The sequence below is a fragment of the Streptomyces sp. NPDC036815 genome, assembly GCF_055609205.1.
This window is the reverse complement of record NZ_JBVJPW010000035.1, coordinates 1-45573: the sequence shown is the minus strand read 5'-3', so window position 1 is coordinate 45573 and position 45573 is coordinate 1. Positions and strand designations below refer to the sequence as shown.

General features: G+C 68.3%; 39 protein-coding genes and 10 pseudogenes. 33 read left to right on the top strand and 16 right to left on the bottom strand.

Translation table 11 applies throughout. The features are described 5' to 3' along the window. Positions 1-255 precede the first annotated feature (255 nt). Together ACZ69I_RS37910 and ACZ69I_RS37905 are read left to right on the top strand one after the other, a co-directional pair. Entirely contained in the window at positions 256-2103 is a 1848-nt protein-coding gene (locus ACZ69I_RS37910) for an APC family permease (protein WP_470837064.1), read from the top strand. A gap of 134 nt (positions 2104-2237) precedes the next feature. Continuing rightward, positions 2238-3512, top strand: a complete 1275-nt coding sequence (locus ACZ69I_RS37905) for an APC family permease (protein WP_467682973.1) — start codon at positions 2238-2240, stop codon at positions 3510-3512. Positions 3513-3606: 94 nt separating this feature from the next. Here ACZ69I_RS37905 and ACZ69I_RS37900 read toward each other — a convergent pair whose 3' ends face one another. Beyond that, positions 3607-4545 (bottom strand): GlxA family transcriptional regulator, encoded by a 939-nt coding sequence (locus tag ACZ69I_RS37900; RefSeq protein WP_470837063.1) that lies wholly within the window; start codon positions 4543-4545, stop codon positions 3607-3609. Between the two features lie 196 nt (positions 4546-4741). Here ACZ69I_RS37900 and ACZ69I_RS37895 point away from each other — a divergent pair, with 196 nt between their 5' ends. The 5 genes from ACZ69I_RS37895 to ACZ69I_RS37875 all read left to right on the top strand — a co-directional run bounded on the left by ACZ69I_RS37895 (position 4742) and on the right by ACZ69I_RS37875 (position 7075). After that, entirely contained in the window at positions 4742-5431 is a 690-nt protein-coding gene (locus ACZ69I_RS37895) for a DJ-1/PfpI family protein (protein ID WP_470837062.1), read from the top strand. A gap of 96 nt (positions 5432-5527) precedes the next feature. Further along, positions 5528-5863 (top strand): hypothetical protein, encoded by a 336-nt coding sequence (locus ACZ69I_RS37890; RefSeq protein WP_470837061.1) that lies wholly within the window; start codon positions 5528-5530, stop codon positions 5861-5863. Then, on the top strand, positions 5860-6366 hold the full coding sequence (locus ACZ69I_RS37885; protein WP_470837060.1) for a hypothetical protein: 507 nt from the start codon (positions 5860-5862) through the stop codon (positions 6364-6366). The genes ACZ69I_RS37890 and ACZ69I_RS37885 overlap by 4 nt, the downstream gene beginning before the upstream one ends. A 2-nt stretch (positions 6367-6368) precedes the next feature. Continuing rightward, entirely contained in the window at positions 6369-6665 is a 297-nt protein-coding gene (locus ACZ69I_RS37880) for a DUF3817 domain-containing protein (protein ID WP_470837058.1), read from the top strand. Continuing rightward, complete coding sequence (locus ACZ69I_RS37875; RefSeq protein ID WP_470837057.1) at positions 6662-7075, top strand: DUF6010 family protein; 414 nt, start codon at positions 6662-6664, stop codon at positions 7073-7075. The genes ACZ69I_RS37880 and ACZ69I_RS37875 overlap by 4 nt, the downstream gene beginning before the upstream one ends. Positions 7076-7106: 31 nt before the next feature. On the opposite strand, the gene ACZ69I_RS37870 is transcribed toward ACZ69I_RS37875, so the two are convergent. Continuing rightward, positions 7107-8066 (bottom strand): alpha/beta hydrolase family protein, encoded by a 960-nt coding sequence (locus tag ACZ69I_RS37870; protein WP_470837055.1) that lies wholly within the window; start codon positions 8064-8066, stop codon positions 7107-7109. Between the two features lie 226 nt (positions 8067-8292). Here ACZ69I_RS37870 and ACZ69I_RS37865 point away from each other — a divergent pair. Both ACZ69I_RS37865 and ACZ69I_RS37860 read left to right on the top strand, forming a co-directional pair. Beyond that, positions 8293-8673: pseudogene (locus tag ACZ69I_RS37865) on the top strand (MerR family transcriptional regulator). A 117-nt stretch (positions 8674-8790) separates the two neighbouring features. Further along, entirely contained in the window at positions 8791-9201 is a 411-nt protein-coding gene (locus tag ACZ69I_RS37860; RefSeq protein ID WP_470837054.1) for an NUDIX hydrolase, read from the top strand. On the opposite strand, the pseudogene ACZ69I_RS37855 reads toward ACZ69I_RS37860, so the two are convergent. Beyond that, a pseudogene (locus ACZ69I_RS37855) lies at positions 9185-9868 on the bottom strand (IS5 family transposase). The gene ACZ69I_RS37860 and the pseudogene ACZ69I_RS37855 overlap by 17 nt on opposite strands. Before the next feature lie 109 nt (positions 9869-9977). After that, entirely contained in the window at positions 9978-10925 is a 948-nt protein-coding gene (locus ACZ69I_RS37850; RefSeq protein WP_467682713.1) for an alpha/beta fold hydrolase, read from the bottom strand. Between the two features lie 235 nt (positions 10926-11160). Here ACZ69I_RS37850 and ACZ69I_RS37845 point away from each other — a divergent pair, with 235 nt between their 5' ends. Continuing rightward, positions 11161-11745 (top strand): TetR/AcrR family transcriptional regulator, encoded by a 585-nt coding sequence (locus ACZ69I_RS37845; RefSeq protein WP_467682714.1) that lies wholly within the window; start codon positions 11161-11163, stop codon positions 11743-11745. Between the two features lie 10 nt (positions 11746-11755). Here the strand turns inward: ACZ69I_RS37845 and ACZ69I_RS37840 are convergent, their stop codons facing one another. After that, on the bottom strand, positions 11756-12241 hold the full coding sequence (locus ACZ69I_RS37840; protein ID WP_470837053.1) for an ankyrin repeat domain-containing protein: 486 nt from the start codon (positions 12239-12241) through the stop codon (positions 11756-11758). A 104-nt stretch (positions 12242-12345) separates the two neighbouring features. After that, complete coding sequence (locus ACZ69I_RS37835) at positions 12346-13242, bottom strand: sigma-70 family RNA polymerase sigma factor (RefSeq protein WP_470837051.1); 897 nt, start codon at positions 13240-13242, stop codon at positions 12346-12348. Positions 13243-13324: 82 nt separating this feature from the next. On the opposite strand from ACZ69I_RS37835, the gene ACZ69I_RS37830 reads away from it, so the two are divergent. Further along, on the top strand, positions 13325-13774 hold the full coding sequence (locus ACZ69I_RS37830; protein ID WP_467682717.1) for a carboxymuconolactone decarboxylase family protein: 450 nt from the start codon (positions 13325-13327) through the stop codon (positions 13772-13774). Between the two features lie 422 nt (positions 13775-14196). Here ACZ69I_RS37830 and ACZ69I_RS37825 read toward each other — a convergent pair whose 3' ends face one another. After that, positions 14197-14445, bottom strand: coding sequence for a hypothetical protein (locus tag ACZ69I_RS37825; protein WP_470837050.1), 249 nt, complete (start codon positions 14443-14445; stop codon positions 14197-14199). 227 nt (positions 14446-14672) lie between these two features. After that, positions 14673-15146 carry an ATP-binding protein gene (locus ACZ69I_RS37820; protein ID WP_470837049.1) on the bottom strand — a complete coding sequence of 158 codons (474 nt, stop codon included), beginning with the start codon at positions 15144-15146 and terminating at the stop codon, positions 14673-14675. Positions 15147-15397: 251 nt separating this feature from the next. Between ACZ69I_RS37820 and ACZ69I_RS37815 the strand changes: the two genes are divergently transcribed. Beyond that, positions 15398-16573 carry a PP2C family protein-serine/threonine phosphatase gene (locus ACZ69I_RS37815; RefSeq protein ID WP_467682720.1) on the top strand — a complete coding sequence of 392 codons (1176 nt, stop codon included), beginning with the start codon at positions 15398-15400 and terminating at the stop codon, positions 16571-16573. Positions 16574-16757: 184 nt separating this feature from the next. Continuing rightward, positions 16758-16920 (top strand): annotated as a pseudogene (locus ACZ69I_RS37810) (L-threonylcarbamoyladenylate synthase); the annotation flags it as partial. Between the two features lie 38 nt (positions 16921-16958). Here ACZ69I_RS37810 and ACZ69I_RS37805 read toward each other — a convergent pair. Next, positions 16959-19718, bottom strand: a complete 2760-nt coding sequence (locus tag ACZ69I_RS37805; RefSeq protein ID WP_470837048.1) for a fibronectin type III domain-containing protein — start codon at positions 19716-19718, stop codon at positions 16959-16961. Between the two features lie 401 nt (positions 19719-20119). Between ACZ69I_RS37805 and ACZ69I_RS37800 the strand changes: the two are divergent. From ACZ69I_RS37800 to ACZ69I_RS37780, 5 genes and pseudogenes are all read left to right on the top strand, one after another. After that, positions 20120-20236: pseudogene (locus ACZ69I_RS37800) on the top strand (VOC family protein); the annotation flags it as partial. Positions 20237-20375: 139 nt separating this feature from the next. Further along, positions 20376-20801, top strand: coding sequence for a hypothetical protein (locus ACZ69I_RS37795; protein ID WP_470837047.1), 426 nt, complete (start codon positions 20376-20378; stop codon positions 20799-20801). A gap of 114 nt (positions 20802-20915) precedes the next feature. After that, positions 20916-21470, top strand: a complete 555-nt coding sequence (locus tag ACZ69I_RS37790) for a DoxX family protein (protein ID WP_470837045.1) — start codon at positions 20916-20918, stop codon at positions 21468-21470. A 120-nt stretch (positions 21471-21590) separates the two neighbouring features. Beyond that, positions 21591-21779, top strand: a complete 189-nt coding sequence (locus tag ACZ69I_RS37785) for a hypothetical protein (RefSeq protein WP_470837044.1) — start codon at positions 21591-21593, stop codon at positions 21777-21779. A gap of 96 nt (positions 21780-21875) precedes the next feature. Next, the gene (locus ACZ69I_RS37780) at positions 21876-22334 is read left to right on the top strand and encodes a hypothetical protein (RefSeq protein ID WP_470837043.1); all 459 of its coding nucleotides are present in this window, start codon (positions 21876-21878) and stop codon (positions 22332-22334) included. Here the strand turns inward: ACZ69I_RS37780 and ACZ69I_RS37775 are convergent, their stop codons facing one another. Continuing rightward, entirely contained in the window at positions 22335-23102 is a 768-nt protein-coding gene (locus ACZ69I_RS37775; protein ID WP_470837042.1) for an NAD(P)-binding domain-containing protein, read from the bottom strand. Positions 23103-23362: 260 nt separating this feature from the next. Here ACZ69I_RS37775 and ACZ69I_RS37770 point away from each other — a divergent pair. Together ACZ69I_RS37770 and ACZ69I_RS37765 are read left to right on the top strand one after the other, a co-directional pair. Further along, positions 23363-23518 (top strand): annotated as a pseudogene (locus ACZ69I_RS37770) (helix-turn-helix domain-containing protein); the annotation flags it as partial. Next, positions 23491-24276 carry a helix-turn-helix domain-containing protein gene (locus ACZ69I_RS37765; protein ID WP_470837041.1) on the top strand — a complete coding sequence of 262 codons (786 nt, stop codon included), beginning with the start codon at positions 23491-23493 and terminating at the stop codon, positions 24274-24276. The pseudogene ACZ69I_RS37770 and the gene ACZ69I_RS37765, both read left to right, overlap by 28 nt. A 180-nt stretch (positions 24277-24456) precedes the next feature. Here the strand turns inward: ACZ69I_RS37765 and ACZ69I_RS37760 are convergent, their stop codons facing one another. From ACZ69I_RS37760 to ACZ69I_RS37740, 5 genes are all read right to left on the bottom strand, one after another. Then, positions 24457-25521 carry a serine hydrolase domain-containing protein gene (locus ACZ69I_RS37760; RefSeq protein WP_470837039.1) on the bottom strand — a complete coding sequence of 355 codons (1065 nt, stop codon included), beginning with the start codon at positions 25519-25521 and terminating at the stop codon, positions 24457-24459. A gap of 1215 nt (positions 25522-26736) precedes the next feature. Continuing rightward, positions 26737-27096, bottom strand: a complete 360-nt coding sequence (locus ACZ69I_RS37755) for an ANTAR domain-containing protein (RefSeq protein ID WP_470837038.1) — start codon at positions 27094-27096, stop codon at positions 26737-26739. 25 nt (positions 27097-27121) lie between these two features. Further along, complete coding sequence (locus ACZ69I_RS37750; RefSeq protein ID WP_470837036.1) at positions 27122-27334, bottom strand: hypothetical protein; 213 nt, start codon at positions 27332-27334, stop codon at positions 27122-27124. Between the two features lie 805 nt (positions 27335-28139). Continuing rightward, positions 28140-29216 carry a fatty acid desaturase family protein gene (locus ACZ69I_RS37745; protein WP_470837035.1) on the bottom strand — a complete coding sequence of 359 codons (1077 nt, stop codon included), beginning with the start codon at positions 29214-29216 and terminating at the stop codon, positions 28140-28142. 17 nt (positions 29217-29233) lie between these two features. After that, positions 29234-30340 carry a ferredoxin reductase gene (locus tag ACZ69I_RS37740; RefSeq protein WP_470837034.1) on the bottom strand — a complete coding sequence of 369 codons (1107 nt, stop codon included), beginning with the start codon at positions 30338-30340 and terminating at the stop codon, positions 29234-29236. A gap of 462 nt (positions 30341-30802) precedes the next feature. On the opposite strand from ACZ69I_RS37740, the gene ACZ69I_RS37735 reads away from it, so the two are divergent. From ACZ69I_RS37735 to ACZ69I_RS37715, 5 genes and pseudogenes are all read left to right on the top strand, one after another. Further along, complete coding sequence (locus ACZ69I_RS37735; protein ID WP_470837033.1) at positions 30803-31342, top strand: DUF5994 family protein; 540 nt, start codon at positions 30803-30805, stop codon at positions 31340-31342. Positions 31343-31880: 538 nt separating this feature from the next. Beyond that, positions 31881-32624: an ANTAR domain-containing protein gene (locus tag ACZ69I_RS37730; RefSeq protein WP_467682732.1), complete on the top strand. Its 744-nt coding sequence runs from the start codon at positions 31881-31883 to the stop codon at positions 32622-32624. 91 nt (positions 32625-32715) lie between these two features. Beyond that, positions 32716-33429, top strand: a complete 714-nt coding sequence (locus ACZ69I_RS37725) for an ANTAR domain-containing protein (protein WP_470837032.1) — start codon at positions 32716-32718, stop codon at positions 33427-33429. A 230-nt stretch (positions 33430-33659) separates the two neighbouring features. Beyond that, positions 33660-34041: pseudogene (locus ACZ69I_RS37720) on the top strand (IS5 family transposase); the annotation flags it as partial. A 28-nt stretch (positions 34042-34069) separates the two neighbouring features. Beyond that, a complete protein-coding gene (locus ACZ69I_RS37715) occupies positions 34070-34612 on the top strand; it encodes a GNAT family N-acetyltransferase (protein WP_470837030.1) in 543 nt (180 codons plus the stop codon). A gap of 470 nt (positions 34613-35082) precedes the next feature. On the opposite strand, the pseudogene ACZ69I_RS37710 reads toward ACZ69I_RS37715, so the two are convergent. Beyond that, positions 35083-35540 (bottom strand): annotated as a pseudogene (locus ACZ69I_RS37710) (IS701 family transposase); the annotation flags it as partial. A 159-nt stretch (positions 35541-35699) separates the two neighbouring features. Here ACZ69I_RS37710 and ACZ69I_RS37705 point away from each other — a divergent pair. From ACZ69I_RS37705 to ACZ69I_RS37670, 8 genes and pseudogenes are all read left to right on the top strand, one after another. After that, positions 35700-36854, top strand: a complete 1155-nt coding sequence (locus ACZ69I_RS37705) for a N(5)-(carboxyethyl)ornithine synthase (RefSeq protein WP_470837029.1) — start codon at positions 35700-35702, stop codon at positions 36852-36854. A gap of 1083 nt (positions 36855-37937) precedes the next feature. Beyond that, complete coding sequence (locus ACZ69I_RS37700) at positions 37938-39062, top strand: PLL family lectin (protein WP_470837027.1); 1125 nt, start codon at positions 37938-37940, stop codon at positions 39060-39062. Positions 39063-39243: 181 nt separating this feature from the next. Continuing rightward, positions 39244-39786, top strand: coding sequence for a hypothetical protein (locus tag ACZ69I_RS37695; RefSeq protein ID WP_470837026.1), 543 nt, complete (start codon positions 39244-39246; stop codon positions 39784-39786). Between the two features lie 290 nt (positions 39787-40076). Continuing rightward, positions 40077-40604: a hypothetical protein gene (locus ACZ69I_RS37690; RefSeq protein WP_470837024.1), complete on the top strand. Its 528-nt coding sequence runs from the start codon at positions 40077-40079 to the stop codon at positions 40602-40604. Between the two features lie 205 nt (positions 40605-40809). Continuing rightward, positions 40810-41591 (top strand): annotated as a pseudogene (locus ACZ69I_RS37685) (transposase family protein). Positions 41592-42168: 577 nt separating this feature from the next. Then, entirely contained in the window at positions 42169-42729 is a 561-nt protein-coding gene (locus ACZ69I_RS37680; RefSeq protein ID WP_470837022.1) for a cysteine hydrolase family protein, read from the top strand. Positions 42730-43574: 845 nt separating this feature from the next. Then, a pseudogene (locus ACZ69I_RS37675) lies at positions 43575-43814 on the top strand (AfsR/SARP family transcriptional regulator); the annotation flags it as partial. A gap of 501 nt (positions 43815-44315) precedes the next feature. Continuing rightward, positions 44316-44888, top strand: a pseudogene (locus tag ACZ69I_RS37670) (AfsR/SARP family transcriptional regulator); the annotation flags it as partial. Positions 44889-45573: the final 685 nt, after the last annotated feature.

The window sequence follows — 45573 nt, the reverse complement described above, 5'->3', positions numbered from 1 at the left end:
AACTCGCCACCCGCTACAAGGCCGGAGTCCACCTCGCCGCACTCATCCTCTGGCTCCGCGAACCCACCCAAGATCCTTTGTCAGACAGGACCTAGCCGAGAGATACCTCAAGGAGTGGCGGGACGCCGATCCCAACCGCACGTCAGAACGCGTGAAGAGACGCCGCTCGGGCGCAAAGAACCCGACAGGAGCGGCGGAAACGGCCCCGATTTGGACGCACGCTGAGCGGACACGAGCCTGAAGGAGTTCGCCCGCATGACCGCTCCGACCATCGAGAACGACGCCGTATCCGGAGCCGAGGAGCCTCCCGATACCGGCGCACGGCACAAGCTGACGGCCGTCTCCGGACTCGCCGCGCTCTCGCTCGACGCGATGGCCTCGGTCGCGTACGGCCCGGAGGCGATCGTCCTGGTCCTGGCCGCCGCCGGTGGCCACGGGCTCGGCTTCACGCTGCCGGTCACGCTCGCCATCGCCGGTCTGCTCGCGGTACTCGTCGCCTCGTACCGGCAGGTCATCGCCGCGTTCCCGGACGGTGGCGGCTCCTACGCCGTCGCCAGGGCGCACCTGGGCCGCCGCACCAGCCTCGTCGCGGCGGGATCGCTCGTCCTCGACTACGTGCTCAACGTGGCTGTCGCCCTCACGGCCGGCGTCGCCGCTCTCACCTCCGCCTTCCCGGGCCTCCACAGCGACCGGCTGTGGATCTGTCTCGGCGTCCTCGCTCTGATCACGGCCGTGAACCTGCGCGGCATCGTCGACTCGGCCCGCGCCTTCATCGCCCCCACCGCCGTGTTCGTCGGCGCGATCCTCGTCGTGATCGTCGTCGGGCTCTTCCGTGACGCGCCGGTCTCCAGCGAGGCTTCCGCCGGGCACGCCCCCGTGCTCGCCGACCAGGCCACCACCGTCGGCGCGCTCCTGCTCCTGAAGGCGTTCGCGTCCGGCTGCTCGGCGCTCACCGGCGTCGAGGCCATCGCCAACGCGGTGCCGTCCTTCCGTGCCCCCGCTGCCCGGCGGGCGATGCGTGCGGAGGTCACGCTCGGCGCCCTGCTCGGCGTGATGCTGATCGGTCTGTCGGCGCTGATCTCCCGCTTCGGTATCCAGCCGGTGCAGGACGTGACCGTTCTCGCGCAGCTCGCCGACGCCTCACTGGGGAGCAACTGGGCTTTCTACGTCGTGCAGTTCGCGACGATGGTGCTGCTGGCGCTCTCCGCGAACACCTCCTTCGGCGGCCTGCCCGTCCTGCTGAGGCTGCTGGCCCGGGACAACTACGTCCCGCACGTCTTCGGCCTCAAGGCCGACCGCCAGGTCCACCGGCACGGCGTCATCTGGCTCGCGCTGGTCTCCGCCGCCCTGCTGGTGTTCTCCGGTGGGGACACGAACACGCTCGTCCCGCTCTTCGCGATCGGCGTCTTCGTCGGTTTCACGATCGCCCAGATCGGGATGGTCCTGCTCTGGCGTCGGGAGCGCGGCAGCCAGTGGGTCGCGAAAGCCCTGCTCAATGGTTTCGGCGCCGTACTGACGGGTGCCTCCGCGGTTGTCGTCACCGCCACCAAGTTCCATGACGGGGCCTGGCTGATCGTCATCGCCCTGCCCGTCCTCGTCCTCGCCTTCGAGACCGTGCACCGCGCGTACGGACGGATCGGGGAACGCCTCGGCATCGGCCGGATCCCCGCCCCTCCACACCGCGAGCGCTCGCTCGTTCTGGTCCCGGTCTCCTCGCTCACCCGGCTCACCAGCGAGGCACTCACCGCTGCCGTATCCCTCGGCGACGACGTTCGCGCCCTCACCGTCTGCCACCTGGACGCCGAGGACCTGGCGGCCACCGAGGCCCTCGAACGCGACTGGGCACTGTGGAATCCGGGTGTGCCCCTGGTCAGGCTCCCCTCCGAGAGGCGCTCGCTCGGCAAGCCCCTCACCGCGTACATAGGTGGGCTGCGCGCGGCCGAGCCGGACACCCGGATCACGGTCCTCATCCCGGAAGCGGAGCCGGAGCGACTGTGGCAGCGGTTGTTGCAGAATCAGCGGGGCGCGGTCGTCGCCCACGCCGTACGACGGGACACGGACGCCGTGGTCTGCAGGCTGAGGTTCCGGCTCGGCTCCCGCTAGGCGGGGCCTTTCGCGCGGCGGCACGCCCGATGCGTGCAAGCGGCTGAGACCCGGAGGCCGGCCCACCCCTGCCGGACGTCTTCGTCGGCTACCGTGCGCCGGGATCAACGGCTGTCGCACTGAAGGGGCAAGCGATGCATGAGGTGAGGACCTCGACGGGCACGGATGCGCTGAAGCGTCGCTTGGGTGTGTCCGACGCGGTGGTGATCGGCCTGGGGTCGATGATCGGGGCCGGTATCTTCGCCGCGTTCGCCCCGGCGGCGGCCGCCGCCGGTTCCGGGCTCATGTTCGCTCTGGCGCTGGCCGCGATCGTGGCGTACTGCAACGCCACGTCATCGGCCCGGCTGGCTGCCCGCCATCCCGAGTCAGGGGGGACCTACGTCTACGGCCGCGAGCGGCTGGGAGGCTTCTGGGGCTATCTGGCCGGGTGGGCGTTCGTGGTCGGCAAGACCGCCTCCTGCGCCGCGATGGCCCTGACCGTCGGCTTCTACGCCTGGCCGGGTCAGGCCCACGGCGTTGCGGTCGCCGCCGTGGTGACCCTGACCGCCCTCAACTACAGCGGTGTGCGGAAGTCCGCATGGCTGACCCGCGTCATCGTCACTGTCGTTCTCGCGGTCCTTGCCGCCGTGGTGGCCGCCTGCCTGACCAGTGACACGGCCGACGTCGTGCGCCTGCGCGTCGACGGGGACGTGACGGTCGGCGGGATGCTCCAGGCAGCGGGCTTGCTGTTCTTCGCCTTCGCCGGTTACGCGAGGATCGCCACGCTCGGCGAAGAGGTTCGGGACCCCGCACGCACCATTCGCCTCGCTATCCCGCTGGCGCTGGGCATCACCCTCGTCGTCTATACGGCAGTTGCCGTGGGCGCGCTCGTGGTGCTGGGGCCCGAGCGCCTGGGCCGGAGTGCCGCGCCGCTCGCCGAGGCCGTGCGGGCCGCCGGCGTCCCGGGGCTGGCCCCGGCGGTGCGTGTCGGGGCGGCCGTCGCGGCGCTCGGGTCACTTCTCGCGCTCATCCTGGGCGTCTCGCGCACCACCTTGGCCATGGCCCGCGATCGTCACCTGCCGCACGCGCTGGCGAGGGTCCACCCTCGCTTCCAGGTTCCCCACCGTGCCGAACTGGCAGTCGGTGCCGTGGTCGCCGTCCTGGCCGCGACGGTTGATGTACGGGACGCGATCGGCTTCTCGGCCTTCGGCGTCCTGGCCTACTACGCCGTGGCCAACGCGGCCGCGTGGACCCTGACTCCGGGAGAGGGCCGACCGCCACGCCTCGTTCCGGTCCTCGGCCTTGCCGGGTGCGGAACTCTCGCCTTCGCCCTGCCCGTGGCCTCTGTGATCTCCGGCGCCGCCGTCCTCGTACTCGGCGCTGCCGTGTACGGCGTGCGGAGGGTCAGGGCGAGCAACTCCCCAGACTGAGCAGCCTGTTGCGCGAGACGAATCACTGGTCCAACGGGCCACTGGTGCAACGGGCCACTGGTGCAACGGGTCGCCGATTCAACGCGTCATCGGTTCAGCTGAACGTGCGTCGGTAGGTCTGCGGACTGACGCCGGTGGTGCGTTTGAAGCGGTCGCGGAAGGTGGTGGGTGAACCGAAGCCGACCTGACCGCCGATGCGTTCGACGGAGTGCTCCGTGGTTTCGAGGAGGTGCTGTGCCTGGCGGATGCGGGCCCGGTGGAGCCATTGGAGCGGGGTGACGCCGGTCTGGTCGCTGAAGCGCCGGATCAGGGTTCGGGTGCTGGTCCCGGCCTGCTCGGCGATGTCGGCGAGGGTGAGGTCGCGGGCCAGGTTCTCCCGTAGCCAGGCGAGCAGCGCCTCCAGCTCGGAGCCGTGCGGCGTGGGAGTGTGGTCGTGGACGATGAACTGCGCCTGCCCGCCCTCCCGTTCGAGGGGCATCACCGACAGGCGGGCGGCGTCGGCGGCGACGGCGGAGCCGTAGTCGCGGCGGACCATGTGCAGGCACAGGTCCAGCCCGGCGGCCGCGCCGGCCGAGGTGAGGAACTGGCCGTTGTCGACGTAGAGGACGTCCGGATCGACGTCGATGTCCGGGTGGGTGACGGCCAGGAGCCCGGCCGCACGCCAGTGGGTCGTGACGCGCAGCCCGTCGAGGAGCCCGGTGGCAGCCAGGGGGAAGGTGCCAACGCAAAGGGAGGCGATGCGCGTGCCGTCGGCAGCGGCGGACCGCAGCGCGTCACGCACGGCGGCAGGGAGTGGGGCAGCGACATCGGCGACGCCCGGGACGATGATCGTGTCCGCGCCCTGGAGGCCCTCCAGACCCCACGGGGCGCGCAGCGCGAAGGCTCCGGCATCGATCTCGTCACGCTCGGCGCACACGCGGACCTGATAGCCGGCCCGCCCGTCGGGCAGGCGGGTCCGGGAGAAGACCTCGATCGGCGTGGACAGGTCGAACGGGATCACCTGGTCCAGCGCGAGTACGGCGACGGTGTGCATGGCGAAAACCTACCTCCCCGCCGACATGACGTCTCCAGCCCGGGACATGGGCGGCTCCGTCCCACTGCAGTTCCACGCCCTCCGGAAGGTGGTGGCGATTTCCCGTTGAAACCTGTCACTAGTGCCACTGGGCGATCACGGTGACAGCCGGTTGACTTCGGAGCGTCCGCTGGAGATCGACCCCGAAGGAATATCCATGCACATCCAGGTTGTCCTGTTCGACGGCTTCGATCCCCTCGATGTCATCGCCCCCTACGAGGTGCTGTACGCCGGCGGCTCGGCGTCGGACGGCGCGGTGACCGTCGAGCTGGTTTCCGCGGAGGGCCCTCGCGAGGTGATCAGCGGCACCGGCGGACTGACCCTGCGCGCCACCGGCGCACTGGACCTGGAGCGCGCGGACATGCTTCTGCTGCCCGGCGCCTCCGGCCGCATCGGCGAACCCGGCGAGGTCCCGGAAGACGAGGCAGTCCCCGGAGAGTGGAAGCAGGACGAGTTCATCCCGGTGTTGCTGCGCCGCACGCTGAACACCGATCTCCCCGCACTCCTCAAGCAGGCAATGGACGCCCCGGACATCACCGTCGCCACCGTCTGCGGCGGCTCGCTCGTACTCGCCCTGGCGGGCCTGCTTGAGGGGCGGCACGCCACCACCCACCACCTGGGCCTCGACATGCTGGACGCCGCCGGCGCCCACGCGGTCCGCGCCCGCATCGTGGACGACGGGGACCTGATCACCGGCGCCGCCGTCACTTCCGGGCTCGATCTGGCCCTGTACCTGCTGGAACGCGAGGTGGGCCCCCGCGTCGCGCACGCCGTCGAGGACCTCTTCGCCCACGAGCGGCGCGGCACCGTCTGGCGTCCCCAGGGCCCGACGCCCGTCGCCCTCTGAACACCCGGCGCTAACAAGCCAGCCGCTCACCACATCCCACGCACAGTGCCCAGTCAGGTGCAATGTGCGCAGTGCACAGTCAGGAAGAACATCAGCATGTCGGTCGAAGGCACCTGGAACGTGTCCATCTCCACCCCCATCGGCAAGATCAAGGCCGTGGTCGAACTCCGTGAGCAGGGCGGCACCCTGACCGGCACCGCACACGGAGCCGGCGAGGAAGTACCACTCAGTGACATCACCCTCGACGGCGCCCGGCTCACCTGGAAGCAGACCATCACCAAGCCCGTGCGGCTGAACCTGGCATTCGACGTGACCGTCGACGGCGACACCCTCCAGGGCACCTCCAAGGCCGGCCGCCTTCCGTCCTCGAAGGTCACCGGCGAGCGCGCGCCCGCCCCGGAGCGTGGGTCCGCCCTGGAGAGCCAGGCGTGACCAAGCTTCTTCTGTCGCTGCACGTCCTGGCCGCCATAGTCGCCGTCGGCCCGGTCACCGTCGCCGCGAGCATGTTCCCCGCGACGCTCCGGCGTGCCCTCGGCGATGGCGGCGAAGGCGACTATGGCGGTGGCGGTGGCGGCGATGGCCTGACGATCCTGCGGACACTGCACCGCATCTGTCGGGTCTACGCGGGCATCGGCATCGCCGTCCCCCTCTTCGGCTTCGCCACAGCCAGCAGTCTCGGCGTCCTCGGCGACGCCTGGCTCATCACCTCGATCCTGTTGACCGCGGCGGCCGCCGGTGTCCTGGTCCTGCTGATCCTGCCCGCTCAGGACCGCGCCCTGGCCGAGAGATCGGGGTGCGTCGGGCCGCCGCTGCCGCCGTCGCCAACTCCCTTGACACCGGCGCGTCTCGCCATGCTCACCGGCATCTTCAACCTGCTGTGGGCGGCGGTCACCGTACTGATGATCATCCGTCCCGGCTCCACCACGGGGGTGTGACCATGAACCTGCGATCCCCGCGCCACCTGCGCGTCGCCGCCCACGCCGAGCTGCTCTCGCTGATCGTCATGCTGGCCAACCTGTTCACCGTCCACCTCAGGCCCATCTCGTCCTTGATGGGCCCCACTCACGGCTGCGCCTACCTGTTCGTCGTGATCGCGACCTGGCGGCTGGACGAGGCGACGCCCGCCGCCAGGGCGCTCGCCGCCGTCCCCGGAGTGGGCGGGCTGCTCGCACTGCGGCGGCTCAGCCCTGCCGGTCCGGGCCCGACCCAACGCAAGGAGGCCATCCAGTCATGATCTACGTGTCGCCGATCATCGTCGGCATCGTCTACTGCCTGGCGATGTGCCTGATCAAAGAGCAGCCACACCGGCGCCGCTTCAACGCGATCATGGTGGCGGGGGCAGGTGCCGCCTACTTGAGCGGGGGCGGATTCGGCCCGTGGGAGCTGCCGTTCGTCGCACTCACGGCGTACGTCGCCTACCGGGGACTCGATTCCTGGACCTTCATCGGCATCGGCTGGCTGCTGCACACCGTGTGGGACGTGGCCCACTGGCTCAAGGGCAATCCGATCCTGCCGTTCGGGCACAACACGTCCATGGCTTGCGCCATTTGTGACCCCGTCATCGCCATGTGGTGCTTCCGCGGAGGACCATCGCCGGTCGCGCTCGTCGGCCGCTGGTTCGGGCCCGGCCGCGCCCACTCCTGATGCGGGCTTCGCACGGGTCACGGGGGACGGGCTACTTCGATTCCAGTCGTCCCAGCCGGTGGGAGTCACCGGCGAGGGCGGTCTGCGCCGTTTCCCAATCGGTGTGGCCGGTGTGGCCGGAGCGATCGGTGCTGGTGATGTGGCGCAGGTAGGCGAGAGTGACTTGTTGGACGAGAGCGACGCGGCCAGTATCTTCGTCGGTGGTTTCCGCCGCCTCGTAGCCGGAGATGCCGCCGAGGGAGTGCTGGCCGCCGTAGACCGTGAGCAGGCTTTTGTTGCTCGGGCTGAGGGTGTACGGGTCGGCCGTCCAGGACGGGCCCCGCGTGGAGAGCGGGAGATCGTCCTGGTCGCCGGCGACGACGAGTCCGGGTGCGGTGACGTGGGAGAAGTCCTGGCCCCGCAGCCAGGGAGCGTTCTCGATGGCGAAAGGGGTCAGTTCGTCGCCGCCCCGGCCCGCTGTGGCCAGTTGGATGCTGGCCATGACCCGGGAGTCGGACATGTCCTGCGCGATGCCGGTCGTCGGATCCGTGACGCGCAGCCCCACGAGGATGCCCGCGGTCTGGCCGCCGAAGGAGTGTCCGGCGGCGACGACGCGACTGTGGTCCGTCCGCCCGGCCAGGCCCGGCACGGACGCCTCCAGGCGGTCGAGTTGGTCGAGGATCTGCTTCATGTCCTGCACGCGGTAGCGCCACATGTGAGGTTTGCGGGGGTCATCCGCGCTCACGTTGAAGCGCCTGGAGTCGAGGTGTGTCGCCTGGATCACCACGAAGCCATGGGAGGCCCAGTGGTCGACGAGCGGTGCGTAGCCGTCCAGGCTCGAGCCGAATCCGTGCGCGAACAGCACGATCGGCAAGTTGGTGCCGATGACTGGTGCGGAGACACGCACGTGCAGGTCTTCACCGCGCTGCGGTGCGGACAGTACGACGGGTTTGACGGACACGGTCGGGGTGGAGGGGGGATCGATGAGGCCGGTCGCCTTGTACGGGGTCATGCGGTGCTTCTTCCAGACGTGGTGCGTGTGATGGGATCAGGTCGCCCGTCCGGAGACGGCGACTGCGCTGCGCACGCTCCTCTCGTTCAGGCCCTTGTGCGCGAGGAAAGGCACCGGCGGAGCCCCCCGGCGAGGCGCACGTCGCTTACGCTAAAACCTGACGTCGACGTCAGAGGCAAGCGACGTCGGAGGCAAGCTTTGTGGTGGGTGCCACACAGGAGACGAGATGCGCATCGGAGAACTCGCCGCCCGGACCGGTGTCAGTGTCCGGGCCCTGCGCTACTACGAGGAGCAGGATCTGCTCGCCGCCGAGCGCAGCCCCAGAGGCCAGCGCCACTACTCCGAGAGTGCGGTCGGCCAGGTCCAGATGATCCAGTAGCTCTACGCCGCCGGGCTGTCCAGCAAGACGATCGTCGAGCTCATGCCGAGTGTCACCGCCGGCCGCGCCACGCCCGCCCTGCTCAAGGGGTTGGCAGCGGAGCGCGAACATGTCGAGCAGCGCATCATCGACCTCACGCACGCGAGGGACCGGCTCGACGCGGTGATCGCCGCCGCGACGAGCAACATGCTCACCGGCACTTCCTGCCGACAGGCAACCACCGCCTAGGGCCTGTTGCGGAAGTCGATCTTGATGGCGTTAGGGTTCCGCCTGACATCGGTGCAGGGAGGGGTGGAGCCTGTGAACGCTCAGGTAAGGACTCGCATTTCGGCGTATGCAATCGCCATGGAAGATGATCGGCTGCTGTTGGCCCGGTTGTCGGATGCTTCGCCCGTTTTCATGCCGGGCCTATGGCATTTGCCTGGCGGGGGGATCGATCCGGGCGAGCAGCCCGTTGACGCACTGGCTCGCGAACTCTTGGAAGAAACGGGCCTTGAGCTGGTAGAGGCCCGGCTGCTCGACGCGAGGACATACTCGGCTCATAGGAATGGCATTAGCTGGAGCCTGACAGCACTTTTCTACGCTGCGTCTCTCAGGGGAGGGGCGCCGGTGGTGACCGAGATCGACGGCTCTACCGAGGCGGCGGTGTGGGTTCCGCTGGCCGACGTACAGGACGCCGCGGTGTTGTCACCGGCAGCTGCCGACGCCATGCGCATGCTCAAGCATGCCAAGGCGACGTTCACAGCCACTCATTGAGGACTGCGATCAGCACGGTCGCTTCGAAGTGGACGGCCGATTTGTCCTACCTCGTGGCCACGGCGCGGTGGCGCTTGAGACGATTGATCCCGCACTCGGCGGCGTGCCGTTCGCGGTAATCGATCTTGTCGAACTCTGGTGGCCTCCCGCCTCGGGGGCCAAGTTTGTGGCGGTTGCGGACTCGGTCGGCGGGGACTGGCTCGACCTGCGGGGAGTCACCTCGTTGACCGGCCGTGATCAGCGCTTCCAGAGGCTTCTGCCGCTTCTCGACGGCCAGGTGAATCTTGCTGGTCAAGCCGCCGCGGGAGCGTCCGATCCCGTGGTCCTCTGGCTCGACACCGACACCACCGGGCGGTTCCTTTTGGATCCCCTTTTTCACCGCCCCTGCGGCGTGTTGATGGGCCCGACAGATCGTGGAGTCGACGTTCACTTCCCGGGTGATCAGACCTTTTACGTCGGCCTGGGCTTGGAGGCGGGTGACGATCTGGCTCCAGGTGTCATCGCGCTGCCAGCGACGGAACAGGTCGTAGACCCGATCCCGTGGCCCGTAGCGTTCTGGGACGTCGCGCCACGGGGCGCCAGTCCGCGTCCGTCACCGTATGCCGTTTAGCAACTGTCTCCGCGTCCACACCGGTGGGCGGCCCGTCTTGACACCTCGCGGCAGCAGCGGCGTAAGCCGGGCCCACTGGTCGGCACACGGCTGGTCCGAGTGGTGCGAGTTTCGCGCGACCTCGGGCGGCGCGGTCGGGTCGGCTGGGTCGGTTCGACGACGGGTGTCAGTCGTCGTCACTGACGAAGTCTGCTATCGCGGCAGCGATGGCTTCGGGCTGCTCGTCGGGGATGAAGTGTCCAGCGTCGGGCACGACGATTCGAGTGGTGTTGTCGGCCCATGGGCCGATCGCGGCGGCCATGTCCGGAACGGATCCGTGGCTGCTGGAGATTCCGAGGACGGGCAGGGTCAGGTGCCGCCGCTTGAGCGCCTCGCGGTTCTTGCGCGCCGACTCCGCGGCGTCCCGGTAGTACGCGAGGGAAGCGCGCAGGCCGCCGTCTGCGGCAATGGCCGCCGCGTAGTGGTCGATCTCGGCGTCGTCGAACGTGTCGGGAGACAGGGCCTTCATCCTCAGGAACCAGTCGACGTACTCGCGTTCGCGCCCGGCAAGCAGCGTCTCGGGCAGGTCGGGCACGATGTGGAACGCGAAGTGCCAGGTTTTCCACGCGAGTTCGGGATCGGTGGGAATGGCCTCCGGGAGAGTGATGCCGGGAATCCCGGCGTCGAGCAGAGCGACCCCGCGCAGGTGGCTCTCGTAAGTGAGAGCGAGGGAGAAGGCCACCCAGGCGCCGATGTCGTGGGCGACCAAGGAGTAAGTCGAGACGCCGAGGGCCTGCACGGCGCTGTGGACGCACGCGGCCACCGTATGCGTGTCGTAGCTGTGCTCCGGACGCTCCGGACGCTCGGAGTGGCCCTGACCCGGCAGGTCGATCGCGATGACGTGGAACCGAGCGGCGAGGACGGGCATCACCTTTCGCCAGGCCCACCAGGTTTGCGGGAATCCGGCGAGCAGGACGACGGTCGGGCCGCCCGGCCGCCCGCCTTCGACGGCATGAAGGCGGACGCCGTCCGCGTCGACCCAGCGGTGAGTGAATCCGGTCAGATGCTGCAGGGGCAGGTCGCGGACGGGGTTGCTTTCGAAGACGTGCGGAGTGCTGGTTGCCGGGCCGGTCATCACGGGGGTCCTCCGTCGGTGTCAGGTGGGTGGTTGGGGCGGTGCGGCCGACGGCGGTGACCGGGACCACGAGGCGGGACCACGAGGTCTGTGTCTCGCGTGGTCACGAAGTGCGCGGTATGCCTGGCGGCCATGACCACGCTTGCAAGCTAGCACATCTTGAACTGACCAGTTCAAGATAAGATGGTGCGCAACACGGTCCGAACCATCGACACATCGGCAAGGAAGTGCCCGCGTGGCAGGCAAGAAGCAGTTCGACATGGACAAGGCGCTCGACGCCGCGATGATCCAGTTCTGGCGCGACGGCTACGCCGACACCTCGCTGGACGACTTGTCCCGCGCAACCGGCCTGAACCGCAGTTCCATCTACTCTTCCCTCGGCGACAAGGACAAGCTCTTCCTGCGGTGCCTGGATCTCTACGCCGCGCGCTACGGCGAGCAGTACGACGCCGCCTTGTCGTGCGCAGCCTCGGAGCCCGTTGCCGCTGTTCGTGCGTTCTTCGACGTCACCCTCGAACGCATCGCCGATCCCGAATTGCCTGACGGATGCCTGATCGCCCAGTCGGCCATGGCAATCCCGGTGCTGAGTCCGAGCGCCGCAGCGCATGCCAGGCAGTCCCTCGGCCTCCAGCGCCAGCGCCTGCGCACCGCATTGAAGGCTGCCCGACTGACCGACCAGAACGCCGAGGCCTTCGCCCTGCACGTGGCGGCGGTGAACCAGTCGCTCGCGGTCATGAGCAGGGCCGGGGCGAGCCCGGCGCAGCTCCTGGCGATCGTGGGTGTGACCGTTGACGCGCTGTCGCACGTGTTGCGCGCGTAACCCGAGACCCTCACCGGCCCGGAACACCCCTACGCTCTGCCTCGCGCGGCGACGAAGTGGCGCCGCGGCCGAGCAGATGCCGCACCATGTTCGCCTGTCCGAATCCGGCCGCCCAGTCGAGGGCGGTGCGGTTTCTCATCTCCGCGTCGACGTCGGCGCCACGGTCCAGCAACAGGTCCACGGTCGACATGTGTCCCTCCTGGCCGGCTGTGGCCGCGAGGACCAAGGGCAGGTGGCCCATTGCGTTCCTGGCATCGGGGTGCACGCCTGCATCGAGGAGACACTTCACCACTGAGGTGTGCCCGTGGACCGCCCCCAGGCACAGCGGTGTGGTCTCGCGGTACGTTCCCACCTTCTGCTCCGGATCCGCACCGGCCTCGACGAGAGCGCTCACGACACCGGCGTGCCCTCGACGTACCGCCTGATCCAACCCTGTGCACTGATCGCTGCTCCGCGCGTCGGCAGCGAAATCGCCTGTCTCGAGCAGCCGCTTCACCAGTCCGACATCACCGTCACCTGCGGCCCTCACCAGGCGGTCCGCCAAGTTCACCGGCTCAGCCGTGAACCCAACACCCTGGCAGCCACCAGAAGTACCGTCTCTCACGCCGCAGCCGGAAGGTCCATGAGCGCGAGTTTGGCCGGGTCGACCACGGCTGTGACGGCGGCGATGTGGCCGTCGACGACGTTGAACGCGAGGACCGACAGCGGGGCGCCGTTGGCGTGCCAGGAGACGACCCCCGGCAGCCCGTTGACGATGGCCGCCCGCCCCAGCGCGGCTGCCCCGGCCGCGAGTTGTGCGCCGGCGGCGACTTCGGTGGCTCCGAGGACGACGACTTCACCGGCAGGGGTGTCGACGGTCAGTTTCACCGCGGGGTCGAGAACCCGTAGCAATCCCTCGAAGTCGCCGCAGCGTGCCGCCTCCAGGAAGGCTTGGACCACCTGGCGTCGCTCCTGCTCGACGCCTGCGGGCCGTTCGCTCGCCTGGACCTTCCTGCGGGCACGGCTCGCGAGCATCTTCGCGGCAGCGGTGGATTTGCCGAGGATCTTGCCGATCTCGTCGAACGGCACCGCGAACAGGTCGTGCAGCACGAACGCCAGCCGTTCGCTCGGCCCGAGAGAGTCGAGGACGATCAGGAGCGCGAGCCCCACGGAGTCCGCGAGGACCGCGTCGTCCTCGGGAGCCGGACCGTCGTCGAGGGTGACGACGAGCACGGGCAACTGGTCGTCGTAGGACGCCTCGGGGCGGGCCCGACGCGATCGCAGGACGTCGAGGCTGATCCGGCCGACCACCGTGGTCAGCCATCCGGCGAGGTTGTCGATGGCCGCCGCGTCCTGGCGGGAGAGGCGTAGCCATGCCTCCTGAACCACGTCCTCGGCATCGGCGTGTGACCCGAGCACGCGATAGGCGACCGCGAGCAGCCGCCCACGCTGGGATTCGAACGCCTCGGTCACCGGGCTTGCACTCGTACTCGTACTCGTGGGGCTGGTGTGGGACATGTTGTTACCTTCCTCGGATCCGCTCCGTCATGGGTGATGACGAGCCCGGAAGGGCGCAGGTAACCGATGAAGGAGCGGACTGATGGAAGCACGTATGAAGAGCGCGATGAACCCCGATCTTGCCACTGCGATACAGCACCTTTACAAGGCGATTCACGCCGGTGGCGTGGACCAGCGCCTGCTGTCGCTGATCCACCTGCGGGCCAGTCAGATCAACGGTTGCAGCCCGTGTGTCTTCGCCTCGATCGACGCGGCGAAGAAGGTCGGGGAGACCGATGAGCGGCTGCACAACGTGGTTGCGTGGCGCGAGACACCCTTCTTCACGGAGGAGGAGAGGGCGGCACTGGAGCTGACGGAGGCCGCCACCCGGATCCAGGACGGTGCGCCGGGGGTGACCGACGAAGTCTGGGACTCGGCCGCCGATCACTTCTCCGAGGAGCAACTGGGCGCGATCATCCTGGAGATCGCGATGACCAACTTCTTCAACCGGATCAACCGTACGATCCGGGAGCAGGCCGGTAAGACCTGGTGAGCCCACGCCCACGGCTGACGGACGCCGGTTCTCGCCGCACCCACGACGAACGCCCGGGGACGTACGTCCGAGGAGATGCCCGTACCCATCACCGCACAGATCATCGCCCACGCCAATGGGGCGAGCGGGTTCCTGACGCCCGAGCCATCAGATGGTGTGGGCGAGCTGCGGCCGTAGACGCGCCCGTTGACGAGGTACGCCGGCGCTACGAGGAAAGAGCTCGGCGCATGAGGGTCGCATGACCCCCAGGGCCTCCACACGCCTCAGTGCGATACCGGGGCCTTTGAGTAGCTCCATCGCACTGGAGTGCGTGTAGGGCCTGGGGGGCCATTCCCCTGTGGGCTATGTGGCGGCCGGGGGATGCCCACCTCGATCGCCGCTGCCGGGTCTGGTGTTGGTCTGTCCGGGTGAGTAGGAACTGCTCATGCCCACCTGGTCAGGTCATAGACCGCGTCACACAGCGGATCCGCAGCCTCGTCGACGCGGTGTGCGGGAAGGGTCTCGCGGTCATCGGGGTTGAGGATGGCCATGAGCTTGGCTGAGACCCACCACCCCACGTTGCGGAGCTGGCGGGTGTCATCGTCATACAACGCAACGTCCACGCCAAGGGTGCCGTAGTCCCAGCTCAGGTAGAGACGCAGGACGGCGGGGGTGCGCAGGTCGAAGCCCACGAGGTGGTACAGGCCCGGGGCGGCGGATGCTGCGCGTCATGCCGAAGGGGGCCACCCACCAAATCGGCGATTACGTAGTCGAACGCGTCCTGAGCTGTGACTTCGCTGTTTCTGGTCCTGAGACCAGCGGATTCCAGCCTTGCGGCGTCGACTACCCGCAGACCCTCGCAGCGGACTGCACAAAATCCTGACGATCACGCCACGGTGCCTCGCGTCGCCAGCCCCTTTCAAGGCAGGCGCCGCGCGGTGCTTCCCCCGGGATCGTCGGTAAGCATCACCGCGGCGGTGGTGCGCTTGCCGACCACCTCGCGGTGCACCGAGAAGCTCTGACACACCGCCATCACGATTTCCAGGCCGTGCTGGCCGATCCGGCCCGGATCGGTGGCCCTGGCCACCGGCAGGACCGGCGCACTGTCCCAGACCGACACCTCGACCCGGCCCTCCACCAGTTCAAGATCGAGCAAGCACGGGCCGGGGGCGTACTTGCAGGCGTTCGTCAGCAGCTCACTGACTACCAGTTGGACCATGCCCAGCGCCCGCTCGGACACCGGGAGCCCACGATCCGACTGCAAACGTGCCAGGAAGACGCGGGCCAGCTCTCGCCCCAGAGCGGTGTCACCAGTGCTGCCCTCGTACGCCTGCGACACCTTGACCACCTCGTCGTCCGGCAGCCGAACCCCATCCCGGGCAGCCCCGTCCATACCGATCCGCCCGCTTCCTGAGCACTGAGTGTCAGGACAGCCCCTACCCCCAAACCCGAAATACACCAGAACGATCACGCTCATGTTCAAAGACAGCTATTCAGTAGAACCTGCACAGAGGGCCCGCGCCGAACGCAGCCGTCACGGGTCCGCCGAGCAGAACTACGCAGATCCCTGGATATGGGACAGGTGCTGACGCCTGTGAATATCGCTGTGGTGGCGGGAAGGAGTACCTCGATCAGGAGGTTGTAATGCTCAGTGACCGGATAGGTTTGGCCGAGGTGCTGGCGGCGGCGGAAGCGGCCGCGCCAGTGGACTCGCTCGATGTCGTGGCGCGCAACCTTCGCGACCGTTTCGGGGCCAAGTCGGTATCGCTCCTGTTCGTCGACGTCGTCGGACGGCGTCTGCTGCGCGTCCATGACACGGCGGGCACCCTGCGTGAGGACCGCGCCGAGCAGGTCCCTCTGGTCGGCAGCAGCGTGTACGACGAGGTTCTGCGCACCCAGAAGCTGGTTCAGGCTCCGGCCGGTGAGGAAGGGCGGCGGGTGCTGGCACCCGTCACCAACCGCGGTGACACCATCGGGGTGCTGGAGCTGTTCCTCACCCGGATCACGCCGGAGATGCTGGAGCAGGTCGAGGAGACCGCGCACGCACTCGCGTACATCATCGTCACCGACCGCCGCTTCACCGACCTGTACCACTGGGGCAACCGCACCACCACGGTCAGCCTCGCGGCGGAGATCCAGCGCCAGCTCCTGCCGTCGGCCTCCTGCTGTGAGGCGCCCCAGTTCACGCTCGCGGGCGCTCTGGTCCCGGCCTCCACCATTGCCGGGGACACCTATGACTACAGCCTCGACAACGACACCCTGCACCTGTCCATCACCGACGCCATGGGCCACGACGTCAGCGCTTCCCTCATGGCTACCCTCCTCGTCAACGCTTCGCGGGGTGCCCGCCGTGCGGGGGAGGACCTTGTCGAGCAGGCCCGCCAGACCCACCAAGCCGTCTTCGACCACGGCAACCGCACCTTCGCCACGGGCCAGCTGCTGCGCATCGCCCTGGACGGAGGCGGTGCCCAGCTCATCAACGCCGGCCACCCCTGGCCGCTTCGGCTGCGCGACGGCAAGGTCGAGGAGCTGCGCCTGCGGGTGAACCTGCCTTTCGGCTGGCCCGAGCAGGGGCCCTACCACGTACAGGACCTCGACCTGCTCCCCGGCGACCGCCTGCTGCTGCACACCGACGGCATGCAGGAACGCGACGCCCAGGCAGTCGATCTGGCGGAAATCCTGCGGGACACCGCCGACGATCACCCGCGCGAGGTCGTGCGTTCCTTGGTCGGCGCGGTCGGCGATGCCTACGGTGGGCAGGCGCCGAAGGACGACGCGACAGTCCTGTGCGTGGACTGGCACGGCGCACTCGCTAACTGAGCTCGTGGTGTTGCGTGAAGCTGAGCAGTCGGTGCTGCTGTCATGCCGGTACTCAAACTCCTCATCAGCGGTCCGTCGATGCCCCCGGGCCCGAAGGCCGGAGGCCCAGTTGCGGAGCCGCGAAAACGGTAACGGGGGACTCTACGAGCATCGGCTGACGGCAGCTGTCACACGGCCGTAGGGGCCGCTCACCCAGGGCTGGGGCACCAGGGAACGCCTCGACCACGTCGTGGACGCGGTGATGACTCCGGGGACTGCGGTACGGAGCCGACCACCGCCATCGACTTCTCCGAGGGTGAGGCGGAGATCGTCCGGCGGGAGCGGGTGGCACCGCGCGCTTCGAGTAGCGCGCGGTGCCGTGTGCTTTCCGTTCGGTTCCGGTGGCTCAGCCCGTCGGCAGGGCCGCCGTGGCGTTCGGGTCCGACTGGGCACGCAGGCGCATGAGCTTCTCGAGGCCCGGGTTCAGCCCCACGGCTTCCTTCGGCTTGCCGGTCGACGGGGGCTCGATCGGGTCCGTCGGCGGCGGCTTCTGGAGGGCCACGCAGTTCGACCTGCCCGATTCCAGTGAGCCGTTGACGGCGGTGACACAGAAGTCGAAGTTCCAGTTGCCGGGGAACAAGAAGGTGATGCCCCGGTCGGTGGTCTCCGAGATGTACTCGTCGGCCGAGAAGCCGCCGCCCGTGTAGTTGTTGCGCACCCACACGCGGTAGCCGGCCGCCTCCTTCGACCCCCTCCAGTTCAGATGCACGGATACGGGGTCGACGGATTTGATCGTCAGGTCGGTGGGGGCCGGAGGCATACCGGCACCGATGTTGACCGGCCTGGCGCCGCCGGGCAAACCACCGCCCACGTCGTTCCAGGTGACCACGGCGACGAGATAGCGGTGGCCGGGTTTGAGGCCGCCGACGTGCAGGGAGGTGCCTCTGACCGCCTTGCTCTCGAGGAAGGCGCCGGGGCTGTCCCTGTCCCAGGTGATGACCTCGTACCGGTCGACGTGCTCCGAGTAGGGGCCCTTGGCGGGTTGCCAGGACACGTCGACGCCCGTGGCAGTGGCGCGGGTGACGATCTTCTCGGGCGGGGCCGCGGTCTTGGGGTGCGCGACCGCACTGACGGTCGCCGACCACTCCGAGCGGCCGTCGTCGGCGTTGTCGGTGCGGACCTGGTACTCCCAGTTCAGGCCGTCTGCGGTCCAGGTCGTGTCGAAACGGTTCGTCGACACGGGGATCTCCTGCCAGGTGCCCGAGCCGACGAGACGACTGCGGACGGTGTAGCCGCGAGCACCGAAGACCGGGCGCCAGGTCACCTTGATTCCGGTGGGCACGGACTCGGCGACAGGTCCGGGCACCGCGGGCGCCGGTCGTGCGGGGACCGAGGCCGGAAGGTCAGGCACGTGCGTACCGATGCCGAACCGCTGGTGGAGGGTGAGGGCGAAGGCCCGCGCGATCTGGAACTCCCCGCGGGCGTTGGGGTGCAGGCCGTCATAGCCAGCCGGGCACCTGGCGGCGCCGCAGTCGTACGCGCCGGCCCAGTCCACCAGCTCAACCCGGGATGCGCGGGTGCTCCAGGACGAGACCGCCTTGCCGAGCTTGTCGTTGTAGTCGGCGGTCGTGACCGGCAGGTCTTCGCGCCCGCCGATGAAGGAGCGCTGGGGGACGTTGGCCACGGCGAACCGGACGCCGGGTTTGGCGTCACGCGCGTTCTCGATCAGGTCCTTCATGCTGTTGAGCGTGCCGTCCGCACCGCTGACGAACCAGCCCATGTCGTTGAACCCGAGCCCGACGAGCACCAGATCGGGTTGGTACTGAGCGACCATCCTGCCGATCAGCTTCTTGTCCTGGGCCACCTGGCGCCCCCAGACCGCGAAGTGGTCGCGGTCGAAGTCGGGGGAGACTCCGGCGGCGTACGCGCCCGAGACGGGCGGGTCGTCGAGGGACGATTCCTGGTCCTCTCCCTGGAGCGGCGGTCTGGCCGGGGCCGCCGGTGCGACGGGGTTCTTGGTCCCCTTGTACGGGCCGACGAAGTCGACGTCGATGTGCTGGCTCCTGAACCACTGCCACAGCCGGTAGCGCCAGGTCCAGTCGCCTTCGGCGCCCTGGGTCATCGAGTCGCCGACGACCATCACCTTCTTGGGCGTGTCCCGTATGCCCTCCTGGAGCCGGGCCAGTGCTTCGGAGAGCCGGGGGCCCCAGCCCTCGAGCCGTCCGGCCATGAACGTCAGGACGTTGCCCCAGTTCGTGAGCCTGGTCGCCAGGTTGCGCAGACTGGTCTGGACCTCCGTGACCAGGGAGCCGGCGCCCTCCGCGGCCCACTTCACCACCGCTCCGCCGAGGCCGCCTGAGACCGCGCCCAGGATTCCCATGGCCACGGCCTCCGCCCAGACATCACCGTCCTGGAGCGATCTGCCGTCGAAGTAGGCGTTCATCAGCTCGCTCACCAAGCCGCTGAGGGCACCGCCGACGGCGCCGCACACCGGAGCGGCCGCGGGCGCCCCCACGTTGAAGGCGGCCAGGCATGCCGCCGTCGACACGATGAGGACGGCCAGGGACACGATCCCGGCGGCGAGCTTCTGCCACACGTTCGCCTCGGTACTGACGCCGCCCGCCGGGGACACCAGCACGAGCGTGTTGTCGACGACGAACAGCTCCCCGTCGAAATCGGCTCCGCCCTCGGTGGGCGGGTAGATGCCGACGCTGTTGTCCCGGGCCCTCTTGGTGAACGACTCGCCCAGCGTCATGCCGGCGCTGCGGTCGGCACGCGTCTCGTCGACCACGACCTCGATGTGGTCGTGGACGCGTTTGTCGCCCTTGAAGTCGAGCACGACCATCAGGTCGTCGCCGCTCTTCGCCAGCCCGCGGAGTTCACCGCGCGCCTCGTTCGCACAGCCGATGCTCAGGGCCACGGCTCCCTCTTGGTCCCCGCCCCCGCCGGACGCGTGCAGGGCGCACGGACGGGCCGGTGCGGCGGCGGGGCCCCGGGCGGCGGCGGACTCGGTGGCCGCGACGCACAGGAGCGCGAGGGCGACGACGAAGGTGAGGAGGTGGCGGTGCGCGGAGTGACGCGCCCCGGGTCTCTTGCGGGTCTTTCCCGGTCTCTTGCCTGGTGTGCGCACTGTGGGCATGCCGGTCAGCACGTCCTTCCCACTCATGACGTCATACGGGACGTCGGACAACAGGAGGCGCGGGACGTGCTTCACGGGCCTGCGCCGCCCCCCCGGGTGGGTGGGCGCGCCGAGCGCCCGAACGACCCCGCCGGGGGAGCCTGCGTCAGGACCTGCCCCGACCGCCAGAAGAACCCGGAGATGCGGGACGCCGGAACGTGAAAGTCGCGCTTGAGCTGGAGAAACGTGTGGTGCCTGGAACGCCTCCCTGGAACGCCTCCCTGGAACGCACGGGGTGCCTGCGGCGGTCTTCTCGGGCGATGGGCGTGCAGCAGCCGTCCCTGTGCATGAGGCGGCCCACCGCCAGCCACTCCTCACCGTCGGCGTGCTCCGACTCCCGTGTGGTGTGCTTCCGCTCGAAGGTCGAGGTCAGGTCCTTCGTGCTGTACAGACTGCTCGGCCTCGGTGCCGCCACAGTGGACGGGGGCCAGGGCCCCGCCCACAGATGGACGGTCATGGCCGACCCCGAGGGCAACGAATTCGACGTCGTGCGCACCCACCACCCACCTCCCACGACAGGCCCCCTGCATAGCCAGGTCTCAGCGAGAGGGCGGACCGCTCACGTCGCCCGGCACTTCCACGTCGGCCGCCGGGACAGCAGTGGGGAGATTTACTTGAAAGTTCAAGACGGGTAGGGTGCCCGGCATGAGCCAGAGAGGCCCGCGCCGTCATCGCAACGGCCGGAGCGCGACGACGCGGCTGATGCGGCCCCAGGGCGGCACGGCCCGTACGACGCTGCTCACTCTCGTCTTCCTCTTTCTCGTGCCCCTCTTCGGCATCCAGGGGTCGACGGCTTCGGCATCCCCTGGAGAGTCGACCGCCCGCACCGCGACCGTCTCCTACGTCGCGCCCTCGGCGGACTCCCCCGATGACGACCGGGGCTGCCACGACGGTCAGCCGACGGATCCGCACGGCGCGATGGTGCCGCGCCCCGAACAGCCGGGGTCGCCCGTCCCCAAACCGACGGCCACACCGCCGGTTCCCCCGTGTACCCTCCTGGCCCTTTCCGGTACGCCGTACTCGGACACGACGTCGGTCGACCTGTACGGAATCCAGATCATCAGAACGTAGACGGGTCTCTCCACCCGCAAACAAGCCGACAGGGCCGGACAAGGCCGGTCGGCGCGACTTCGCCATGCCTTCGGCTGCAGCCGAACGTACGGCCTTCACTCACAGGAGAGACGCATGTCCATTTCCACCAGCACGCGCACCACATCCCGGAACGAAGCCACCTCCCTCCCCGCGCCCTCCCGGTCAGGCAGTGACGCCGGGCTCCTGCTGCTGCGCTGGGCGGTCGGCCTGACCATGGCCGCCCATGGAACCCAGAAGCTCTTCGGCTGGTTCGGCGGGGGCGGCCTCGACGGCACCGCGGACTTCTTCGCGAGCAGCGGCTACTCGGCCGCTCGGACGATGGCGGTGGTCGCCGGGCTCACCGAGACCCTGTGCGGCCTGGGCCTCGTGGCCGGTCTGCTCACGCCGCTCGCAGGGGCGGGCATCGTGGGCATCATGCTCAACGTGGTTGTCGTGAAGTGGGACGGCGGATTCTTCAACCCCACCGGCATCGAGTTCGACCTGCTGCTCCTCGTCGCCGCCGCGAGCCTGGCACTGACAGGACCCGGCAGGCTCGCGGCCGATCGGCTCCTTCCCGTACTGCGCGCACACCGGCTCGTGCACGGCCTCGCCGCCGTGGCGCTCGGCGCCGTAGCGGCCGGCATCACCCTGGTGACCCTTCGGAGCTGACGCGCCCGGTGACTTCTCCACCCTGGGAGCGGGGTCCTACTGGTGGGAGGCCGGTAGGACCCCGAGGGACCGTCAGGCGGTGAGGCTCCAGCGATCGATGTCGGCGCCGAGCTACGTCACTTGACGGAATCGGCCGCGCTCGCCCCCGCCTGGCTTTCCTCGCGTGGCCGCACGCGGGACGGGTACAAGGTCGGCATCGTGCAGAATCCGGCGCTGTCCCTGTCCGGGGACGTCACCGCGTTGCGGCAGGCAATCGACGCGCTGGACGGTCGGCCGTCCAGGTGGGGCATTCCTACGGCGGAGTCGTGATCTCCGAGGCAGGCACGCACCCCAAGGTGGCGGCCGGGTTCGCCGGTCCCACCGATCCTGCCACCCAGGGATGGCTTCCTGTTCCTGGACCGTGCGATGTCCGGGAGGACAGGCTCGCAGGCCGTCGAGGTCGCCGCCAACCGCCTGGGTGCCGTACTGGCGACCGCGCTCATGCTGAGCACCTTCCTGGTGACGGGTGGCGGCACGGCGCCCGCGGCGAACCCGGATACGCACCGGGTCGCCACATGGAACATGCAGGTCGGCGCCGACCGGGGGACCGGCGTGCGCGTCCTGGCACGGGACAACAGCGTGGTCGCGATCCAGGGGGCGCTCAACACTCAGCCCGTGGGCTCCCTTCACATGGGGACGCTCAACGGCATCGACGAGTACTGGTCGAACATCGGCCGGGGCAACTGGCGTTACCTATACGCCTTGACGGCCGGATCGCACGACGTCGGGATCGTCACCAGTTTCCTACCGGAGTGGGTCATCCAGGGAAGCCGCGTGTGGCGGTCGCTACGCATCGCCAATTGCCCCCCTTGTCCGCTCACTTGACTACTTGAGGTCGGAGAGGAGTGCGTCGAGTGTCTTCTGCAGGGCGTCGGAGTTGGTGGTGTCGAACCACGTGGTGCGGATGCGTTCGTTGGCTCCTTTCGGTGTCTCGTGGTCGGCTGCGAGCTGGTGCAGGGAGCGGGTCTTGTCGCTCAGGGCGCGTCCGGCGCCCTGGAAGAGGCCGCGGATGTAGCGGTCCGCGTCCTCGGTGGGAATGCCGTGGCGGGCGGCCCAGGCGGTGAGTGTGGCCAGGTACCAGTAGTGGGTGGTCAGCGTGGCCGTCAGGGTTTGGTAGGCGTTGAGGGTCGCTTCGTCCGCGACGGGGAGTGTCCCGCCGAGGCGGCCGAAGAGGTCGTCCACGGCCGGGTGGGTGGGGCAGGTCACGGTGACGGACTGGCGCTCGCGCGCGGCGGGCAGCGGGATGGCGCGCACTACGGGGGCGTCGGTGCCGAGAGTTTGGCGCAGTTCGCTGATGGCGACGCCGGTCATGACGCTGATCACGACCTGGTCGCCGCCGACCTGGAGCCCGGCGAGGGCCTCGTCACGGTCCTGGGGGCGGACGGCGAGGATCACCAACGCGCAGCGGTTAACCACATCCTGGTTGTCGTTGCACACCCGCACGTTCGGATACTGCTGGGACAGATCGGCGGCGGTACGGGCGCCTCGTGGCGAGAGGTAGATCTCGGGCGGCTCCTCGATGCCGTCACACAGGCCGTCCACGATCGCGCGGGCGATTTCGCCCACGCCGATGATCCCGATGCGCTTCATCATGTCTCCTGTCGTCTCGCCCGCAGTGGCCCCGGCCCTCATTCATGACACCGCTGCTTCGAACCTGCGGGTGGAGACCGCGGCAACGGGCATGGCGGTTCATCCTGCCTGACCGGTGCCCGCAGGGACGTGGTGGGTCCGCCGGGCGACGGGCGGGGCAGGCCAGGCCTGCTCGTGATCCACTTGAAGATCGGTCCGCCATGCCTGTTGCCCCGGCCTGACCCATACCCCCAAGCGCCGCCGAGCGTGCGCAGTTGAAGAAGATGGCCTACGGCCACCGGATCGAACACCAGCTACGGATGCGCCCCCAGGCCGTCCTGCAAGCCGCGCGCGGACGCTCCAATGCGCGTATCGCGCGGGAGACCGGACTGCACATCGACACCGTGCGCCGATGGCGGGGCCGGTTCGCCCAGGCGGGACGACCGGACTCCGAGAACGCGAACCCTACGGCCGCCCGGCCTCGTTCACCCCGGTGCAGGCCGCCGAGACCAAAGCACTGGCCTGCCGACTCCCCGCCGAGAGCGGAATGCCGCTGGCGCGCTGGTCGTGCCCGGAACTGGCCCGGGAGGCGGTCGCCCTGAACATCGCGCTCTTCCTCTCAGCCTCCACCGTGCGCCGCTGGCTGCCCCAGGACACCCTCAAGCCGTGGCAGCACCAGTCCTGGATCTTCATCACCGACCCGGACTTCCGCCCCAAGGCCCAGCGCGTCCTTGACCTGTATGCCCGCACCTTCGAGGGCATCGCACTGGGCGACGACGAGTACGTCATCAGCGCGGACGAGAAGACCTCCGTCCAGGCCCGCTGCCGCTGCCACCCCACTCTCACCCCCGGCCAGGCCAGAGCGATGCGGGTCCATCACACCGACCGATGCGGCGGGGCCCCGGCCTACTTCGCCGCCTACAACGTGCATCAGGCGGAGGTGTTGGTCATGACCTGTGGGCCCTATGCCAGCCCGAAACGCGTGTTTTGGATCGTGAACAACGGCCTCGCACCGCGGGCAGAAGGCCGCAGCCCGGCTGACCAGGGCATTCCCGAACGCCGTGATGGCCCACACTCCCGTCCACGCCTCTTGACTGGACCAAGCGGAGGTCTACTTCTCCGTCGTCCAGCGAAAGGCCGTCCAGCGGTAGGCCGTCCAGCCCAACGAGGGCTGCTCCGGCTGCGTCTACACCCCTGACCTCGCGTGACCCGGCCACGTGACCCGGCCTGGCCCCTGCCGCCTCAGCGTCAGGGGCCGTCGTCATAGCCATCATCAGTGGCCTCCGCCTACACGAGGCGCTGTGGTCGGAGCTCCCGAAGAGTGCGCTGCAGTCACGCGGTGGGCACGAACGCTCTGACCGAGGCGCCGAGTGCATGGTCAGGTGGTGCGGCACAGAGCGTGGTCGATGAGGTTGCGCAGTGCGTCCTCCTGACGGGCTGCGATCTGTGGGTCCGCGGAGCGGCTGTGCGCGGAGACACTGATCGCGCGTCGGCCGTCCGTGGTTGTGGCTGCGCGGATGACATACCCGAAGCCGCTTCCTCCGTGCCCGAGGTACCCGCCGCCGCAGGACAGTGGGGTGAAGAACAAGCCCAGGCCGTCCCGGGTGCCTGCCGGGTGGCCGCTGCCCTGCGGCACCGGGACTGTGGTCCGCATGGCAGCGAGCTCGGCTGGCTTCAGCAGCCGCCCGTCGACCAGGGCGGTGAAGAAGCGGTTGAGGTCACGGGCCGTGCCGGTCATCGAGCCGTCGGCCCCGCTGTCGAAGGGGCGGTAGGGGATTGTGGTGTCGACCATCGGGCCATCCATGGCGAACTGCTGGTAGTTGGCCGTGTGTGGACGCGGGAGGAAGGGTTTTGTGCCCGGGGTGTCGGTGTGCCGCAGGCCGAGGGGGCGCAGGATGCGATCGTGGACCTGCTGTTCCCAGGTTCGGCCGGTGATCTTCTCGATGATCATTCCGACGAGTACGTAGTTCGTGTTGGAGTACGCCCAGCGGGTGCCGGCTGGGAAGTCCGGCTTGTGGCGCATGGCCAGCGCGACCAGCTCTTCGGGCTGGTAGGAACGCCACCGGTTGGCGAAGTAGGCCTGGGCGCTGGGGTCGGGGAAGACGTCGTGGACGTAGTCGGACAGGCCGCTGGTGTGCTGCAGCAGGTCGCGGACGGTGATGGTCCGGCCGTCGTTTCCGGTTCCGGACACGACCCCGGGCAGCAGTTTCTCCACCGTCTGGTCAAGGGAGATCCGCTTCTCTCCCACCAGTTGCAGCACGACGGTGGCGACGAACGTTTTGGTGGTGCTGCCCAGGCGCAAGTAGCCCTCGTTCGCGACCGGGCGATGAGTGACCAGGTCTCCCACCCCGGAGCGGGCCGTGGTTGTCCCGCGCGGGGTCTCCAGGCGGACCGCTACTCCGGTGACCCCGGTATCCCGCAGAGCGTCGGCGTCACGTTGCACGGACCAAGCCGTGCCGGAGGGGCGTGGCGCGGCCGAAGCCGCGAGGGACGTCAGAGACGACACGGCCAGCGCGAGCACCGCAGCTGATAACCACACACGACGAAAGATCATGACCTGAGGCTAGGAACAACAACGTGCACTAGCCATCCGGGATACGCCCCTTGTGAGCGGGGGGCAGCCGGATGGACAAGCGCATCAGGTAACCGGCCTCACCGGCTGAACTTCCGCATCTGATAGCGCCCAGCTCCGAACCAACGCGGCTGAGGTCAACTCCAGCGCCCTTTCTGCTGTTCAGAGTCCGCATTGGAGGAGGCCCGATCCGATCTCGATGCCGCGAGGGAGGCCAACCGGGATCTGACCAGACGAGGGAAGGGGGGCACCCCTGGGTGGGCCTCCGGGCAAGCGAGGCTTGGCGCGTTCGGCTGCCCATCCGCCGGGCTGGTGCTTCGCGGTCTCGCCGTTATGGCACGTCGAACACAGCGGACGCGAGACCACGCGTCCGGATCACTGGCATCCCGAGCCACCAAGGCACGCCGTGACCCGGGGGAAGCGGTCGATGACCGTCACAGTGCGCGAGCAGTGCACCCATCACGGATGCGCGTAGAGGTAGCGCTTACGGATGCGTTCCCATCGGACGCCGTATCCCTTGGCCGTGCTCGTGCCTCGTTGTTGCTCGGCTTCCCTCGCGTGTCTCGGGGCAGCGCCCCCCCGTGGCGAGTTCAGGGCAGCCGGGTACCGAGCAAGGGGGGGCGGGGAATGGTGGATCACCTCCAGCGAGGGTATGGGGGAGTTGGCTTACGTGGGGTGGACGGAGTCGAACCGTCTCTACCGCCCGGTTTCGGCACGGGGACCACCTGCGCTATCTCGGGGCAGAGTCACGCCTACACCACACTCCTTACGCACCAGGACGAACCGGGTGAGGGCCGGTCTAGGGCGGTGTCTTCGTCGGCCGTGACCGGTACGGTCAAAGATCGTTGGCAGCGCATGAAAAACGCCAGGCGTGTGCTTGCCGCTATCGCCCAACCCGTCTGTCCCGCCCCAGATGATCAGGCAGAACAGATGAGGCCTGGTCTGTGTTTAAGGCGCATCGTGCGGGCTACCCGACGAGAGCGTCCGACGGTCGGCCGGGACGAAGGCGCCGGCGGGTTGAGTCCACAGCTCCCGGTGCCGCCCATGGGCCTCGTTACCGTCCCCCTCGCAGGGCGCTGCTGCCGGTCACGGCGAGCCGACCGCGTGCAGGCGCCGCAGCGCGCCGCGCAGCTCGCGTCGCATGTGGTCCGGGAGCACCTCGCCCTCGGCCGTGGCGAGCAGGGCGGCCGCCACGACCCGGAGTTTGACATTGCAGTGCTGGGATACGTCCACCAGCAGGCCCCAGGCCCCCTCACTGGAGCACGGTGCCAGGGCCATCAGCATGCCGCGCGCCTGGTCGATCACTGCGCGACTGGTCAGCGCACTGCGCAACTGTTCGTTCTGGATGCGCAGTTCGGCCACTTCGGCCACCAGGGCACGAATCTCCGCCGCAAGTTCCGCGCTCGGCGCGTGCCGGGCTTCATGGGCCGTGGTCGCCTGTTGCATGGTGCGCCCCTCGTCACGCAGGTGGTCAGTGGCGGGCGAACTGCCTCTCGCCGCCCGCGCCGGACGCCATCGTCGTGCCTCGTGCCTGATCGCTCACCACGTGGTCGGTCAACGCCCGGTGCGGAGTCTCGTTCTCCGCGCGAGGCATGATGATGGTCTGCGCGAGGGCTGTATCTCCCCAGGCCACCCCGGCCTTCAAGGCCCGTCGCTCTTCGCTGGCTCTGACCGTCTGATTCATGACTCCCGCCAGCGATGGCGTATGCCGTCGCGGCGGTCCTGGCGCGTCCAGCGGCCGCGGCGCTGGCGCCGGTAGCGGGGGGCCCAGCGGTCCTCACGATCGCGTGAGTCCCGGTACTCCCCGTATCCGGAGTCCTCACCGTGATACCTGCGCCCCGATCCGCGCCTGCCGTAGTGGACGTATCCGAAGATCAATAAAACTCCGGCAAGCCACCACAGGGAGTTCACAAAGCCCAGACCGAACAGGGGAAGGGCGAGGAGGGCGCACAAGAGGATCACGGCGGGCCTTCCCGGCGCGAAGGGTCTCCCCGCTCGATCGGAGTCACGAGCTTGGTGGAATAGGGGGAGATTGGTTGCTGCCGGGGGCCAGGGCTTCCTTCAACAGCGTAGTCCTGCCCAGAGGTTATAGATAGTTTCCGGTGTCAATACCTGCCGCTCGGCATAGGCGGCCGCTCGACGCCTGTCCGAGGGCAATGTCGGGGGGACTAGCGCCCGCCGCGCCACCCCGGCCCCCAGCAGCGTCGAGCAGTCAGCGCGCTCCCCGAAGGGTGCCTCCTGCACCCCGGCTCCGGAGCCCCACCACGTCACGCGTAGGCCTCCGCGCCACCGCCGCGCGAGCCCGGCTCGTCTCCATGTGCCCCCGTACGGTCAACGATCCGCTCACCGCCCCATCACACATGCCCGACAGCAGGCGAAGCAGCGGTCGCGGGCGCCGGTTCAGCCGTAGTCGCCGGGCAGACATGGCGGAAGGGGCCGAAGCGACGCTTCGGCCCCGAGCACGACGTGCCATCACCCGCCGGTCCGGCTCAACGGACCGGGACCGCGAAGCGCAGGATGCGCCCCCAGGTGGAGGCGTACTGCCGCCACAGCGGGCCGGTGACGTAGGGGATGTTGTACTTCTCGCAAAGCGCACGCACCTGTGGCGCGATCTGTGCGTAGCGGTTGCTGGGCAGGTCGGGGAAGGCGTGGTGCTCGATCTGGTGGCCGAGGTTGCCGCTGAGGATGTGGAAGAGCGGACTTCCCTCGATGTCGGCCGACCCCTGGATCTGCCGCAGATACCACTCGCCGCGTGACTCGCCCGCCACCCGTTCCTCGGTGAAGGTCTGGACGTCCCCTGGGAAGTGACCGCAGAAGATGATGGTGTGCGACCAGAGGTTGCGCACGGTGTTGGCGGTGAGGTTGCCGAGCAAGCAGGGCAGCGCGGAAGGACCGGCGAGGAGAGGGAACAGCACGTAGTCCTTGCCCAGTTGGCGAGCCGCCTTGGCGAGGAACCCGCTCAGGTCGGCAACGAACGCGCGTAACGGCTTGCGACCGGCGGCGACGGCGTCGGGCTCCAGGTCGTAGAGCGCGATACCCCATTCGAAGAGGGGCGCGAGCAGGAAGTTGTAGAGCGGCTGGGCGAGATGGCGTGGGCGCCAGCCCTGTTCGCCGCTCATCCGGAAGACGATGTACCCGAGGTCGCGGTCACGGTCGACGACATTGGTCCAGGTGTGGTGCAGGTGATTATGGGTGTGCTTCCACGCCTCGGCCGGTGTGAGGAAGTCCCACTCCCAGGTCGTCGAGTGGATCGCCGGGTCGCCCATCCAGTCCCACTGGCCGTGCAGGATGTTGTGACCCAGCTCCATGTTCTCCAGGATCTTGGCGAGGGAGAGCATGGCGGTGCCCGCACACCAGGCGGGCGGCAGAAGCGAGACGGCCAGGGCGAGGCGGCCTCCCGCCTCGAGGCCGCGCTGGGTGGCGATCACGGCGTGGACGTAGCGCGCGTCCTCAGCGCCTCGCGCGGCGAGGATTTCGGCGCGGATCCGGTCGAGTTCCTCGCCGAAGGCCGCACTGAGTTCTTTGCTGAGGATGGTCGCGGTCGGCGCGATGGCGGTGGCGGTCATGGAGGCCCCTTACGTGCCTAGGCGTCGAGGGACAGCGGTCCGGCCGCGGCCGAGACGCAGGTTTGAATCAACTGTCCGGCCCTGTCGTGGAGTTCGCCGGTTCGCAGGTCGCGCACGCGGCCGTACGACAGTGGTGTGAGGCAGCCGAAGCAGATGCCGCGTCGACAGCCGTACGGCATCGGTACCCCCGCCGCTTCCGCGACGGCGAGGAGCGGGGTGGCGGCGTCCCCGGTGGCCTCGGCGCCGGTGCGGGTGAACACGACCCGGCTGCCGACCTGGCCATCGGGGCTTGGCGGCATGACCGGTGCGAGCTGGAATCGTTCCACGTGGAGCCGGTCTCCGAGGCCCCGCGCCGCCCAGTGCTCCTCGACCATGTCGAGCAGCCCGGCGGGGCCACAGGCCCAGGTTTCGCTTTCACGCCAGTCCAGGCATAGGAGCGTGAGGCGCTCAGGGGTCAGGCTCCCACTGCCCGCATTGCCCAGCCGGGTGTGGTGCTCATGAAGGCGGAGCCGCGGTAACTGCCGGTCCATGCAGCGCAGGTCGTCATGGAAGATCGCGTCTCGGGAGCTTGGTGCGCTGTGCACAAGCACCACATCCGGCTGTGAACCCCTCACAGGGGAACGCGTGAGGCATCGGATCAGCGCCGTGACCGGAGTGGCGACGCTGCCGACGGTGATCATCAGCAGTCCGGGCGGCAGCGGGTCCGGGAGAGTGAAGTTCCCCTGCGCCGGGCCGAGTCGCAGTAACGCGCCCGACGCCGTTCCATGGGCCAGGAGCGGGGACACCCGGCCACCCGGCGTGGCCTTGACGGTGATCGTCAGGAGACCGCGGTTCCCTCCGGGAGGGCAGGTGAGGGAGTAGGTGCGCCAGAGCCACGCGCCGTCGATCTCCACTCCGACCGGCAGGTACTGCCCAGCCCGATGCCCGGCCCAGCCGCGGCCCGGTCTGATGGCCGGCGTCGTGGCGTCCGCGGTTTCCGGCCGCACGGCCGTCACACGGCCCGCCGGTCGGCGGGCGCAGAGCAGCGGATCGACCAGGCCGAGGTAGTCGTCGAGCCTGGCAGGGCTGGTCAACAGATCGGCGGCCGACCGCAGAAGGCCGGCGACGCCCCGGGGCTCGGGCATGCACAAGGTCCTCTCGTCACAGTGCACAGCAGTGCTTGCGGCGGGGTCCCGACCCGTTGACGGCAGCCTAACCATGACCGGCCGTACGCCAGGAAGACCGAACGCAGCTAACGCGCCATGCATCAACGGGACGCGAATGGCTGGGGAATCATGGCAGGCACCAGAAAGCACAGATGTTCGGGACGGCAGCGCGTGGCAATCTCGCGAGTCAAGCGCCTTGAGCCGGGCAGAAAATGGCCGGATGGCGGCCGCGCCACGCCGGCCAAGCGCAACTCAGCGACCGAGGCGCAGATGACGCCGACTTCTTTCGGGTACGGTGCGCGGCCGAGTGTCGCGGCTGGGACGGTCGCAGGAGTACGTTGGCGGTACCGAGAGCATTTTCTGACCGGCTTCCATGCCGGTATCTCTCTCGGTGCGATAACACCGGGCCGGGCACAACAGACCCGGAGACAGGTCGTCACCATGACCACGTTCACCCCACGACCTCTGTCCGTCACACCGGCCGTCGGCCCTTCCGAGAACCCTCCGTCGCGGGTGTCCGTCAGGCCCCCGGGGCCGCCCACCGGCCTGCTCGACGGCGCCTGGTGGCCGCGCTCAAGGAACCTTGCTCGCGAACTGCCCGCTCTGACGGGCCTGTTGGACTCTATGTGGGGCCGCATCACGCGCGTCACGGTCAACCCGACATACTGGCCCGCCGTACCGCGCAAGATTCCCGTCAACGGCCGTGTGATCAACGTCGGCTGGTTCCGCGCCGAGCAGGACCCACACCAACTCCTGCTGCTCTCCTACCGCGTCGGGCGCTGGGACCTGCTGATCATCCCCCCGGAGACCGATACGGCAGCCGCCGCACGGCTGATGGCCGCTGCCTGCGACCCCCGCATGGTCCGTACGGGCAGCGCTCTCATCGCCGATGAGCTGGACCGTCACCCCTCAGCCCCAGAGGCATGGGAGGCGGAGGGCGGCCCCATGGCTGCACGCGCCGACGTGCTCTGCGGGAGGTGACGGGGCCATGGACACCGGCCTCACCATCGCTGTCGTCCTCGCGATGATCTCCCTGGGAGCGTTCTTGGTCCGTCGTGTCAACGACCAGCACGCTGAGCGGATCGCGCAGCACCACTACAGCGGTCACCACTCCGGCCGCCGGGGCCTCCTCGGCCCTACGCAGCCAAAACCGGTCACCACGGTCCCACCCATCGCCCACGACCGCCGCGACCACAGGGACGGGGGCCGAGGGCGTCTCCGTCCGCGGCGCCGGAGCGTCAGACGCGCGAAGGGCTGAACGTCATGACCTGGAGGGCGAGCGACTCCGCAGAGCCCGTCCACGGCCGCGCCGACCACACGTCGGCGGCTGTGGGCAGATCTGAGTACCCCGTTCAGCCGGCCGGGACACGGTCGTGCCATAGCTGGACTGTCCCTACGTCGGCACGGCACTCCAGAGCTGCTCTGGTAAGAGCGCGCAAGGGGGAGGAGACTGGGTGGCGGCAGGAGACAGCACCCTGTGGGAAGGTGTCCCCGGGCCACTTGTGGAGGTGGATGGGGCATGCCTGAACTGCCGCGTGAGGAACAGTTGGCGGCCGCATTCGTCGACCTCGCCGACACCTTGGTGCAGGACTTCGACATCATCGGATTCCTGCATACGCTCACCGAGCACTGCGTGAACCTGTTGGATGTGGCCGCAGCCGGGGTCCTGCTTGCCACTCCGGGCGGTCAGTTGGTGGACGCGGCGGCCTCGAACGAGCGCACCCGCCAACTCGAACTGGCCAGCATCGAGTGGGACGAGGGCCCCTGTCGGGACTGTTTCCGGACGAAGAAGCACATCCCCGACGTAGTGCTGGCGACCCAGGCAGCCCGGATGCGATGGCCGCGGTTCGCACCGCGCGCCGTGGCGGCGGGCTTCACTTCGGTCGTAGCGGCCCCGCTCCGGTTGCACACCCAAGTGATCGGGTCCCTGGCCCTGTTCCGGGACCAGGCCGGGCCATTGGATGACTCACAGGTACGGCTGGGGCAGGCGCTGGCCGACACCGCCACCATCGGCGTGCTGCAACAGCGGGCGGTGAGCGAACAGATGACAGTGACCGCACAACTGCAGGCCGCCCTGGACAGCCGCATCATCATCGAGCAGGCCAAGGGCTGTCTGGCAAACCAGCGCGACACCAGCGTCGAGGAGGCGTTCAACCTCATGCGCCGCTACGCACGCGATCACCAGACGCGGCTCACCGAGATCGCTCGCCAGGTGCTGGGGGGCACAGCCGATTCATCGCTTTTCAAGCGGCGCGATCCGTGAGGCACTTGCCCATCGGTGCTGACTGGTGGGCCGACCGCCGCCCGACCTCTCCACCGCCCGCAAGGGAGTGGCTTCGGTGACCCATCCGGTGATGGCAGACTACCTACGCGCCCTCAGCTCACACACGGGACCGGGCCTGGCCCCGCTGCCGCTTGCGGCCTGCGCGAGCATGCTGGACCTGGACGGCCTTGGTCTGCTCCTTGCCCCAGGAGGCGGCGCTGCCGAGCTGGTGCAGTCCTTCGGCGAGCGCACGGTCGCGCTGGAGGATCTGCAACGGGTCCAGGGGCAGGGCCCGAGCTTGGACGCCGTCGGCTGTGGGGCCCTGTTGCTGCTGCCCGACGTGGCCGATGTCTCCGCGTTCGCCCCCGCCCGCTGGCCCGGCCTGCCCGGAGCCATCGAGGCGCTGGACGTACGCGCGGTGTTCTCCTTCCCGCTGCGCATCGGGGTAATTGCGCTCGGCGCCCTCACCGGCCATCGCACCCGTCCCGGACCGATGTCCGCCGACCAACTCACCGATGCGTTCCGCTTGGCCGACACCGTCGCCCAGATCACCATCGCCACTGCTGCCCACGCCGACCTGTCTCCCACCTCGCTCCTTGACGATCCCGGCCTCCACTTCGCCGAGGTCCACCAAGCCACCGGCATGCTCGCGGACCAATTGGGCGCCGACTGCGACCACGCCCTGATCCGGATGCGCGGTCACGCCTTCAGCCACGACCGACCGCTCCTGGACGTCGCCCGTGACGTGCTGGCCCGTCGGCTGCGCATGGACGACAGCGGAGACGACTCGCCGCGACATGCCTGAGGGCGAAGCCCTGCTTGCCGAATGCACGCACTCGGGTATGTCCGGCCCCGGCCGCGTTCAACGAGCACCCGAAGGAGGTGTTCCGCGCCCGCGATCTTCATGAGCAACTGGGCCTGCCCACCGACGAACCCTCGATCCACGTCACCTGCCTCCGCCCGGGACGACTCGTCCACCTAGAGACTGTCCGGTGGGTCGCATGACTAATACGCCGCTGTCTCGTTCCGTTCTGTGTGGGACGGGGTGACCTTTCGGATGGCGAGTGGGACCGGGCGGAGCCGCACCTTCCGAAGAGCGTGGGGCGGGGCGGGCGCTGGAAGGACCACCGCATGGTCATCAATGGGATCCTCTTCCGGCAGCGGTCCGGGATCCCGTGGCGTGATCTTCCCTCACGGTTCGGGAAGTGGAAGACCTGCCACGACAGGCATCGCAGGTGGTCAGCGGACGGTATGCGGGCGAAGGTGCTGAAGGCCGTCCTGGCCGACGCTGACGCAAAGGGCCGGATCCTAGAGCGTGGTGAGCGTGGACTCCACCGTGCGCCGCGTCCACCAGCAGACCGCCGGGGCCCGGGGCCGGCCCGCACGGATACCAAGACGGCGCCGTTTCACGCGGAGAAGTCAGAGGCCGCTGCGATGATCTCGGAATGACTCCCGACTCCCTCGTCTTTCAGCAGCTCACCTCGCCTGACGGCGCCAACCCCAAGATCCGAAGCGACCTCACCGAGTGCTGGATCGAGGTCACCAACGCAGGCGGCGCAGCAGGCTTCCCGTTCCCGCCCGTCGACGCGGCCGCGGTGAGGCCCGCCCTTGATCACATAGTCGATCAGCTTGCCCCTTATACCAGCCGAATCCTCACGGTGGCATTGAACGGTGAACTCGCCGGCTGGCTCAACGTCCGCCGCGACCGGTTCGAGCTCATCGCGCACTGGGGCACCCTCCACCACGTCCAGACCCGAACCGCACTCCGAGGGCTGGGCATCGGACGGGCCCTCATGGAGGAGGCACGCAGAATCGCGAAGGACGAGATGGGGCTGGAGCAACTGCACCTCGCCGCCCGCGGGGGCATGGGTCTGGAGAGCTTCTACGGGCGGCTCGGATGGAAGGAGATCGGCCGCTGGCCCGGCGCCCTTCGGTTCAACGCAGACGACGATCGCGACGAGGTCCTTATGATCCTCACCCCACTCTGAGTAACTCCGCCTTCAGGAATAGCTTCTCAGTTCTTGACGAACAGGTAGTAGTAGCCATTTGAAACGGGCTTTTCCGCCAAGGAAGGGCAACGTGTGTCTGCGAGCGGGAATAGTGCTTCCACTTGCCCGACTGAATCCCGGCGTAGCCAATCCGGTTGCACTGATCGACGTCCCTGTACCCCTCGAGCCGGGTGTAGTCATCGGCGCTTGGGTGGGACGTGAGTGCGCCGTGCCGCACGTCGGCCGTCGGGGCCAGCGGAAAGGCAGCTGAAGCGGTGGGAACCGCGCCCAAAGCGGCTGCGGCGCCTAGTACTGCAACGGTGCTAGCCGTGGCTGCTGGCCGGGTCAGGGGTTGTGTCCGCGTCGTTTGTAGTGGCTGATGCGGGCTTGGTGTTGGCGTCGTCGTCGCCAGTGTGACCAGTGCAGGATGTCGTCGCAGGGGGTGGGGCGGCAGTTGGTGCGGCGGGTGATCAGGCGTCTGATCCCGGCGAGGCTGAGGTGGATGAGCTGAGAGGATCCGTTGCTGCTTTGTCGGCGTCGAGTTCGCGGGCCCGCAGGGCGGTCAGGCTGGCGTGGGCTGCCATGGCCAGGCTTATGTGGCGGTGCCAGCCGGGGTGGCGGCGGACTTGGTAGTCGTCCAGGCCGCACTCTTGCTTCGCGGTCTGGAAGCATTCCTCGACAGCCCACCGGCTGCCTGCGATGCGGCTGACACTGCGGCGGGCGATCACCCAGTGCCGGCGGTCCTCGCGGTGCCAGGCCGGACCTCGACGCGGGCCCAGTCGAAGATCCGCTGGCGGTGGACTCCCTCGCAGCAGGAGCGGCGCTTCCACTTCTGCCGGGCAAGGCCGGGGAACAGGTCATGAAGGGGGTGGTCGAGTGCTCAGCGGGTGACGACGGTGTCGTGCCGGGTGGTGGCCATGACGTGGAAGGCAACCGTGACAGCGCCCGGCCGACGAGGGGGCGCAGACGGCAGCCGGGACAGGCGTTCCTGGGCTTGTCGGCTGAAGGCGCCCGGCCCGGAGGAGAGTAGCCAACCAAGTCCCCGTGCTCCGGGGTGTGTTAGACAGGTAGTAATCAAAGGGGTACTTTGCAGCAGCTCAAGCTCGGAATCATGTCGCAGACCCGCAAAGAGAACGAGCATCGTCTGCCGATCCACCCAGCGCACTTCGAACGCATCGACGTCGACCTTCAGCCCAGCATCTATCTGCAGACCGGTTACGGAGAGCACTTCGGTGTTCCGGACCGTCAGCTTGCACCGTGGGTAGCCGGTTTCCGCTCACGCGAGGAACTGATCGCGGAGAGTGACGTCATCCTGCTGGCCAAACCGTTGCACGAGGATCTGGCGGAGCTGCGGGACGGGCAGGTGCTGTGGGGATGGCCGCACTGCGTGCAGGACGAGAAGGTCACGCAGGCCGCCATCGACCGCAGGCTCACAGTGATCGCCTTCGAGGCGATGAACCACTGGACCCGGGAGGGTGGGTTTAGCCTGCACGTTTTCCACAAGAACAACGAGCTGGCCGGCTACTCATCGGTGCTGCATGCCATGCAGCTGACCGGTGCGACCGGTGACTACGGACGTCGGCGGCGCGCGGTAGTGATCGGCTTCGGTGCCACCGCCCGCGGTGCGGTAACCGCACTCAGCGCGCTGGGCGTTCACGACGTGGACGTGCTGACTGCCCGCGGCACTGCAGCCGTCGGCTCACCGATCCACTCGGCACGGATCGTGCGCTTCGACCACGACGCGGCCGACGACACCCTCGACCCGCGGCGCAGCATCGCGCTCACTGAGGACGGCCCGGAACCGCTGTCCGAGTTCCTCGCCGCGCACGACATCATCGTCAACTGCGTGCTTCAGGACACCGCGGCACCGCTGATGTTCCTGATAGAGGAGGACCTGCCGAAGCTCGAGCCCGGCACCCTCGTCATCGACGTCTCCTGCGACGAGGGCATGGGCTTCGCCTGGGCTCGACCCACCACCTTCAACGAGCCGATGTTCACCGTCGGCGACCACGTCCACTACTACGCCGTGGACCACAGCCCCTCCTACCTGTGGGATGCGGCCACCTGGGAGAACAGCGAGGCGCTGATCCCGTTCCTGCGGCCGGTCCTCGGAGGGCCAAGCGGCTGGGACGGTGACAGCACGATTCGCCGGGCGATCGAGATCCGCGGCGGCACCGTCCAGAACCCCGCGGTCCTGGCCTTCCAGAACCGCGCCGAACAGTACCCGCACGCGCTGCTCTGAACCGACGCCACCTGGTCGACGGCATACCCCATCGGGTATGCCGTGGACCAGACGCCCCGGCCTTCCGTCAGCCTGGCTCGTACGTGTAACCGGATGCCGGCGTCAGCCCCCTGGGTACCGAACCAGGGAGTGCGGCCGGATCTCATCGCCCGGTCTCGCGCCTGGGTGGCGCCCTGTTGTTCAAACTGCGCAGCACCGCAAGAACTCCACCTTATTGTGCGCCATCAGCAGGATGGCGCACATCAAACCGTCCAGTGCCGGAGCGCCGACGGGCGAGGTCGGAATCCGGCGACTACCGGTGACCCATGTGCAAGACATGCTTCGATCAGTTGTTTTACCCCGAAGGGGCGTGCTGAGTTGGAAGCGCTCAGTCCGCCCCTGCTCGCGGAAGTGCTGGTGGGCCGGCCGTGTACCGGGGAATGTGAGCCTGTGGGGTGGGTCGGCACTGGCCCGGCGGGGAGGCCGACGGATCCGAAGTGCTCGACATGCGGCCGAGCGCTGTGCGTGGATTGCGAAAGACTACCTGCCGAGGACGGAGTCGACTCTGCCCACTGTCCTCCGTGTGCAGATCGGATGCCCGGCCGCGCTGCGCCACCGTACGAGCCCTTCGCGGGCGCCCGTATTTAGGTTCTGGTCGCGCTTCCATGACGGCTACGCCAGAGATGCGCTCAGCGTCCAGGTGCTTGGGGCGGCGACGCTCTGGGTCACAGCAACGGCGGGTGGTCAGGCGCGGCGATATTGGCCATTCGGCCCCCAGGATCTTCTCGTCCGTCACTTGATCCTTCACGTTCTTCCCTCTGCGGATCGCGGGCTGACCGGCACGTGAAGCCTGCTGCCGGGAATGCAGCGCTGTCAGCTGACATGTCCGAAACAGGCCAGCGGATCGCTTTCTTCGCTTATACGGCGATGACAGGTCAGCACGGCGGTGCCAGAGTGTGCGCGCACGGCACGTCGCGGGACTCCGGCCGGACCCGTCCCCGCACTCTGGTGCCCGCCTCCCGTGGCGCCAGGGCCTTGAGAGCACGTCTCACTTCAGCACGCCCCTGCCCGTGATTCCGGGGCGGGGGCCGGAGAGGGAACGCGATGGGTTCATGGCAGTGGAACGACCAGGAAAGGCCCACCACGGCAGTCGGTGTCCGGGCCACGATGGGCGCCGTCACCATGAAGGACGACCCCCAGGCCGTGCAGCGGCCGTACGCCTTCGTGCGCGGCTATGACTCGCGTCTGCACGTCAACTGGTGGGACGGTAAGGCGTGGCACTGGAGCGACCAGGGCACGCCGGCCGGGCGCACGGTCATCGAGAAGGTCGGCGCCGTCACCATGCAGAACGACGCCGACGCGCAGCAGCGCCCGTACGTCTTCGTCGTCACCGACGACTCGAAGCTGCACGTGAACTGGTGGGACGGCTCCAAGTGGCACTGGAGCGACCAGGGCGCGCCCGCCGGACGTCTGATCCGTGAGGGCGTCGGCGTCATCTCCGCCCGGGACAATCCGAGCGCGGCGCAGCGCCCGTACGCCTTCGTCATCACCGACGACTTCCGCCTGTGGGTCAACTGGTGGGACGGCTCGAAGTGGCACTGGAGCGACCAGGGCGCCCCGCCGAACCGCACCATCTCCCGGCCCATCGGCGTCACCACGATGAAGAACGACCCCAACGCCTTCACCCGCCCCTACGCCTTCGTCATCACCGACGACTCCAAGGTCTGGGTCAACTGGTGGGACGGCTCCAAGTGGCACTGGAGCGACCAAGGCGCACCGTCCGGGCAGCCGGTCAAGAAGGGTGCGGGCGTCGTCAGCGTCCAGAACGACCCGAATGCGGCGGAGCGGCCGTACGTCTTCGTCCAGGGCTACGACTCGAAGCTGTACGTCAACTGGTGGGACGGCTCCACGTGGCACTGGAGCGACCAGGGCACGCCCAGCGGGCGGCTTATCCTCGACTCCGTCGGCGTGGTCACGATGAAGGACAACCCGAACGCCTTCACCCGCCCGTACGCCTTCGTCATCGCCGACGATTCGAAGCTGTACGTCAACTGGTGGGACGGCAAGGCGTGGCACTGGGCCGCCCAGAACACCCCACCCGGACGCATCATCGAGCGCCCCGGCGAGGCACTCACCATGCAGGACAATCCAAATGCCACGCAGCGGCCGTACGCCTTCGTCATCACCGATGACTCCGCCCTGTGGGTCAACTGGTGGTCGCTGCCCTAAGCCGCCCCATGGGTAGGCCGCCAGGAAAGCCCCGGCGGCCTACCTGGCTCGGCGGCTGCCTCCTGGTCTGGACACTGGTCGCATCCCTGGCGCAGTCACCACGGAAGTGAGGTCAGAACCCGCCAGTTGGCCGCTCTGAGCGTGCCACTTGTCCGGACGCTGCGACGGGCACGCTTTGAGGGTGACTGCATTTCTGAACCAGCTGCCTGCACTCATAGGTGTCATCGTCGGTGTCCTGGGGACGCTGCTCACGGCACGGCTCAACGACAGGGCGCAGTGGGAGCGTGCCTTCTCGGTGCGGTGGGATGAACGACGATTGGATGCCTACTCCGAGTTCGGCCGGGCGCTCAAGGAGGTCCACTTACTTGCGCATCGCCTCACGGCGTCGTCACGATCCTCATCGCGGGCGCATCCGATCGATCGGGCCACGGGGCTTGAACTGATCGCCCAAGCGGACGCCCAGCGGACCAAGGCGTGGGAGGCGGTGCTTCTGCTGGGCGACGCCGACACGGTGGCCGCCGCGCGCGAGTGGCGCTGGGCAGTGCTGCAGCTGGAGCGGGCGGCACGTGGTGTTGCTGGCGACGACTTCGACTGGATAGTTGCCGTACGACGCGCGGACGAAGGCCGGGACCGCTTCTATGCCGCGGCCAGGACCAGCCTGACCGTGGGCAGTGGCAACGTAGCCCAAGCGCGATGGCTCATCGATCGACAGATGAACTCCTGATTCCGACGTGGCGGTAGAAGCGGGCGAGTCGGTGAGCGCCCAAGTGGCCAAATGGCGCTCAGTCACAGTGGCTAGGTGTGCTGTAGTGATCGAGCTCTTGCCGCTCCCTGGCAACCCGACCGAGCTTCACCTGAGCATCCTCTACGTCGACACGCTGAGTGACACCCTCGACGCGGGCACCCGGGAGGAGTGGAGCGTGGAGATCTTCCACCGCAGTCGGCAGCACGACAGCAACCGTTGCCCGACCGCCACCCGGCGCGTGCGACGTAGCGGGCTGGTCCGCGTGCGCCATGGGCGACGGCGTGGCCGGTTCGACGACCTTCTCGCATGTGTACCTCGATCGTGGGCGCAACGCATCCGCAGCCATGGAGGAGGCGTCTGAGGATCTTGGTGAGATCGCCCAGACGCTCCTCGACCCCGCCACGGGCTGTTACACGGACGAGGTCGGGGAACTGCTGGAGTATGGCGGTTCCGCCTTGCTCGTCATGGACCGCGTCACCCTGCACGAGGAACGGAGTGGGCGCGGCTTGGGCGTGATCCTCGCTTCCGAAGTCATCTTCCGGCTGATGCCCGGGTGTCGGGCCGTGGCGTGCTCTCCCGGAGTCTCCGACCCGAGTGCGGCCCGGCTGCCGAACGAAGCCGAGTGGGACCGCGTCACGGCCAAGATCGCCAGAGGGTGGGAGCAGCTCCGGTTCCTTCCCTACCGGGACAACGTCTTCGTCGTGTCGCCGGCATCGCTGGTCCTGGAGGAGCAGCGAGGCCAACTCCGCCGGAGGCTCGTGGAACTTGGGGCCGCCTGGGCGGCGGCCCGCGCATAGCGTGGCCGCCCGTATGCCCGTGCCGCGCAGTTGTGGGTTCTCAGAATGCTCGTCACATGCCTGAGTATGTCGACGCTGTGGACTCCCGCTCTCTGTTCCTTCTCACGTCGATGGCCCATGAGCCATTCCAACGTAACGGTGCGGTACACCAGTTGGGCTGGTCTGTGACGTGGTGAAGCTCCTGGTAGACGGTGTCACGACCAAGATCCACCGTGCGCCACCAGGAGCTCGTGCGCTTGTCCATCCGTCGGCGATCGATCTGTCCACCGCGCATCTGCGGCACCTTACGCGTCAACTGGCCGGACACCGCCGGGAGATCGGGACGCGATGGCGGCGGCTGACCGCAGATCGCCAAGCCCTGATCGCCCTGGCACACGTGCGCTGCGGTGACACCTACGCCCAGCCCGCCGCGGGTTTCGGCATCGGGATCGCGACCGCGCACCGCCACGTCCAGGAGGCGATCGGGGTACTGGCCGTGCTCGCATCACCGCTCGACGAGGCGATATCCACGGCCCGGAAGAAGACGTATCTGATCCTGGACGGCACGGTGCCGCCGATCGACCGGATCGCCCCTGACCGGCCGTACTACTCCGGGAAGAAGAAGCATCACGCATGAACGTGCAGGTCCTGACCGACCCTTTCGGTCGGCTGCTGTGGGCCTCTCCCGCGCTACCCAGCGCCACCCATGACCTGACCGCCGCACGCGAGCACGGCATCATCAACGCACTCGCCACGGCTGGGTTCACCACCTACGCCGACAAGGCGTACCAGGGCGCTGGCCGCCCTGTCCGGGTCCCCTTTCGAGGCCGACGACTCAAGCGATGGCAGCGACGGCACCACACCACCCACGCCAAGATCCGATGCGTCGGAGAACAGGCCATGGCCGTACTGAAGGGCTGGCGCCTGCTACGCAAGCTCCGCTGCAGCACCAACCGCATCACCGACGTCGTGAAGGCCGTCCTCGTCCTCCATCACGCCTCAACGTGATGTGGGAAAGCGCTCACTGTCCATCACGCGGTCGGAGCGTATCCGGCCGAGTAGCTCGGCGGGGAGTCGGTTGGAGAGAGCCGTATCGCGTCCAGGATCTGACGCGACGAAGTCCGGCCCGCTTATGGTGCGGTGACGAACGAGAGGGCCGGCTGGGCGTGAAGTGGTCCGGCGAGCGTCCGTTGTGGCCGGAGAGGTGATGGAGCAAGTGCTTCGAGCTGGTGGGTGCGTCGGGGGCGCAGTCAGTGGGTGACAGTGGCTGCCTGCCCGTCGTGGTCGACGAGATCGAACTGGGCTGGAAACTCCTCTGGGGGGTAGGGGACGTTTGTGGTGGTGAGGGTTGCCGGCGGGGGAGGCGTGAGGGGAGTCCAAAGGGTGGTGGGGCGCTCTGGGACTGTTCGTCTCGTGCCATGTCTCGGGCGTACGCTGCCCGTTCGGTACCTCTGTCTCACTCGTCTACCTCTTATCTCGTCTTGTCGGGCGATTGCGTCATCGTTGTGCCCGAGCCCGCACATGTTCCGGGGGCGGTGTACTTGGCCGATCCAAATCCCGAGCTGACTTCCTTCTTGGAGGCGACATGCACAGTGCTCTTCTCGTGATGGATGTTCAACAGGCCATCGTGGACATCGCCGACGATGGTTCGGGATACCTGCCACGCCTGCGAAGAGCGATCGATGGCGCCCGGGCGGCCAAGATCCCCGTGATCTACGTGGTCATCGGATTGCGCCCCGGTTTCCCGGAAGTTGGTACACGCAATAAGGCTCTGACTGCCATCGCGCGAGCCGGCTTCTATGTAGAGGGCGCCCCCGGCACTGAGATCCACCCTGACGTCGCGCCCCGGCCGGGCGATGTGGTGGTCACCAAGAGGCGTGCGAGTGCGTTCTCGGGCAGTGACCTGGATGTGGTGTTGCGGGCGCGTGGTATCGACAGTCTCGTGCTCGCCGGAATTGCGACGAGCGCTGTGGTGCTGTCCACGCTGTGTCAGGCCAACGATATGGACTTCGGTCTCACCGTTCTCTCCGACGCCTGTCTGGACACCGATCCAGAGGTGCATCGAGTGCTCATTGAGCGGTTGTTCCCGCAGTGGGCGGATGTGGTGACTGTCGAGGGCTGGCTCATGGCGAACACGGCGCAATAGCCCCTTTCGCTCGGACCGTGCAAGGCTTGCCGTACCTTCTGAGTGGAAACCGGATGTGCTGCTCACCGTCGGTGCGGCGGCGCATTCTTGGGGGGACAATGTGTTTGCCGAAGATCTGGATGTGGCCCGTCAGTTGCGGTTGACTTTCGGACTTCGGGACCTCCTGGACGAGCACTGGGCCATGCGTGAGATCTGTCCGGTTTGCGTACGAGAGTGCGGAGGGCCCTCTGCCATCGACGTGCTCTTGGGTGGCTACCGTCACCTACTCGCTGCGGGTGGACTGGCTCGAGGACCACGCCACTTCCGCGATGGCCTTCGCCGAGGTCCTCGGTAATGACGCAGTATTCGGGCGAACTCCCACGACATCTACGGTGAACTGGGGTCGGCTGCCGCACTGGCACTCATTGGTCAACTAGAACTCCGGCACCTTGCCGAACTGCGCCACGTACTTGCTGCGGGACAGGGGAACCATGGTTTCACCCGTTTTCACAAAACCGCTGAGGCGGTTTGGTGTTCCGTGCGCGTGTGCGGCCGGGGCGGGTTGGCGAGGCTCTTGCGGTTGGTCCGGTTGATCTGGGCTGGGTTGATGGGTTCGGTTGGGGTGGTTGTTCTGTGCGGTTTGGGTGGGGTGTCCGGGCTCGTCGGACTCTCTACTGGGGTGTGTGGGTGGGGTGGGGTGGTGTCTTGAGGGTGGCTTGAGGGGTGGTGGGTGGGGGTTGGGGGTTGGGTAGAAACCAGCTACGCGGTTTTCTATTGACAGGGTGGGGGGAATCTATTTGAATCGGGGTGCGGTAGGGGGGTGTCCCCCGGGTGAGCGGCATCAACCATGTTTCGGGGGGGGCGCTGTGGACATCGAGGTGCTGGGTGCGTTGGCGGTGCGGGTGAATGGTCGTTCGATCACGCCGACGGCGCCGAAGCCGCGTCAGGTGTTGGCGTTGCTGGCGTTGCATGCGGGGCGGATGGTGCCGGTGTCGGTGTTGACGGAGGAGTTGTGGGGGGGTGCGCCGCCGCGGAGTGCGCGTACGACGTTGCAGACGTATGTGCTGCAGTTGCGTGAGTTGATTGCTGCGGCGCTGGATCAGGGTGCTCCTGCCCCTGCCCCTGCCCCTGCCCCTGCCCCTGCTTCTGTCTCGGGTGTGGTGGTTCCGGGTGTGGGTGCCGGTAGTGTGCCTGGCCCTGTGCTTGGTGGCGCCGTCTCTGCCGCTGGTGTTGGTGTTCCCGGTGTCGTGTCCGGTGCTGGTGTTGCTACCGGTTTGGCCCCCGCCCCCGGTGCCGGGGCCGCTGTGGGTGTTGTCCCTGGCGCGGTGCCTGTGGGTGGCGCCCTTCCTGATGTTGTCGGCGCCGCCTCCGCCTCTGCTGCTGCCGCCTCGGTTTCTGTCTCCGCTCCCGCTTCCGTCTCTGCCTCTGCTCCCGCTTCTCCCTCCTCCTCCGCTCCCTCCGTCTCTGCCTCCGCTTCTGCTGCCGCCTCGGCCTCGGTCTCGGCTTCCGCTTCTGCTTCTGTCTCCGCCTCTTCTGTCTCCACCTCTGTGTCTGTCCCGGCTTCTGCCTGTGTTTCTGCTTCGGTGGCTGGTGGGGTGGGTGGGCGGGTGCGGGCGAAGGATGTGCTGGTGACGATGCCGGGTGGGTATTTGTTGGTGGCGGGTGCGGGGTTGAGTGATGTGCGGGTGTTTGAGGGGTTGGCGGGGGCGGGGTATCGGGCGATGGATGGGGGGGATTGGGTGGGGGCGGCGCGGCAGTTGCGTGAGGCGTTGGGGTTGTGGTCGGGGACGGCGTTTGCTGATGTGCAGGCGGGGCCGCAGTTGCAGATGGAGATCAAGCGGTTGGATGAGAGCCGGTTGTGTGCGTTGGACCGGCGGATTGAGGCGGATCTGCGGTTGGGCCGGCATCGGGAGTTGTTGTCGGAGTTGACGGTGTTGGTGAATGGGTATCGCACGCATGAGAGTTTGCATGCGCAGTTCATGCTGGCGTTGCATCGTTCGGGGCGGCGGGGGGAGGCGTTGGCGGTGTATCAGCGGCTTCGGGCGACGTTGGTGCGGGATTTGGGGCTGGAGCCTTCGGCGCGGTTGCGGCGTTTGCAGCGGTCTATTTTGAGTGCGGGTCAGGAGGTTGCGGCGCCGTCGTCCGGGGGTGGCGGGGGGCATCTGGCGGCGACCGGTTAGCCGGTGCGTCCGTGTGCTCCCGGCCTGCGGCTGGTGGGCTGTCGCCCCTCGGGGTGCGGTGGCCGCGTGGGGTGGGGCCGTCGGGTTTCCTCCCCGGTCCGGCCGCCCCGCTCCGCCCCGGTACGGCGCCCGGGTACGGCGTCCCCTGCGCACGGCGCCTCGTACGGCGCCCCCGGTACGGCGCCCCCCCCGGCACGGTGCCTCTCGGGGGTGGTCTGTGGGTCCGGTGCGGCCCGTTCGTGGGTGGGGGTGGTCGCGGGCGGTGGGGGGTGGGGACAACGTTTTCCTGTCCGTTGTGTGGGTTTCACTTCAGCTCATGTGTGCCTGGTCTGGGGCGTCTAATGTGCGGGCGGGGCAGGCCGCCTGACACTCCCTCACTCCCGACCTCGCACCGTTCGCCCCCCGTTCCCTCACTCCCTGTCCCTCACTCTCACCCTCGCCCTTCGGCCTCCAGCGTCTCGTCCTCGTTTCTGATGTCTCATGTGTTGTTTCTTGTGTGTCTTTCCGGGGGTTGGTGGGAGCTGGTGTCGGGGGCGGGTGGGTGGGGGGTTTGGTGTTGGGGTTGTGGTGTGGAAGGGAGTGTGTTTCGGGGTTGTAGTGCAGGGGCCCGTGGCGGGCTGCAGTCAGGTTGAGGATTTCGACGACGTACGGAGGAAACCCATGAAGATTCAGGTTCTGGGTCCGT

What these genes read in the sequence shown, in the direction of transcription:
- ACZ69I_RS37910 (WP_470837064.1), top strand. Translation starts at nt 256, where the DNA reads ATGACCGCTCCGACCATCGAGAACGACGCCGTATCCGGAGCCGAGGAG.
- ACZ69I_RS37905 (WP_467682973.1), top strand. Translation starts at nt 2,238, where the DNA reads ATGCATGAGGTGAGGACCTCGACGGGCACGGATGCGCTGAAGCGTCGC.
- ACZ69I_RS37900 (WP_470837063.1), bottom strand. Translation starts at nt 4,545, where the DNA reads ATGCACACCGTCGCCGTACTCGCGCTGGACCAGGTGATCCCGTTCGAC.
- ACZ69I_RS37895 (WP_470837062.1), top strand. Translation starts at nt 4,742, where the DNA reads ATGCACATCCAGGTTGTCCTGTTCGACGGCTTCGATCCCCTCGATGTC.
- ACZ69I_RS37890 (WP_470837061.1), top strand. Translation starts at nt 5,528, where the DNA reads ATGTCGGTCGAAGGCACCTGGAACGTGTCCATCTCCACCCCCATCGGC.
- ACZ69I_RS37880 (WP_470837058.1), top strand. Translation starts at nt 6,369, where the DNA reads ATGAACCTGCGATCCCCGCGCCACCTGCGCGTCGCCGCCCACGCCGAG.
- ACZ69I_RS37875 (WP_470837057.1), top strand. Translation starts at nt 6,662, where the DNA reads ATGATCTACGTGTCGCCGATCATCGTCGGCATCGTCTACTGCCTGGCG.
- ACZ69I_RS37870 (WP_470837055.1), bottom strand. Translation starts at nt 8,066, where the DNA reads ATGACCCCGTACAAGGCGACCGGCCTCATCGATCCCCCCTCCACCCCG.
- ACZ69I_RS37860 (WP_470837054.1), top strand. Translation starts at nt 8,791, where the DNA reads ATGGAAGATGATCGGCTGCTGTTGGCCCGGTTGTCGGATGCTTCGCCC.
- ACZ69I_RS37850 (WP_467682713.1), bottom strand. Translation starts at nt 10,925, where the DNA reads ATGACCGGCCCGGCAACCAGCACTCCGCACGTCTTCGAAAGCAACCCC.
- ACZ69I_RS37835 (WP_470837051.1), bottom strand. Translation starts at nt 13,242, where the DNA reads ATGTCCCACACCAGCCCCACGAGTACGAGTACGAGTGCAAGCCCGGTG.
- ACZ69I_RS37830 (WP_467682717.1), top strand. Translation starts at nt 13,325, where the DNA reads ATGGAAGCACGTATGAAGAGCGCGATGAACCCCGATCTTGCCACTGCG.
- ACZ69I_RS37820 (WP_470837049.1), bottom strand. Translation starts at nt 15,146, where the DNA reads ATGGACGGGGCTGCCCGGGATGGGGTTCGGCTGCCGGACGACGAGGTG.
- ACZ69I_RS37815 (WP_467682720.1), top strand. Translation starts at nt 15,398, where the DNA reads ATGCTCAGTGACCGGATAGGTTTGGCCGAGGTGCTGGCGGCGGCGGAA.
- ACZ69I_RS37805 (WP_470837048.1), bottom strand. Translation starts at nt 19,718, where the DNA reads ATGAGTGGGAAGGACGTGCTGACCGGCATGCCCACAGTGCGCACACCA.
- ACZ69I_RS37795 (WP_470837047.1), top strand. Translation starts at nt 20,376, where the DNA reads ATGAGCCAGAGAGGCCCGCGCCGTCATCGCAACGGCCGGAGCGCGACG.
- ACZ69I_RS37790 (WP_470837045.1), top strand. Translation starts at nt 20,916, where the DNA reads ATGTCCATTTCCACCAGCACGCGCACCACATCCCGGAACGAAGCCACC.
- ACZ69I_RS37780 (WP_470837043.1), top strand. Translation starts at nt 21,876, where the DNA reads ATGTCCGGGAGGACAGGCTCGCAGGCCGTCGAGGTCGCCGCCAACCGC.
- ACZ69I_RS37775 (WP_470837042.1), bottom strand. Translation starts at nt 23,102, where the DNA reads ATGATGAAGCGCATCGGGATCATCGGCGTGGGCGAAATCGCCCGCGCG.
- ACZ69I_RS37765 (WP_470837041.1), top strand. Translation starts at nt 23,491, where the DNA reads ATGGCGGGGCCGGTTCGCCCAGGCGGGACGACCGGACTCCGAGAACGC.
- ACZ69I_RS37755 (WP_470837038.1), bottom strand. Translation starts at nt 27,096, where the DNA reads ATGCAACAGGCGACCACGGCCCATGAAGCCCGGCACGCGCCGAGCGCG.
- ACZ69I_RS37750 (WP_470837036.1), bottom strand. Translation starts at nt 27,334, where the DNA reads ATGAATCAGACGGTCAGAGCCAGCGAAGAGCGACGGGCCTTGAAGGCC.
- ACZ69I_RS37745 (WP_470837035.1), bottom strand. Translation starts at nt 29,216, where the DNA reads ATGACCGCCACCGCCATCGCGCCGACCGCGACCATCCTCAGCAAAGAA.
- ACZ69I_RS37740 (WP_470837034.1), bottom strand. Translation starts at nt 30,340, where the DNA reads ATGCCCGAGCCCCGGGGCGTCGCCGGCCTTCTGCGGTCGGCCGCCGAT.
- ACZ69I_RS37735 (WP_470837033.1), top strand. Translation starts at nt 30,803, where the DNA reads ATGACCACGTTCACCCCACGACCTCTGTCCGTCACACCGGCCGTCGGC.
- ACZ69I_RS37730 (WP_467682732.1), top strand. Translation starts at nt 31,881, where the DNA reads ATGCCTGAACTGCCGCGTGAGGAACAGTTGGCGGCCGCATTCGTCGAC.
- ACZ69I_RS37725 (WP_470837032.1), top strand. Translation starts at nt 32,716, where the DNA reads ATGGCAGACTACCTACGCGCCCTCAGCTCACACACGGGACCGGGCCTG.
- ACZ69I_RS37715 (WP_470837030.1), top strand. Translation starts at nt 34,070, where the DNA reads ATGACTCCCGACTCCCTCGTCTTTCAGCAGCTCACCTCGCCTGACGGC.
- ACZ69I_RS37700 (WP_470837027.1), top strand. Translation starts at nt 37,938, where the DNA reads ATGGGTTCATGGCAGTGGAACGACCAGGAAAGGCCCACCACGGCAGTC.
- ACZ69I_RS37690 (WP_470837024.1), top strand. Translation starts at nt 40,077, where the DNA reads ATGGGCGACGGCGTGGCCGGTTCGACGACCTTCTCGCATGTGTACCTC.
- ACZ69I_RS37680 (WP_470837022.1), top strand. Translation starts at nt 42,169, where the DNA reads ATGCACAGTGCTCTTCTCGTGATGGATGTTCAACAGGCCATCGTGGAC.